The sequence below is a fragment of the Flammeovirga sp. EKP202 genome (assembly GCF_014534745.1).
Taxonomy (GTDB): Bacteria; Bacteroidota; Bacteroidia; order Cytophagales; family Flammeovirgaceae; genus Flammeovirga.
In genome coordinates this window covers 1-57,671 of sequence record NZ_JACVVP010000025.1, presented here as the reverse complement: position 1 = coordinate 57,671, position 57,671 = coordinate 1, and the positions used below count along the sequence as shown (strand labels likewise).

The 57,671-nt window shown below is 35.6% G+C and carries 37 protein-coding genes, 1 other RNA gene and 2 riboswitches (1 of these 40 running past the window's edge); of the genes, 25 read left to right on the top strand and 13 right to left on the bottom strand.

All coding sequences use genetic code 11. The features are described from left to right. The 9 genes from IC221_RS16045 to IC221_RS16005 form a co-directional block, all read left to right on the top strand. Positions 1 to 181, top strand: partial view of a hypothetical protein gene (locus tag IC221_RS16045; protein WP_188169941.1) — the 3' portion only. 137 nt of this gene lie to the left of the window's left edge; 181 of the gene's 318 nt are visible here — the last part of the coding sequence; its start codon lies beyond the left edge, outside the window; the stop codon is at positions 179 to 181. Between the two features lie 126 nt (positions 182 to 307). Beyond that, entirely contained in the window at positions 308 to 1,795 is a 1,488-nt protein-coding gene (locus IC221_RS16040) for a hypothetical protein (protein ID WP_188169940.1), read from the top strand. Further along, a complete protein-coding gene (locus IC221_RS16035; protein ID WP_188169939.1) occupies positions 1,792 to 2,256 on the top strand; it encodes a hypothetical protein in 465 nt (154 codons plus the stop codon). Before IC221_RS16040 ends, IC221_RS16035 begins: the two co-directional genes overlap by 4 nt. A 77-nt stretch (positions 2,257 to 2,333) precedes the next feature. Beyond that, positions 2,334 to 2,612 (top strand): hypothetical protein, encoded by a 279-nt coding sequence (locus IC221_RS16030; protein WP_188169938.1) that lies wholly within the window; start codon positions 2,334 to 2,336, stop codon positions 2,610 to 2,612. 2 nt (positions 2,613 to 2,614) lie between these two features. Then, positions 2,615 to 2,932, top strand: coding sequence for a hypothetical protein (locus tag IC221_RS16025; RefSeq protein ID WP_188169937.1), 318 nt, complete (start codon positions 2,615 to 2,617; stop codon positions 2,930 to 2,932). 73 nt (positions 2,933 to 3,005) lie between these two features. Next, a complete protein-coding gene (locus tag IC221_RS16020) occupies positions 3,006 to 3,848 on the top strand; it encodes a hypothetical protein (RefSeq protein ID WP_188169936.1) in 843 nt (280 codons plus the stop codon). Between the two features lie 49 nt (positions 3,849 to 3,897). Next, positions 3,898 to 4,167 (top strand): hypothetical protein, encoded by a 270-nt coding sequence (locus IC221_RS16015; RefSeq protein WP_188169935.1) that lies wholly within the window; start codon positions 3,898 to 3,900, stop codon positions 4,165 to 4,167. A 99-nt stretch (positions 4,168 to 4,266) separates the two neighbouring features. Next, a complete protein-coding gene (locus IC221_RS16010; protein ID WP_188169934.1) occupies positions 4,267 to 4,902 on the top strand; it encodes a hypothetical protein in 636 nt (211 codons plus the stop codon). A gap of 109 nt (positions 4,903 to 5,011) precedes the next feature. After that, positions 5,012 to 5,812: a hypothetical protein gene (locus tag IC221_RS16005; protein ID WP_188169933.1), complete on the top strand. Its 801-nt coding sequence runs from the start codon at positions 5,012 to 5,014 to the stop codon at positions 5,810 to 5,812. A gap of 399 nt (positions 5,813 to 6,211) precedes the next feature. On the opposite strand, the gene ssrA is transcribed toward IC221_RS16005, so the two are convergent. Further along, positions 6,212 to 6,621: a transfer-messenger RNA gene (gene ssrA / locus IC221_RS16000) on the bottom strand. A gap of 365 nt (positions 6,622 to 6,986) precedes the next feature. Here ssrA and IC221_RS15995 point away from each other — a divergent pair. Further along, positions 6,987 to 8,609 (top strand): hypothetical protein, encoded by a 1,623-nt coding sequence (locus tag IC221_RS15995; protein WP_188169932.1) that lies wholly within the window; start codon positions 6,987 to 6,989, stop codon positions 8,607 to 8,609. Positions 8,610 to 9,042: 433 nt separating this feature from the next. On the opposite strand, the gene IC221_RS15990 is transcribed toward IC221_RS15995, so the two are convergent. Both IC221_RS15990 and IC221_RS15985 read right to left on the bottom strand, forming a co-directional pair. Next, positions 9,043 to 10,956 carry a SusD/RagB family nutrient-binding outer membrane lipoprotein gene (locus IC221_RS15990; protein WP_188169931.1) on the bottom strand — a complete coding sequence of 638 codons (1,914 nt, stop codon included), beginning with the start codon at positions 10,954 to 10,956 and terminating at the stop codon, positions 9,043 to 9,045. A gap of 66 nt (positions 10,957 to 11,022) precedes the next feature. Beyond that, entirely contained in the window at positions 11,023 to 14,112 is a 3,090-nt protein-coding gene (locus IC221_RS15985; RefSeq protein WP_188169930.1) for a SusC/RagA family TonB-linked outer membrane protein, read from the bottom strand. Between the two features lie 1,307 nt (positions 14,113 to 15,419). Here IC221_RS15985 and IC221_RS15980 point away from each other — a divergent pair. The 3 genes from IC221_RS15980 (at position 15,420) to IC221_RS15970 (ending at position 21,740) form a co-directional block, all read left to right on the top strand. Next, entirely contained in the window at positions 15,420 to 18,515 is a 3,096-nt protein-coding gene (locus IC221_RS15980) for a SusC/RagA family TonB-linked outer membrane protein (RefSeq protein ID WP_188169929.1), read from the top strand. 12 nt (positions 18,516 to 18,527) lie between these two features. Next, the gene (locus IC221_RS15975; RefSeq protein ID WP_188169928.1) at positions 18,528 to 20,420 is read left to right on the top strand and encodes a SusD/RagB family nutrient-binding outer membrane lipoprotein; all 1,893 of its coding nucleotides are present in this window, start codon (positions 18,528 to 18,530) and stop codon (positions 20,418 to 20,420) included. A gap of 1,083 nt (positions 20,421 to 21,503) precedes the next feature. Continuing rightward, positions 21,504 to 21,740, top strand: a complete 237-nt coding sequence (locus IC221_RS15970) for a hypothetical protein (protein ID WP_044211577.1) — start codon at positions 21,504 to 21,506, stop codon at positions 21,738 to 21,740. A gap of 99 nt (positions 21,741 to 21,839) precedes the next feature. Here IC221_RS15970 and IC221_RS29930 read toward each other — a convergent pair whose 3' ends face one another. Continuing rightward, complete coding sequence (locus IC221_RS29930; protein ID WP_367397776.1) at positions 21,840 to 22,478, bottom strand: trimeric intracellular cation channel family protein; 639 nt, start codon at positions 22,476 to 22,478, stop codon at positions 21,840 to 21,842. 182 nt (positions 22,479 to 22,660) lie between these two features. Between IC221_RS29930 and dnaE the strand changes: the two genes are divergently transcribed. The 5 genes from dnaE to IC221_RS15940 all read left to right on the top strand — a co-directional run bounded on the left by dnaE (position 22,661) and on the right by IC221_RS15940 (position 33,221). Beyond that, on the top strand, positions 22,661 to 26,929 hold the full coding sequence (gene dnaE, locus IC221_RS15960; protein ID WP_188169927.1) for a DNA polymerase III subunit alpha: 4,269 nt from the start codon (positions 22,661 to 22,663) through the stop codon (positions 26,927 to 26,929). Between the two features lie 566 nt (positions 26,930 to 27,495). Continuing rightward, positions 27,496 to 27,750: a hypothetical protein gene (locus tag IC221_RS15955; RefSeq protein WP_188169926.1), complete on the top strand. Its 255-nt coding sequence runs from the start codon at positions 27,496 to 27,498 to the stop codon at positions 27,748 to 27,750. 338 nt (positions 27,751 to 28,088) lie between these two features. Then, positions 28,089 to 29,627, top strand: a complete 1,539-nt coding sequence (locus tag IC221_RS15950; RefSeq protein WP_188169925.1) for an ammonium transporter — start codon at positions 28,089 to 28,091, stop codon at positions 29,625 to 29,627. Positions 29,628 to 30,074: 447 nt separating this feature from the next. Next, positions 30,075 to 31,637: an ammonium transporter gene (locus IC221_RS15945; RefSeq protein ID WP_188169924.1), complete on the top strand. Its 1,563-nt coding sequence runs from the start codon at positions 30,075 to 30,077 to the stop codon at positions 31,635 to 31,637. Between the two features lie 231 nt (positions 31,638 to 31,868). Continuing rightward, the gene (locus IC221_RS15940; RefSeq protein WP_188169923.1) at positions 31,869 to 33,221 is read left to right on the top strand and encodes a carbohydrate porin; all 1,353 of its coding nucleotides are present in this window, start codon (positions 31,869 to 31,871) and stop codon (positions 33,219 to 33,221) included. A 54-nt stretch (positions 33,222 to 33,275) separates the two neighbouring features. Here the strand turns inward: IC221_RS15940 and IC221_RS15935 are convergent, their stop codons facing one another. Then, complete coding sequence (locus IC221_RS15935; RefSeq protein ID WP_188169922.1) at positions 33,276 to 33,965, bottom strand: metal-dependent hydrolase; 690 nt, start codon at positions 33,963 to 33,965, stop codon at positions 33,276 to 33,278. Between the two features lie 212 nt (positions 33,966 to 34,177). Between IC221_RS15935 and IC221_RS15930 the strand changes: the two genes are divergently transcribed. Next, on the top strand, positions 34,178 to 34,459 hold the full coding sequence (locus IC221_RS15930) for a hypothetical protein (RefSeq protein WP_156152536.1): 282 nt from the start codon (positions 34,178 to 34,180) through the stop codon (positions 34,457 to 34,459). Positions 34,460 to 34,689: 230 nt separating this feature from the next. On the opposite strand, the gene IC221_RS15925 is transcribed toward IC221_RS15930, so the two are convergent. The 3 genes from IC221_RS15925 to modA are packed head-to-tail and all read right to left on the bottom strand — an operon-like array spanning position 34,690 to position 36,932. After that, complete coding sequence (locus IC221_RS15925; protein ID WP_188169921.1) at positions 34,690 to 35,481, bottom strand: ATP-binding cassette domain-containing protein; 792 nt, start codon at positions 35,479 to 35,481, stop codon at positions 34,690 to 34,692. After that, positions 35,478 to 36,149, bottom strand: a complete 672-nt coding sequence (gene modB, locus IC221_RS15920; protein WP_188169920.1) for a molybdate ABC transporter permease subunit — start codon at positions 36,147 to 36,149, stop codon at positions 35,478 to 35,480. Before modB ends, IC221_RS15925 begins: the two co-directional genes overlap by 4 nt. A gap of 39 nt (positions 36,150 to 36,188) precedes the next feature. Continuing rightward, positions 36,189 to 36,932: a molybdate ABC transporter substrate-binding protein gene (gene modA / locus IC221_RS15915; RefSeq protein ID WP_188169919.1), complete on the bottom strand. Its 744-nt coding sequence runs from the start codon at positions 36,930 to 36,932 to the stop codon at positions 36,189 to 36,191. Between the two features lie 153 nt (positions 36,933 to 37,085). On the opposite strand from modA, the gene IC221_RS15910 reads away from it, so the two are divergent. Then, positions 37,086 to 37,322, top strand: coding sequence for a hypothetical protein (locus IC221_RS15910; RefSeq protein ID WP_188169918.1), 237 nt, complete (start codon positions 37,086 to 37,088; stop codon positions 37,320 to 37,322). Positions 37,323 to 37,380: 58 nt separating this feature from the next. Here IC221_RS15910 and IC221_RS15905 read toward each other — a convergent pair whose 3' ends face one another. Both IC221_RS15905 and IC221_RS15900 read right to left on the bottom strand, forming a co-directional pair. Further along, on the bottom strand, positions 37,381 to 38,298 hold the full coding sequence (locus IC221_RS15905) for an exonuclease domain-containing protein (protein WP_188169917.1): 918 nt from the start codon (positions 38,296 to 38,298) through the stop codon (positions 37,381 to 37,383). A 6-nt stretch (positions 38,299 to 38,304) separates the two neighbouring features. After that, complete coding sequence (locus IC221_RS15900; protein ID WP_188169916.1) at positions 38,305 to 39,507, bottom strand: retropepsin-like aspartic protease; 1,203 nt, start codon at positions 39,505 to 39,507, stop codon at positions 38,305 to 38,307. Between the two features lie 604 nt (positions 39,508 to 40,111). Between IC221_RS15900 and IC221_RS15895 the strand changes: the two genes are divergently transcribed. The 4 genes from IC221_RS15895 (at position 40,112) to IC221_RS15880 (ending at position 47,303) form a co-directional block, all read left to right on the top strand. Further along, positions 40,112 to 41,218, top strand: a complete 1,107-nt coding sequence (locus tag IC221_RS15895) for a BamA/TamA family outer membrane protein (RefSeq protein WP_188169915.1) — start codon at positions 40,112 to 40,114, stop codon at positions 41,216 to 41,218. 429 nt (positions 41,219 to 41,647) lie between these two features. Further along, positions 41,648 to 41,849: riboswitch (cobalamin riboswitch) on the top strand. 155 nt (positions 41,850 to 42,004) lie between these two features. Then, positions 42,005 to 42,982 (top strand): ribonucleotide-diphosphate reductase subunit beta, encoded by a 978-nt coding sequence (locus tag IC221_RS15890; RefSeq protein ID WP_188169914.1) that lies wholly within the window; start codon positions 42,005 to 42,007, stop codon positions 42,980 to 42,982. Between the two features lie 96 nt (positions 42,983 to 43,078). Beyond that, a complete protein-coding gene (locus tag IC221_RS15885; protein WP_223241404.1) occupies positions 43,079 to 44,767 on the top strand; it encodes a ribonucleoside-diphosphate reductase subunit alpha in 1,689 nt (562 codons plus the stop codon). Positions 44,768 to 46,427: 1,660 nt separating this feature from the next. Further along, a complete protein-coding gene (locus tag IC221_RS15880) occupies positions 46,428 to 47,303 on the top strand; it encodes a haloalkane dehalogenase (protein WP_188169913.1) in 876 nt (291 codons plus the stop codon). Positions 47,304 to 47,336: 33 nt separating this feature from the next. Here the strand turns inward: IC221_RS15880 and IC221_RS15875 are convergent, their stop codons facing one another. The 3 genes from IC221_RS15875 to IC221_RS15865 form a co-directional block, all read right to left on the bottom strand. Next, on the bottom strand, positions 47,337 to 47,855 hold the full coding sequence (locus tag IC221_RS15875; protein WP_188169912.1) for a hypothetical protein: 519 nt from the start codon (positions 47,853 to 47,855) through the stop codon (positions 47,337 to 47,339). A 465-nt stretch (positions 47,856 to 48,320) separates the two neighbouring features. Then, positions 48,321 to 49,961: a RagB/SusD family nutrient uptake outer membrane protein gene (locus IC221_RS15870; protein ID WP_188169911.1), complete on the bottom strand. Its 1,641-nt coding sequence runs from the start codon at positions 49,959 to 49,961 to the stop codon at positions 48,321 to 48,323. Positions 49,962 to 49,996: 35 nt separating this feature from the next. Continuing rightward, positions 49,997 to 52,924: a TonB-dependent receptor gene (locus IC221_RS15865; protein WP_188169910.1), complete on the bottom strand. Its 2,928-nt coding sequence runs from the start codon at positions 52,922 to 52,924 to the stop codon at positions 49,997 to 49,999. 540 nt (positions 52,925 to 53,464) lie between these two features. Beyond that, positions 53,465 to 53,572: riboswitch (SAM riboswitch) on the top strand. 126 nt (positions 53,573 to 53,698) lie between these two features. Between IC221_RS15865 and metH the strand changes: the two genes are divergently transcribed. Beyond that, positions 53,699 to 57,505 (top strand): methionine synthase, encoded by a 3,807-nt coding sequence (gene metH / locus IC221_RS15860; RefSeq protein ID WP_188169909.1) that lies wholly within the window; start codon positions 53,699 to 53,701, stop codon positions 57,503 to 57,505. Positions 57,506 to 57,671: the final 166 nt, after the last annotated feature.

Here is a 57,671-nt window from a genome sequence, read left to right as displayed (position 1 = left end):
TGAACAAATGACAAATAGTGTCCTCTCTTCTATCCAAAGTCAAGCCTTTATAAGAAATATTAAAGACCTTTTGACTCTGACAACTATTGAAAAAAGCCATTCAAGTTTAGTGATTAATAACGTTAGGCAATATCTAGAAAGTTCATTAAGTAGCCTTGTAGACGGGAAAAAGACCTTTTAAATCCTAATCTTTAATACATCTCGGAGAACAGAAAAGCGAAAATTAATTTTTATCGCCCTCCTTTTTACACCCAAAATTTAAGGGCGTAAAAGGGCGAAGAGTCTAAATAACAAGCAGTATTCAAGTTTGATCGATGGCGTTTTTATATCATGTGGTGATCTTTCTAAGCGATGGCGAGAAAGAAAGATAGGGTTTTCATTTGTAGGAAATGAAGAAACGGGGGAATTATACCCCGTCCGATCTGCATGGTATAAGGGTTTGAAGCTGATTATTAGAGAAACCAAAGGACAAACGAAGTGTGAGATAAAAGGAAGTTTACACAAATTTTGGAACGATGGCGAACACAATGCAGATACTTACACCTATCAAAACTATTTAGATACGTTGGTCAAACTGCAAAATGAATTAGGCGTAAATCCCACTTTTGCCCGTCTACATAACTTAGAATTTGGCGTGAATGTTAGTACACCCATTTCAGCCGAAAAGGTTTTAAAGGGGCTGATAGCCTATAAAAACAAAGGCTTTGAAGGTGTGACCATTGATAATAAGTTTTATCACGCTTCAATCTCCAATGTACAGTACAAAATAAAGGCTTATGACAAAGGAAAACAGAAACATAAGAAGGAAGACGGGAAAACCCTAAACCGTAAATTATTGCGGTTGGAATATCATTATAACAAAATGGAGCAAATCAACAAAATGGGTATTTACACTCTCCAAGACTTAGCCGACAAAGAGGTTTTTAAATCCTTTGGCGGTCGTTTGCTGTCCGTTTGGGGCGATGCAATATTTATAGATAGGTCTAACAATTCTATGCGGTTAAAAGAGATGACAGAAGCCAAAAGAACACGCTTTTACAGTCTCCTAGATGTTGGCAAATGGGATAATAGTACAACCAAAAGGCAAAGAACAAGACATTTGAAACTATGGCGTGAATTGATGGTGAATTACTGTAACTCCAAAGTACAAAAGTCAATCTATGAAAATATTGAATCCCAATTAAATGAAATTGTAGGTGAAAACTGTCCACCAAATGACCACTTTTTGAAGCTGATTAAAGTTCAAAAAATGAAATCCGAAAAAACGCAAAAGTGTCCACCAAATGACACATTATGTAAGGGGTCATTTTCTGACATTCCGCCCACCTCCAAAACCGCAAATATTACCCCAAAATCAAAGGAAAATCCGAAAGGAAAAAACTGTCCACCAAATGACCGCAATTCAGATTCAAAAAAATGTCTTTGTTGTGGTGCTGACATTTCCCACAAATCCAAAAACGCCAAATATTGTTCAAGGGCTTGCAATAACAAGTACAACCGAAACAAGCGAAAAAAGATGAATGAAGCATTGAAACAAAAGGAAAACCCCGTATTAGTCCGATTGATGGAAGAAATACACAAAAACAGTTTTAACCTCTCCATTACCTACACACAAGACCGAAAACGATACACTGACCAGTTACACCAAAAAGAAGTGTTTGCCCCTGCTGAATGGATAAGAAAAATAAAAGAGGTCAAGGTATGGACGGACAGAAAGAACGCTAAAAAAATAGTGCTAACAGGTACAAGGGCAATGAGATTTATTCGTGAAGTATCAAAAAGGAATCAAGCATGAAACACGAAGAAAATAATTTATACAAGGAGTGTTTAAAAGACTTAGGGAATGAATGTATTGAGGGTTCCAAACTAGAATACTACTTGGAGAAAATCAAAAACAATGAGGGATTAGACTTCCAAGGCAATCAATACATGTGTAATACCCTTATCGCAACATGTTTAAGGCAACACTTTTATGATGAAGCTGTAAAACAAAAACACCTTGAAATATGGGTGATTGAAACAGGAACCGAGTTAAACGAAACTGAAAGTAAAGCCAAGGTTGAAGCCCTTGAACAATGGATAAAAAAATACCAATGGATAGGTGAATATGATTATTCAGAACCAAAACAAAAGAACGATGAAGAAAAGAAAGTATACCCACATCAAACACATGGGGCATTATGTTTCACTAAGGTTTACGGAAACCATCCCTGGAGCAACCGCAAAGACGGGTACACAAGAAAGGAAAGGCATTGAAGACCATTTTTATAAATCGGTGAGTGAAGCCTATCAACAATTTAAGGTAATGAAAGCAAAGTATAATTTATAAGATCATGAGATTAACCAAAGAAGAAAAAACAGCCTTAGAAGATCTAAAGAGGGTAATTGATAGCTGTATCAATGGCAATGACATTAGAATACTAACCTCTCAAAACAACAGGATTAAAAGAGTTTTAGGAGTTGATTTGAAAGGGGCAACTCTTAGAAAGAAAGAGGTCAAAGAATTAAAAAGAGGTAAGGATAACTTTAAGATTATCATTCAAAATACTATGGGTATTACTTACCCTGATACTTACGGTTATTTCCCATTTCAAGTTAAAAAAAGAAAGTAGTCATGAAGTACAAAAACAGATTTGAACAGGAAGCCAAACCAATAATTGACAAAGTAGAGTTTTACGCTTTGATGTGTAAATCTTCCTTTGGTCAAAGGCTTTTAGAAATCACTAAAAATTGGAGTAATGAAAAGGAATTTTTGAATACAATTTACGTCCACTCTATGAAAACATGTAGTATCAAAAAGAACATTTATTACAGGGTGAATAGCATTTGCAGAGAATTGTATTGTAAAGTAAAAGGTGTTGAAAACCTAAAAGGGCAAAGGCAAAAATTATATGAAACCTTCTATAAGATAAAATTAAAGGAAGGACATTAAAAAGGCTTGCACCCCACAAAATAAGGTGCAAGCCCAAGGAATCATTTACTACATAAATAGTAAACATAAAATCATGAGCAATTTACGAAACATACCACATATTACAATCATTTTAATATCATTCACATACTCGGTGTTTGTGGTCGCCAATTACCTAGAAATACACTTTTCTATGGTGGTAAGTATAGTAGCAAGTGTAGTACTTGCCTTACTAAGTCATTACTATTTGATCTACTCCATTCGTGAGATTATCAAAACCAAGAATGTACACCAATCCATAATTATAGCCGTGGTGCTTCTCGGAGTAGTGGTATTTATGGAATTTGAAGGGGTGGAGAAAGTAACCTATCAAAATACAGTTGACCGCACCCAATTAGACCAAGACAAAGCATTACAAAAAGACCTCCTTCATCAATTAGCCAAAATTGGCACCTCTAGGCGTTGGCAAGACGTTGAAAGTAAACGTTTGATAGCGGAACAGCTTGAAGAGGTGAAAACCCGAATACAGTACGGTTTAAAACGTTTTGAAGAAATGGAAGAAAAAGCGGAAATGAAGGCACAACAATTCAGACTATTCAGTTTAATATTTATTGGGTTGTCCTTACTCGCTTCTAGCTGTATTCAATCAGAAGAACAGGAAAGTATTAAACCTGTTTTAAAACCTGTTTCAAAGGCTTTTAAAAACGAAAATGAAGAGGAAGAAAACCCAAAACCAAAACAGGTTTATAAGTCGGTTGATGAATTAGGTACCAAACAAAGAATAGCCTTAGCGGTGGAACATATCAACCAATCCAAACAATGTAAATTCTCCTTTTTAATGAAAGAGTTTCGTTTATCTCCCAAACAGGTAAAAGAAGCGAAACAGCTATCTAATTATGAAGGAAAAGAGGGAGAAAGAAAAGTGATAGGATTTTAAAACAGGTCTGTTTAAAAATAAAATTTCATAACCAATAAAGGAAAAGACAATGATTAGTTTAGGAAAAGAAAAAAGACAAGGTGAAGATTTTGAGCGTAATATTATCAATATAAAAATAGTTGGTGAAGCTTACGAACTTGTAAAAATGCAAGAATCATTAATAAAACTCATGCAAGGTTACAACCCCGATGTTATGGGCGATAATGAAAAAGATGTTTTCTACTATGCAGGTGAAATCTTAATAGGGTTACTATCAACAGGAAGCCAATTAGAGAACGGTCTTAAAAATGAGGGAGGTAATAATGAATTTTTAAGTTAAAAGTGAATTGAGGAAATGAAGGAAATAAGACCACCACCAAATAAAATGGGTAAATCATTGCGTCATTAAATCAATTTTAAACAAAATAATTTTTATAAAATGGGAAAGTTAAGAAAACCGTATTTCATTGATAGATACAACGCACAACATGAAATAAATAAAGCGGAAAGCCAATTGCAGTTTTATAGACATGCTGAAAGCGTATTAAATAAACTGTTTGATGGATTTAAGTTTGATTGGTCTTGGATTTTCTCAATTCCAAACAGTAACAAACTAGCTAGCGAATTAATAAAAATTGGATGTGCTGAAATAATTGAAAGCTCAAAGTTGATGCCCGATGCTTATGTTCAGATGTGTGATATTAAAGAAGAGGTTTTTAATCTCGCAAAAGATATTGTTGCAAATAAAAACAGTCGTAGTTTTTCGGAGTTGACTTTAAAAGAAGGTGTATTTACAAGGCTTTCAGATGCTGAAATATTGGAGAAATACACCTATAGACCCCAATCAGATAGTGAGGAGGAATTTATAAAAGACTTACATACTATAAGAGATATTTACGTGAAATATGGTATGGAAAAATTTATAGGAAATAGTGGAAGGGAGTTTTTAGAAAACTTTACAATAAATAGCCCTACTAATATTGAAGATCATCCAGACTTATTTATTCCAAACCCTGCAACAATAAAGGATGGAGTTAGAGAAGGTAGATTGCATCTTATTTTTAGCACTTACTAAGAACGAAAAAATAAAACCACTAAAGTAAAAAGGTTGCTCCCCTGACGAGTGTGAGTCGCCTAGCCGTACTGCTCTTTTTACTTAGTGGTTTGTTCTATCAAATATAACCATGAATGCACAAGAATTAAAAAAATTAGGATTTAAAACACATAAAGATTTTAGAGAAATTTATGTAAATGAAAGCGGAAAGGTGTATCATTTGAAGAAACAAAAATTCATTATTCCATTAATTAAAGATAAACCTTATATACTCCATAAAGGAAAATATATAAATGTTCCAAAGTTGGTTTTATTGGTGTTCAAAAAACAAAGAATAAGGAAAGGGCAAATATTATTTATTGATAGAGATTTAAACAACTTTCATAAGGATAATGTAAAGTATGTTCGATTGTTTCCCAATGGCTATAAAGTAAATTTAAAAAAAGAAGATTTATATAAGGCTATTCGATGTTACATACCAATTAGTGAAAGTTTTGTTTTAGAAAACCTAACATTAAAAACACTTTACATAAGGCGAATTTTAAAAGAGAGGTTATTTTATTCACATCATCAGAATAAAGAACATATTGAAGTTTTTAGAACTTATGTTGAACATGATATTTGTAAGTTGTCAAACTTAAACGAAACAGCAGAAATACATGGGATTACTGCAAGAGATGTGAATGTGATAATTAATACATTCTTCAATTTGCTTTCATCTGAAATATTAGATGATTTAAGCAAAGGAAAATTAAATGTACTTCCTTTTACTCCAAAGCCATTAACGGAAACTCAGAAAGCAAAAGAGTTAAATAAAGATTTGATTGCAAGAGGTTTGAAACCAATAAGATTAAGGAAAAAAAGTGATAAGGAGTTATTCAAGGATTTTAAAAGGCATTGTGAAGAAGTGAAAAGCACAAAAAGGGTTTAAACGTTTCGTTTAGCCCTTATTTTTTGGATAGGGGGGTATACATTTGAAAAGTATGTAATAAATTGATATTCAGATTGATAGTAAAAATGAAAATTTCCAAACCTTTCCATTTATGTCCGTTTTTTAATCATTTTGAGTACGAAAACTTCCATTTATGTCCATTTGACTGTATAAATCAAGGTAAAACAGGGTGATTTTAGGGTGAAAACTTCCAAAAGTGACGTTGAAAAATAGAATATGAGAAAAACCAATTATTTGGAAGGTCAATTGATTGACTTTCTGATTCAAGAACTTTTACCAAGAAATAGCCCCTAAAACATACCCCAAAAGATAAATAGCCCCTCATATAGCCCCTATTTAATGCAAAAACCCACTTTATGTGCTAATAAAGTGGGTTTCTAGTGGAGTCGGAGGGAGTCGAACCCTCGTCCAGAGAAGGACACTGTCAAGCCTTCTACATGCTTAGTTTCACTTAAATTTTCGTGATATATCCCGCCGGAAACAACCAAAATATATCCTTATCTGCTTAAAGCTTCATCTTCAACCCACAGCAGGTATCCGACTAGATCAATGATTACGGCACCGCCGATTCTTCGCCCAAAGATCAAGGCAAAGGACGATGTAGCTCGGGAACGCGATACGCGTTCAACCATTTAAGCCCAGATGTCTACAACCCTAAGGGAGACTAGGCAGCCATAGCAAACGAATTGTTGCCAACTAGATTTTGGAATTATCTTTCAAGGCTCTCATCCCATGAGCCTGCATGCTTATACTTGCAAAATCTCAGCCTGTCAAAACCAGTCGACCCCAAGTGAACTGGCCACTCTCTTTTAAGTGGACTACAAAATTAGCTATTTCAATGGATTTTGGAAACTATTTTTATTAAAAAATAGATAAAAAGTGCTATTGGTTTGAGGATTAGGAAGTTGTGTTGGGGGAGTGATTTCGCTTATTGGTAAATTGAATATTTAGCTTTAGAATTGCATTATGATTGTCTTATATAAGAACTAGAACAAAAGAAATGTTTTTAGGGAAGAGTTAAGAGGGAAGAATGAAGAATTATGGTTCGTAAAATGGTTTTTATTGTGCTTCAAAATACCCATAATTTCAATTATGGTACACGGTATTTTAACCTATTTCTACTGTCCTAGTATTTACCAATTTTTAAACTGATATGAACAAGCAAACTTTTTTATTATTAGCCTCTTTGATGATGTTAGTAATGCTCTCTTTCAAAACTCAGGCACAACAAAAAGTAGGGTTGCTTTTTGATGCTGGAGGCCAGCCTATACATGGTTACATCGATCCTATCTCTTATTCCCCGACGGTAAGTATTTCAAAGGATCTTGGTAATTATATGCCTTCTATCTTTTACTATAAGGATGGTGCAAGTAAAAAACGATTAATGAAGTTTGAAGATGCTAAACTTGTTATGAAAAATGAAACAGGTTCAGAAGTAGTATTGTCTGAAGATACCTTTTCAGGGGCGAAAGTAGGATTGGATTCCTTTTTTGTCGCTCAAAATATTCACTTTAGAGGTAGAACAAGGGAAAGACCAACTTTTGTGCAATTTATCGCCAAGCTTGATAGTACGACATTTGCAAAAATCTATAATAATAATTACGATAAATCTATTCTTCACCAAACATATATCGCAAAAAAAAGCGGGGAGGAGCGATGGGAGGAAATTAACCCTCAAAAAGAATCAATCGATGCCATGATTAAAAAGTGTTTCGTGGATTATGATAATGTCATTGCTGCTAGCGAAAGCATCGAACACAAAAAGGTGAATTTTTACACTAATATGATAGGGCGATATGAAATTAACTATAAGGAGAATGAAGGGAATATTGGAGCTTTAATCAATCTGGCTTTGGTTACAAATAGACATTTCTATAAGAAAAAAGAGTATTATGACCAATATTTCAGAAAGACAAAAACAGCTGAGTCTTTTAAATATTATTCATTAATCACGGCATTGAATGACAGAAGCTATACAGAAGAATATTATTCATTGGATGATCAAAAGGTTTATAGCATAGAGTGGAGCACCAAAAAAAATGGAGAAAAACAAGGCCCGTCTTCTTTCTTTATTGATGGTGAATTGGTCATGAAAATGCTATATGATAGAGACAAAATGAAAAGTGGGAAAGTTTATCATGAAGGTCAATTGCTTTATAAATATGATTTACGAGAGGATAGGATGAATAATACAACAGAATGCTATTTTAATTTTATGGATGATGACCGTCTTGCAGAATGGAAAGATTATATGGATGTATTAGATAACACTAAAAAGAGGATAAGAAATGAAAATCTTTTGGTGAAAGAGGTATATACCAAACATAAAGGTAAAGAATATAGCAATATTACTGATCCTAAAAATCCTTTAAAGGTAGCAAAGCTAAATAAGCTTTTTGATAAGTATATAGATGATTCTTTCCTTAGTGATAAACCTATTTTAAGGCCAATTTTGGTGCAAGTGTGGACAGATAAAATGGGTATTATCAGAGAATATAAAATCCTGAACAAGACGAATACTGATTTTGATAAAAAGGTGAATAGTTTTGTAAAAGAGCAATTATTGAATGGAGGAAAGAAAGGTAAACTGAAAATGTCATATGCTGATTCAAAACCGATGAAGAAGCCAACCACTTTTGTATTGCCATTTAAATTAAATATTAATGGTCAATATTGGTTCTTCTCCAATCAAAATGATCTAATGCGTCATCAAATGTGGATGCATCAGCATAATATGCAAATGATGCATTTAAATTCAATACACCCTCCACGTTAATTTAAGCAATTCCTTTTATGGAGGATAAAGGGTGGTGTATTGTGGTTCGCGAGGACGTTGCAATGCAACGACCCTACAGCACTACATTTTAAAAGATTATTGTAAAACCTTTGTTTTTTGACATGTAATCAGAGAATCATTTAGTAGTATATCCCCCGGCATTGAAGGGAAAAGCGTTAAGAATTTCATGGAATGAGCCGTTAAAAATGATTTTCTTGTTTGAGCAAAGCGAGTTTAAAATCATTTAGGCGAGAGGAATGGAATTTAGCTTTTGACTTCTAAGCCTAGATTTTTTGCTTCGTTTTTCATCAATGGAAAAATGAAGAAGAAGGAAGCTTGAAAGTAGGTCATAAAAAGCTTGCAGAAATAAAAAAAAGGGTGCCGTCTGATCCCGGCACCCCTCTGTCTAATCTATCTGAAAATATGAAAAGTACTATTCTTTGATAAGTTCTACCCCCTTACTGTTAGAGAATGTTCCTTTATAAGATAGGAATTGGTCCACTGTATTGAACATTCCAGTATTTCCATTGGCTTCTGCTCTTTGTCTTTCAACCGCTTCGTTGTAGTTGGTGGTGTTACTTGACATTTCATTGTTAGGGTAGTCAAATCTTCTAGATCTAACATAAGATGTGGTACCCGGAGAATGGAATGGAATGGTTTTGTAACCTACTACTTCAGGCATTGGACGGCCAGCAGTAATTTCATCTCTTGGATCAACAGTATAAACAGGGATGTCTATGGTTTCGTACATATTTCTGTCTAATTCTGGTGTCACAAAAGAAGGTAGATGCGTTCTGTTCCAAAGCGTAAACGTATTGATACCATTTCCAATTTGAGAAATCCATGCTTGGTAGATAATATTGTCTAGTTTGTTGGCTGAAGAAGCAAAGGCCATTACCTCAGCTGCAATATAATCTTCTTTGGCTGCATTGTAATCAAATCCTTGACCCGCATCCGTTGTTTCATACGCATCAATGGCACCTTCTACATATTCAATTCCAGGGTAGAAACGATTGTATTTGTCAAAAGCATCTCGGATACCTGATTCAAAGAATTGTTGAGCATTTCCTCCAATTAAGTTTTTCTGAATTGCTTCTGCAATCATAAAATTCACCTCGTCAGAACCCATGATGATGGTTGGTGAAAGTGGGTTGAAAACCGTCATATTGTTCAAAGAAGCAAAGATAAATTTGTTACCACCGTCTTCAATGGCATACTTATCATTGATTTTCAATGTTCCATCATTCATTCTAGCAAAATAAGCTGCATTAACAGGAGCTGCATTATTAACATCACCGTTAGGTTCTACAGCAAATACTGCTGTCTGACCGTCTTGATCTCCCATTCTTGTACCTCTCAAAGAGACAGGTTTATAAGGGTTGCCCCATTCTTCTGCTAATTCAAATGGATCGAAATCACTGCTCGGAATCACCATAGTGGAAGGAGAAGAACTATAATCATGCATACCTGTTAACCAAAAAACACGAGGGTCTTTTCTTGATTGCATTGACTTTAGAGAAGTCTCACTGATATAACCATAAGCAAAACCACCCACCTGAGAAGTCATTGAGGCACCGACACCGTTCATGTGTTGTCCCCAAGGACCACCATTTAAAGAGTGTTCTAATTTTGCAGATTCATCTAATGTTGAAATATATCCTGCAGAGTGGTTAAATGCTTCCGTAAAGATTTCTTTTGCTCTGCCGGCATCACCCTCTGACATATAGAGGGCCACTTTCATTAATACAGAGTTAGCTAGTTTTTGCCATTTTAAAGCATCCCCTCTGTAATAAAAATCATCTGTAAATGTTTCACCGTTGGCTACCCATTCTCTACCATTTTTCAGGTCGATGACCATGGCTTCCAATGCTTCTTTTTGCGTATCATATTTAGGATATAAAATATGCTCCACATAGCCTTTTCCTGCTTCAGTGTAAGGGATATCACCGTAAAGCGATAAAACTTTAAGCATGTCAATTACTTTGGTGATTTTCACTTGGCCCAATTGTGCAGAAGCGGCTGGAAGGTTGGTCTCAAGGTCGGCTACGTTTTTCATTACATCTTTATAGATGTTGTTCCAAGCCCATTCTTTATAAGACGTACTGAAAGCTTCACCAGCAGCATACAAGTTACCAGTGGCTTGAGACATTGGCCCTGCCATGATAATTTGCGTTCTCCATGACTCGCCACCGTCAGTATAAGGTTTGTTTTGAATGTGCGTGAACTGATACTTAGGGTTCATTTCATCTGAAGCCCAAGGATCGGAATTCATTTCTTCAAATTTATTTGTACAAGAAAACATACTAGCTGCTAAGGCAGCACCTAAAAATAGTTGGTTTGCTTTCATCGTTTTGCAATTTATAGGTAATTCCACCACCTGCCTTTTAGACAAGTGGCAGCATTGATTGATTAATTAAAATTTAGCATTAAGCTTTAGACCAAATGTTCTTGGCAACGGGTAAGATCCCACTTCCATCCCTTGAGCATTTCCATAAGAGAAACTTGCGGCAGGGTCAATGTTGTCAGTGTTCTTCCATAAGTAACCTAAGTTAGAAGCTACGAATGATAATTGAAGGTTTTGCATTTTTGCACTTGAAACCATTGTTTTAGGGAAAGTATAGCCTACTGAAATCTCTGCCACTCTGATGTAAGAAGCGTCATAAACGTGGGCCTCATCAATACCTGCCGTAGTTTGGTAGTAGTTTTGAAGATCTTGGTCTGTTGTAAAACCTTCAAATGGCTCTCCGTTTTCATATACCATTCCACCAGGATTGTAAACACCTGTTTCATGCATTGTATTTCTGCCATCTGCTGTGTCTTGATGCTTACCATTAGAGTACATATTGGCATTGGTAGAAGAGTAAATGTCCCCGCCAAATTTCGCATCGATGACCATCCCAAATGAGATGTTTTTGTATTGGAAACGGTTGACCCAACCTACCATAAACGGTTGTACACCATTACCAATTTGTTGGTAACCATCTTCTACCATTGGCATACCATCTTCGTTCACAATGATGTTACCATTGTCATCTCTTTTGTAGGCTGTACCCATGATTGTACCGTACGCTTGCCCCGGAGCAGCAACGATGTTGACAGGACCTTCACCTACTAAATATTGATCTACACCTTCCGATAATGAAACCACTTCATTGTAGTTATAAGCGAAGTTGACTTGTGTGTGCCAATTCATGTCTTTCTTTCTGATCACATTGTACCCTAAAGCGACTTCCACACCTTTGTTGATGATCTCACCGGCATTGATAATGGCATCTTCATAACCTGATGATTCAGGAATACGAACCTTCATGATTTGATCCACTGAGCTTGAATTATAATAGGTCATATCTAAATTCACACGGTCGTCAAACATTCTTAGGTTCATACCTAATTCATAAGAAGTTTGCATAGAAGGTTTTAAATTGCTGTTGTTGATGGTGTTGCCGTAGATCGCTCCTGTTTGAAGGTCATCCTGTTTCTGACCGTCAATCTGATAGTATTGTTGCAACATATAAGGGTCGGTATCCGAACCCACCTTTGCCCAAGAAGCTCTTACTTTACCAAAAGTCAACCAATCGGGCGTGTCCCAATCCATATCCGAAAATACCCATGAACCACTAATCGAAGGGTAGAAGTAAGAATTGTTGTCTAATGGTAATGTAGAAGACCAGTCATTACGCCCTGAGACATCTAAGAATAAGTAGCCATCATAACCAATAGAGGCTGTTGCATATACAGAACTGATTGCTTTTTCGTAGGTATCATAAGAAGCAAAGCGGTCTGAACCTGATTGTGGGTTTTGTTGCAAAGGATCCGAGAAGTTAGAAGAACCTGTATCAGAATATCTTCTGTAAATGTGCATATACGATGTTCCCACATTGGCCACCACATCAAACTTTCCAAATTTGTTATCATAAGTCATCATGGCATCAAAGTTATCTTCTCTGTCGAGTTGTGTTCTTTCGTAAGCTCTTCCCGACTCATACCATGGAGTATACAAAGGTTGTAAAACATCAGCTCTCCATGCGGTGTAGTCTGTACCTGCTCTACCTTGTACTTTTAAATGATCCGTGATTTCATAGGTAGCCGTTGCCATACCCAAAAATCGATCTTTTGTATCATGGAACTTCGTTTCATGCATTGTCCAATAAGGGTTCTCATTATTTTCATTATAACCAATAGGGCGGCCGTCCTCATCTTTGTAATCCTTCATCCAATTTATATCATAGGTATTTGGAATGGCGTTGATATTACTCATATAGTTGTTGACGTTGTTACCCATGTACGGTCTGTTATAAGCTTCCTCTTTGATGTAGTTCATACGGGCATCAATGTGGAATTTTTCAGAAACTTCACTGGTTCCTCTTAAAGAGAAAGTGTTTCTCTCATAACTTTGATTGTCTGTGTTACCGTTGTTGGTCATGTTGGAGTAGGAGAATCGAAGTGTTCCTGCATCCGATACTTTGGTTAAAGCAACGTTGGTATTTGCAGTATATGAAGGTTTGAAAAATGCTTCATAGTTGTCATAAAACTGTACATTTCTTTCCTCTCCATCATAATACTTGTCAGTGGTCATCCCTGGAGTCACTTTAGGTCCCCACATGCCATAATCACGTCTTGGATCAGTCGGGAACATACCGTTTGTACCATGAGCATATTGCTCTTGATTGTCGGGGGTGATGCCCAATGTGCTGACCGTAGAAGAGTGTGAGACATCTACGCCCAAACCTTTCTGACCACCTTTGCCCGATTTAGTAGTGATCATGATTACACCATTAATACCTCTTGAACCGTAAATTGCAGTAGCAGCAGGCCCTTTTAAGACGTTGATGGATTCAATATCTTCCGCATTAATGCCAGACATACCATCGCCTGTATCAATACCACCACTGTTACTGTCGTTGGCATTGGCTACATTGGAGTTGTTCATCGGGATTCCGTCTATTACGTATAACGGCTGATTAGAACCGTCCAAAATAGCATTACCACGAATCACAACATTGGATGAGGAACCCGGAGAACCACCTACTTGGTTAATCTGAACACCGGCCACTTTACCTGCAAGGTTGTTCATGGCATTGGAAGAGGAGGTTACAGCCCCGAGGTCATCGCCAGAAACTTCTTGAACGGCATAGCCTAAAGACCTTTCTTCTCTTTCAACTCCAAGGCCTACGACCACTAATTCCTCCATTTCAGTAGCATCAGGCTCCAATTTGATGGAAATGAAAGATTGATTGTTTACCCCGATCTCAGTGGTTTTGTAACCAATATAAGAGATTTGTAATGCACTTTCTGGACTTGCTTGAAGTTCAAAATTACCATCCATATCGGTGATAGAACCGCTGGAAGTACCTTTAATCTTGATCGAAGCACCAATTAATGGTTCTCCAGTCATCGCATCTTTAATGGTACCTTTGATGAGTTGTTCTTGTGCATGAAGTGTAAGCGTACACATCATGAACAATACAACCATCGTGCTGATGGAATGTAAAATTCTTTTCATTTTAGGATAAGTGAGTTAATAAAATAGTTTACAATAAGAGTTGTATACCGTGCATTTATTAGGTTTAACAGTAAAAAAAATGCAGTAAAAATTCATTCAACGTAACTTAAGTTATTTTCCGAAAATTTTTGGTTGTATATAAACTCTGTATGTTTTGACTTTGTTTGTATATAAACACCTTGTAAGTGTACTATGAACACAAATGTATGAGATTGTTTTGTAAAATCAATAACATGATGCACAATGATGCATGTTTTTGCTTTTGTTTTGCATGTTTAGTGTGTGCTATTGAAGCTGTAACTAATAAAAAACACTGTTTTTATAGTGTTTTTCTATGGTTTGATAAAAAACATTAATTTTCTTTTAAAGATGTTATTCCATTCTATAATGTTCTTTTTTGATGTAAACATACAATGTTATACTAGTATTGAGTGCCATTTTTTACCAATTCTTATTGAGGAGCTTTAAAACATAAATAGTGTGCGTATTTGTGCGTGAATCGGTTTGTGAGTTGTTATAGTTGAAGGTAAAGTAAATTCTCTTTCAAAATTTCAAATTTTAGAGGTGTAAATAATATTTACTAAAGGCGATTGTTTGTAAATAGTTAGAGGTTTATCATTAATGAATTCTTTTCTATGTGCTTTGTTTTCAGCTTAAAAAGCATATTATAATATTAGTAAATAGGTGTTTGCATAAGTTTACATTCAAACTCTTTTTGTGGAATGGCTAAATTCTCAAAATCAATTTTCTTCTTTTTATAATGTATAAATGACGCCGGTAAGTGTTTTTTATGACAGCTATTTTCTCAACTAAATAAGACTTTTGGTACCTGTTTGTGCTTGTTTGTTAAAATAAAATTGAAAATTTGACTATTTTAACCTTAAAAACGTCAATTACTATTAAAAAAACCTTTTACGTTGTGCATGTTCGTGCATGATGCTACATTTGTAATGTAAACAAGACACTTTTAAAGCTGTCTGACTTAATCTCGATGTTATACACATTATAAACTAAAATCTCAATTATACGAAATGAAGAATTTTTACAAGATAAACAAGAGCAGTTTTTATACTTAGTTGAAACATCAATTAATAAACAAATAGACATTACTATTTCATAGCTATAAAAAGTAATTCTATTTTAAGTTATGCTATAAAAACTAGACCATTTGCTAAAACCGATGAAATTCTAAAACCAATCATATTATAATTTCAGAAACGTCAATATCCTTTGACGAGATAGCATGGTTCAAAAAATTATTTTTGGCTAAGGCCAATTTTAACTACTACACTAATCTAATACTGAAAATGAGTAAATTTTACTTAATGCTGTTAAGCATGTTTATGCTTACAACAGGTGCATTGTATGCCCAAGAACGTACAGTTACGGGTACAGTTACAGATGCATCAGATAACTCCCCACTACCAGGTGTGAATGTTTTGATTAAAGGAACAAGCCTTGGGGCGGTAACAGATTTTGATGGAAACTTCTCTGTTGCCATTCCATCTCCAGAAAATAATACACTGACATTCTCATTTATTGGTTATAAAACCACTGATTTTAATGTTTCAAATACAGATAACCTTCAAATTGCATTAGAAGCAGACGCTGAAGAGTTAGAAGAAGTGGTTGTGACAGCTCTTGGTATCAAGCGTGAAGAAAGATCGCTTGGTTATGCAGTTTCTGAGGTGAAAGCAGAAGATATTGGTGATAACTCATCAGCGAACATTATGAACTCGTTGAACGGTAAAGTAGCAGGTGTACAGATTACTCCCGTTGCAGGTCCTAACTCATCTTCTAATGTAGTAATCCGTGGTAATGCTGTATTGAATGGTTCAAACCAACCCTTATATGTAATTGATGGTGTGCCAATGACCAACTCAAACTATGATAATGCTTCTGACAGTGACAGTGGTGGATTAGATACAGGTGATGGTATGTCTGCAGTGAACCCAGATGACATTGAATCAATGTCAGTATTAAAAGGTCCAGCAGCCACTGCACTTTATGGTACAAGAGCCATCAATGGTGTAATCTTAATTACAACAAAACAAGGTGATAAAAGAAAAGGTATTGGTATAGACTTCTCTACAGGTGTAAACTTTGATATGATGGGTATTACTCCTGATTACCAAAGAGATTATGCTCACGGTACTCAAGGTAATTTCCCTACTGACCCTACCTCTACAGATGGTACAAGAATGTACGGTCCGAAAATTACTCCAGGTATGAGATCAGATAGCTACTATGATGGTGTGATGAGAGATGTACAACACTACAACATTTATGACCAATTATTCCAAACAGGTGTAACGTTTAATAACTCGATTGCATTGACGGGTGGAAATGAGAAGTCAAGTGTTCGTTTCTCTTACTCAAATATGTCAAATGACGGTATGGTTGATAATTCAACTTTCAACAGAAATACTTTCAACTTGAGAGGAACAACAAAAATGGCCAACGATAAATTGACTATTGACTCAAGAGTAACTTATACGCATCAGAAGTCAACGAACAGAATGGCATTAGGTAATAGTGTTTACAACTATAACAGAGCAATGATGCAAGTGCCTACTACCGTGTCAATGGACTTCTTGAGAAACTATAAAACGCCTGACGGAAGACCTTTCGGTTATAACGATAAAAACGAAAACCCTTACTGGACGATGTATGAAGTGAATAACGAAGATCAATCGGACAGAATGATGGGTATGTTGAGTTTGAATTATGAAATCAACGAAAACTTATCAGTTGTAGCAAGAGGTGGTACAGACGTAACAAGCTGGAGACAAAATGTACTAGATCCTATGTATACTCCATTCTTTGAGGATGGTAGAGCATTTGAAAGAACAAACTTGCAAACAGAAAACAACATGGACTTCTTATTAATGTATAATAAGAAATTCGGAAACTTTGATATTAGTGCAACTGCAGGTGGTTCATACATGTATCAAATCCACGATAGAACAGATATTGGTTCTGTGAAGTTTATCTCTGATGATTTACAACACCCTGGTGCTGGTCAAGATCGTTTTATTGATTTATCAAGATACGAAAGAGCAATTTCATCAGTATATGCAACAGCTTCAATTGGTTATAAAGGATTTTTATTCTTAGATGTTTCAGGACGTAATGACTGGTCTTCAACACTTCCTATGAATAACAACTCTTATTTCTATCCTTCAGTATCGGGTTCATGGGTATTCTCGGATATGGATTGGAACACTCCTGAATGGTTATCATTTGGTAAGTTGAGAGCATCATGGGCACAAGTAGGTTCAGATACTGATCCTTATAGCTTAGCAGTACAATATAGAGTACTTGGTAACCCAGTTGGTAACCCAAATTGGGGATTCAACCCAGGTCAAATTGAAGGAGAAATTATTCCTAATGCGAACTTAAGACCATCAATGTCGTCTTCGTATGAGTTTGGTTTAGACTTACGTTTATTCAACAACAAAGTAAGCTTAGACTTAGCATATTATAACCAAAGAGCAACGGATCAGATCATGCCAATTGACATTTCTGATGCATCAGGTTTCACACAAGCACTTATTAATGCTGGTGAGATCCAAAACAAAGGTTTTGAATGGTTAGTGAATGTAAGAACGGTTGAAACGGATAACTTCTCATGGGATATGACATTTACAGGTTCATATAACCAAAACGAAGTAGTTTCATTGACAGAAGGAGTTGAGTCATACATGATCCAGCGTTCAAACGGTACAGTATCGGTACAAGCAATTCCTGGTCAAGCATATGGTACAATCATGGGTACTACTTATGTAAGAGATGATAACAACAACATTGTTGTAGATGAGGGTGGTCTTCCAATTGTAAATCAAGATGCTTCAGAAATCGGAAATGGTATTCAGCCATGGATGGCAGGATGGAGAAACACATTCAACTATAAAAACTTCAGTTTCTCAGTATTGATTGATGGTAAATTTGGAGGTCAACTTTACTCAGAGACCAACTCTCAAATGTACTCTAATGGTAAACACCACGACACTCTTATTGGTAGAGATGAATACTACAGCACTGGACACTGGAATCCAGGTAACTTAGTGACATCAGATGGTCAACCATACACAGGATCTGTAGATCCAGAATTATACTACAGAAGAGTAGCTTCAGTTGATGAGCAGTTTATTTATAATTCATCGTTCATCAAATTAAGAGACGTTTCAATCTCTTACCGCTTACCAAACAAGGCGTTAGAAAAAACACCTTTCAGAAACTTATCATTTACTGCATACGGTAACAACTTGTTGTACTTATGGACTTCAGTGCCAAACATTGATCCTGAGTCATCATTCCACGCAGGAAACGGTCAAGGTATTGAGTTCTTAAACATGCCTTTACCAAGAACAGTAGGTTTCAGATTAAATGCTAACTTCTAATCCAATACGAAAATGAAATTAAGAAACTTAAATATACTTATTGCTGCCGCTTCAGTGATGCTTGCTACTTCATGTACAAACAGATTTGAAGAGATGAACGACAACGATTATACATCAGGAGACATGGATCCTAAGTATCAATTCGTAAAGGCACAAACAAAAATTTACTCATCAGGTCACGAAGGATACAGAGGTAACTTGATCATGACAGGTCCAATGTCAATGACTACAATGAACCCTCAGTATACACAAGGTGCAGGTTTTGGTAGAGCAGATTCTTACACAAACGCCACTTGGGAGACACTTTACAAGGACCTTGCAAAGGACATCGAAGATGCTAGAGTTCGTCTTGAAAAGCAGATGGATGCAGATACTGAGCTTGAAAACCAAGCAAAGTTAGCACAATTGGCAATTACAAGAGTGATTTGTTATTACAGAACTACATCATTGTATGGTGATATCCCTTATTCAGAAGCTGGTAAAGGTTTGTCTGAAGGTATTTTCTATCCTAAATATGATGACCAAGAGTTTGTTTTCGAACAAATGGTAGAAGAGTTAAAAACTGCAAGAGAAGATTTAAATACAGGAGCTACGTTCACGGACGATGTATACTATAACGGTGATGCATCTAAATGGGGTAAATTGGCCAACTCTATGCTGATTAAGATCGGTATGGCAATGTCAGAAGCAAATCCTGCTTTAGGTGAAGAAATCGTAAGAGATGCAGCGACGCATTCTGCTGGTTATATCAGCGATTTGTCAGACAGTGCTTTATTTGAGCATAATGAAACAGGCGGTGCTTGGGGTGAAACAGTAAACGGATCAGGTGTTGCAAATGAAGGTAGAGTTGGTGGACAATCTTACCAATTCTTTTCAGATGCGATGCTAGTATCATTACAAGAAAGAAAAGACCCTAGAATTTTCTGGGTAGCTTCACATATTGATAATACAGGTCCTGAAACTAAAGCATTTTTAGATACAGCAGCTTATACAAACTTTGATCCTTTCAAATATGATACTTCAGATGGAACTGAGTTCCAACAAGTACATTACAGAGGTGCAAAATCAGGTGATAGACCTGATGGTAACAGAGGTATCTATGAGTTGAATGGACAAGTGAAACACATGTCATTCACTATTGCCAATGAAGACAAAGGTGAATACTACAGTAACCTTGGTTATAAATTCAAAGATCAAGGGCAGTATGCTCAACTAGTGGCAGTGAACCCTGCAACAATCTTGAATGCGGGATCAACAACAATTGTAGTAGGTGCAGATGAAATCAACTTCTTATTAGCAGAAGCAGCGCAAAGAGGTTGGGCGGTTCCTGGTAGTGCAGCAGAGTACTACAGAAAAGGTGTAGAAGCAGCGGTTAGAAAGTATCCAAGTTTCTACGCATCAGGTCAAGATTACGTAAACAACTTTGTAGATCTTTACAAAAGACAACAAAACGTAGAGTATATCTGGGAAGTGGAAGCATCAAACTATGTTGATAGAGCAGTAGCAGAGTTTAATAACTCAGGTGATAAGATGAATACAATCATTTATCAACACTGGGTGTCACAAATCGGAAACGGTTACAACGCCTTCGCATTATGGAATAGAACGCATTTACCTGATCTAGTGCCAACATCTCTTGGAGCTGCGGATAGAGATATCCAAGTGCCAGTATACGGTGAAGATCCATTATTAAATGTTGATGCGAAGCCAACAGGTACTTCAATGGTAGAATTGCATACAGGTGGGTATACTAATGGTTACAGACCTGCACGTTTACCTTACCCAGCAAGAGAGTTTACAGTAAACCCTACACACGTTGCAAATGCAATTTCTAATCAAGAAGAGTATGGTAATCCATCGTCAGATTTCCTTACTGCACCTCAATGGATGAGTAAGAAAAATTAAAAACGACTGAATTATATATCGCCAATGAATAAAATATTATGTGAGTGACGAGTTCTTTTTGAGAACAGAGGGTGCAAATTGTATACATCAAACGTTACCAAAAAAACAAATCAAAACATAATCCTTGTTCATGATCGAATGTGAGTAGTATAAGGTGGTGCCTTTCTAAGGTGCCACCTTTTTCTTTTAATCCATAATTTCTACTAGATTTTATAGGGTCTACTTTCAAGCTTCCTACTTCTTCATTTTAAAACTGTCTAAAACTCAAACAAGAAAATCATTTTTAATGGCTCAATCCATGAAATTCTTAATGCTTTTCCCTTCAAGGCCAATTCAGATATTACTAAATGATTGTCTGATTAACAGAGCAAAAGAAAAGTGCTTTAAAATTATCTTCTAAAATCTAGTTTACATCTTAAAAAATAAGAAATCTTTTGTTGGACTACATTATCCGGGAACTTTTATAAACCTTTCATTGGTTCTCCCTTTTGTAATCATAATCACATATCGACTCAAATGAAGTTAGATTCAACACAAAACCGAAAGATTCTCTTCCTCATATCAGAACACTTTTGAGAGTGGGAGAGTTGAGGATCAAAGCCAAGGTATATAGTTATCGACCTAATGAAGTCTGTTTTATTACGAAGAGCCAAAGGAATGAACGGTTTTACATATAGGTATCACGTCAGTTTTTGGATGCAGAGTAATGAAAATTGAAAGATTTCCAATGAACTAATCAGAATGTGAAATAGTTGTAATATTTGTCATTGATTTAACAAAAAAAAGCATATGATCATGAAACAATTTTTTCAGTCAAGAAGTGAAAGTGACTGATATTGAAACATTTAGACTAATTAACAAAACGGAAAAGGTGAGTTTGTTTATAGAAATTGTCTTTTTAGAAGTTGAAAATTTAATTATCTCCTTTTTTGTATTGTTAAGGGCTGTTTTTGCATTTTATTAATTGAAATTTTATAAGAATATTAATAAATGTATATTTAACACAAATAATCCAACAAAGTGAACTATATTACGTATAAAATTAGTATATTAAAAAAAAGAAAATTTAAACCTCGTTACTATATGAAACCTATTAAATTTGGATCTATACAGTTAATGCCAATAGCGCAGCTTGGAATCGTTTTGACGATCGTTTTATTATTTGCTTTTGCATATGTTAAGTCATTATTGCTATCCCAGGGAATTGACGTTCCCCAGCGTTATTATGTATATGTTCCAATTTTAATATTTAGTGGTGTTTGGCCTTTCATGATAAGTAGAGGTATAGAGCAAAACCCTGAATTTGAACCTGAGAAATAGAACACATTATTAATCAATCATACAAAGTGCTTCATCCTGAATTGGAAGAAGCACTTTTTATTTTTACAGACAAACTTAATTTAGCTTTTGCTTTATCCATTACCAATCCTCTTCGTCAACCGTTTCTTCATTTTTATAAATCGAAGGTAAGGTGATTTCTTTGTAAACAACCCAAGTTCTTACAACTAGTATTGTAAAAACAGGCACAAGTTCTGTTACAAATCGATTGCATTCAAAATGATAAAGAAGGATGTAGATAATTCCACCGAAAATACTTACTGTCGCATAAATTTCTTTTTGGAAAACTACAGGAATTTCATTGACAAGGATATCCCTAGAAACCCCACCAAAAGCACCTGTAATCACACCTAAAATAATACATATAATATACGGGAGATTATAAGTTAAACCGATTTGAACTCCTGCAACAGAAAAAAGAGCCAAACCTATTGTGTCAAAAAGCAATAAAGAGGTTCTGAAACGATCCAATTTGTCTTGAAAAACCATAGCACAAATGGCTCCGGCCAATATGAAATAGATATAACTTGGATCTGCAATCCAAAATACGTCCCTTTCTTCAATCAGGGTATCTCTGAGTGTACCACCGCCAACCGCAGTAACGAAGGCTACAATGATAACACCAAACGGGTCCAACTTTTTCTGCATGCCAACTAACGCACCAGAAATAGCAAATGCAAAAGATCCTACAACGCCAATGTAATAGATAATTTCTTTCACGATAACAAGTTTACAAAATGAACAATAACTTCAAACAAACGCTCATTCAAAAAAGGAGGTTTAAAATCTGGAATCAAAGGAACGCAATTCTATAGTAGGAGTTACATATTAATTAGATTTATTTAATGAAAACTTTTTAGAACTTTGCTATTTTTGTAAACTGAATTAGACAAAACTCCGCAATGGCATATATCATATACGATACGGAAACCACAGGTTTACCGAAAAATTTTAATGCACCCTTATCTGATCTTGACAACTGGCCAAGAGTAGTTCAATTAGCATGGCAATTACACGATGATCATGGTAAATTGATTAAAGCTCAAAACCTTATCGTTAGACCAGATGGTTACACGATCCCCTTTAATGCTACAAAAGTTCACGGTATTACCACTGAACATGCATTAGAACACGGTCATGACCTGAAGGATGTATTAGAGGAGTTTCGTATTGACTTGGCAAAAGCAGACCGTCAAGTAGGCCATAACCTTCAGTTTGATATTAATGTAACAGGGGCGGAACTTCTAAGAGTTGATCTCGAAAGTAAAATTCTAGAGGTAGAAGTAATCGATACGATGATTACTTCCACTGATTTTTGTGCATTGCCTGGAGGTAGAGGGGGTAAATTTAAATCGCCTTCACTTACAGAACTTCACAATAAACTTTTCGGAGTACCTTTCGCTGACGCCCATGATGCCGCATATGATGTTGACGCTACAGCACGCTGTTTCTTTGGTTTAATTGAACACGGTGTTGTAACGCCTATTAATGACGTTGCAGTTGAAGCGGTAATCTATGAAGCTCCTGAGCTGGATGAGGCAAATTTTGCTTTCAAGAATAAATCCAAGGTTTTAGGTAGAGGTAATGTAAGTAAAGAAGAAGGTTTAGCAAGGCTGAAAGATGTTAAGTTTACGCACCTTCATACGCACACTCAATTCTCTATCTTAAGAGCAACTTGTACGATTGGAGACTTGGTGGCGAAATCACAAGAAGACGGTTGTGATGCAGTTTGCCTTACTGATCATGGTAATATGTATACTGCTTACCATTTCGTGAGAGATGTACTGAAAGCAGAGTTAAAACCTATTGTTGGGTGTGAAGTTTATCTCGTAAAAGATCACAAAAAGAGAAAGTTTACAAGAGATGATCCAGATAGAAGGTCTTCTCAAGTATTGATTGCTAAAAATAAAGACGGGTATCATAACCTTGCTAAGTTATCTTCTCAAGGCTTTATTGATGGAGCCTATACAGATCGAGATGGTACTTATGCCCGTATTGATAAAGAACTTTTACTGCAATATAAAGGTGATCTAATCGCTACTACTGGTGGTTTGCAATCACCAGTAAATAATCTTATTCTGAATGTTGGTGAAGAACAGGCAGAACAAGAATTTGTGTGGTGGTTAGAAAATTTCCAAGACGATTTTTATATCGAATTATGCCGTCATGGATTGGAAGAAGAAGATCACGTAAACGAGGTATTACTTCGTTTTGCTGAGAAATATGATGTGAAATATTTTGCTGCCAACAATGTTTATTACATGGATGAGGCAGGGGCTGATGCACATGATATCTTATTGTGTGTAAAAGACGGTGAAAAGAAATCGACACCAATTGGTAGAGGTAGAGGGTATCGTTTTGGTTTCCCAAATAATCAATTCTATTTCAAATCTGCAGAAGAAATGAAAGAATTGTTCTACGATTTACCAGAAGCGATTGAATGTACGCAGGAAATTGTAGATAAGATCGAATCTTATAAACTGGCTCGTGATGTCCTCTTGCCTGCCTTCGATATCCCACAAGAATTTGTGGATCCAGAAGATGAAAAAGACGGAGGGAAACGTGGTGAAAACGCTTTTTTAAGACACCTTACTTATGTAGGTGCAGAGAAAAGGTATGGAGTGATTACAGACGACATTCGTGAGCGTTTGGATTTCGAATTAAAAACGATTGAGAACACGGGTTATCCTGGTTATTTCTTGATTGTACAGGATTTTACAACGGAAGCCCGAAATATGGGAGTATCCGTAGGCCCTGGTCGTGGTTCAGCAGCCGGATCAGCCGTAGCCTATGCGATTGGTATTACCAATGTGGACCCCATCAAATACGACTTGCTATTTGAGAGATTTTTGAATCCAGACCGTGTATCCTTACCCGATATTGATATTGACTTTGATGATGAAGGTAGACAGAAAATCATCAACTGGGTAGTCGATAAATATGGCTTCAATCAGGTATCCCATATTATTACTTACGGTACAATGGCGGCAAAATCTTCCATCAAAGATACCGCTCGTGTAATGGATTTACCGCTTTCTGATTCAGATCGATTGGCGAAGTTAGTGCCTGATATGAAGCTGAAGAAGCTATTTGGAATGTCTGAACAGCAATTGGAAGACAAACTGAACAGTGAGCAGATGGAAATGGCTAACCAATTGAAGGCTATTTCTGAAGAGCACGGTACTTTAGAAGGAGAGGTGATCAACACCGCAAGGGTATTAGAAGGTTCTGTAAGAAATACCGGTATTCACGCTTGTGGTATTATCATTACGCCTGATGATATTACGAAGTTTATTCCTGTAACAACGGCCAAAGATGCAGACTTATTAGTAACGCAATTTGATAACTCCGTAGTAGAAAATGCAGGGATGTTGAAGATGGACTTCTTAGGTTTGAGAACCTTGTCCATCATCAAAGATGCAATAAAACTGATTAAACAACGTCATGGAATTGAAATCGATCCTGATGATATTCCGTTGGATGATCGTAAAACATATGAATTATACCAGAGAGGTGAGACAAACGGTACATTCCAGTTTGAATCCGCTGGTATGCAGAAGCACTTAAGATCACTAAAACCCGATGTTTTTGGAGACTTAATTGCCATGAACGCCTTGTATCGTCCAGGTCCACTAGAATACATTCCAAACTTTATTGCCCGTAAGCACGGTGATGAAGAGATTGTGTATGACATTGATAAAATGGACGAATACCTTGCCGAGACTTACGGAATTACGGTCTACCAAGAGCAAGTAATGTTGTTGTCCCAATCATTGGCAGGGTTTACAAAGGGTGAAGCCGATATGCTTCGTAAAGCGATGGGTAAAAAGATCTTCGCCTTGCTGGAGCAATTGAAGCCTAAGTTTATTGAAGGAGGTACAGGAAACGGTCACGATCAGAAAGCACTCGAAAAAGTGTGGACGGACTGGGAAGCATTCGCCGCATACGCCTTCAACAAATCCCACTCTACATGTTATTCGGTGGTAGCCTTTCATACAGGATATCTAAAAGCGAATTACCCTGCGGAATATATGGCCTCCGTGTTGACGCACAACATGAATGACATCAAGAAGGTGACCTTCTTTATGGAAGAGTGTAGCCACATGGGAATTCCGGTACTGGGTCCAGATATCAACGAATCAGAATACAAATTCTCCGTTAACGCAGACGGTGCGATTCGTTTTGGATTAGGTGCTGTAAAAGGTATTGGTACAGGTCCGATTAATGCAATTATTGAAGGAAGAGAAGAGAAGCCTTACGAATCTATTTTCGATTTTGTTGAAAGAGTTAACCTTAAGGCTGTTAATAGAAAAGTGATGGAGAGTTTGGCCTATGCAGGTTCATTTGATGAATATGAATTCCATAGAGCACAATATTTCCATATTCCAGAAGGAGAAAAATTCTCTGGAATCGATTTATTACTTAGATATGGTAACCGAGTGCAAGCGGATAAAATGTCTGCTCAAGCTTCACTGTTTGGAGCAAGTACAGGCGGGTCTGTTCCTCCGCCTAAATTACCTCAATTAGAGCCTTGGTCAAAATTGGTAGAGTTGCGTTTTGAGAAGGAAGTAGTAGGTTTCTTTATTTCAGGACATCCATTGGATATGTACCGAATGGAATTGGAGAACTTCTGTATTCCTATCAAGCACGTGGATTTACACAAACAACAAGAAATCAAAATCGGTGGTATGATCACTGAGGCTAAAATTCTTGAAAGTAAAAACGGTAATAAGTTTGGTATTCTGACAGTGGAAGATTACGAACAAACCCATCAGATGGCTATGTTTGGTGAGAACTTCAATAAAAACCGACACTTCTTTAATGAAGGGGATTTTGTTTGTGTAATTGGTCAAGTGAAAGAAAATTATAGAACACCTGGGCAGTGGGAGGTCAACCCTAAAAAGATCATGGCGTTATCTTCTGTCAAAGATCATTTCTGTAAGGGTATCGATTTGTCAGTAGATGTTGCAATGCTTAGTGATGACACGATTATGGATTTGGTAAATATTGTAGAGGAACACAAAGGGACAAGAGAAATGTCACTAGAGGTAATCTCAAGAGAAGACAATATGGTGGTGAACTTATTTTCTAAGAGTTATAAAGTAGACCCTTCCACTGAATTATTGAATGATTTGGATCGTTTGGAAGGAATAGAATATAGGGTTTATTAAAGAACCAAATACGCTTTTGATCCCCGTATGCACTAGAATTTTAGTGGGTGCGGGGATTTTTTTATTTAAATTTATAAAGATCACGTTCAAAATGTTTATTCCCGCACTTAGATCAAAAACTAATAGTCAATAGCTTTTTCAGAAGTAGCCTAGATCCGGATTAAAGCTTGAAAATATGAAGGTGATGAATGTTATTATAAAATATAACTTCCATCACTTTTTTTATTCTATTGACTATTAGAGGCTTAATAGAGAGAAATTATTTATGTTGATTTAATGTATTAAATAATTTTTTTTCATAAATATTTCATGAAATACGAAATTCTAAAAATGTAAATTTTTTTATATAAAAGTGTATTTACTAAACAAATAAAATGTAATTAAAAGTCGATTATTGTTGTTTAATATTTCGAATTATCAATTAAATTGTTCTATATACATTTAACGAAATTGAGGAATACCTATAATTTATTATGTCCTAATATTTGCAAAGTGATCGAATAACATCTATTTTTGTTATGTTAATGATACAAAAAATTATATCTATTGCATTTAAAACAATTATCATGAGCCAAAGTAAAATAGTTGCTGCTGCAGAAGCTGCACTTGACAAATTATCGAAGTTAAACAAGAAAGGAGAGTACGATCAACAAGTAAACGACTTAACTTGGGTGTTAGGAAGTTTCAAGAATGACGGAAACCCTGATGGTGTTTACCAGAAAGTTGCAGAGGCTAAAGACGTTCTGGCAGATTTAAAATCCAAAAAACCTAGAAGCGTAGCAAAAGCTTTAATGGATTCTTTAGAAGAAGCATTAGCTTAATGCTAATTGACATTGAAAAAAACTATTTTTTGCCATCAGTTTTGATGGCTTTTTTTGTGCCTAATTTTTTGTGTTTTAGCTTGAAAAGAGGGAAAGGAGCGTTTAGTTTTTTGAATTGAAATCCTTTTTTGTTTATGATATTTATATTTTTAAAGGGTGTTTGATGGTAATAATTAATTAAAATGAGGGTGGTTTTGTATAATTATTAAAACAAATAGGTGGATTTTCTTGATATTATAGATTTATTTACCTTTTATTGTAGTCATCAATTAAGTGCGACGTTTTATTGAAACGCATCTTGATTTACTAACAACAAACAGACAACAAATTTTACTTCAATGTTATATTTCATCTTAACATTTGCAATATTGTTTTCACCTACATTATTATTAGCAAATGAAACTTCTCCTCTAGCTTCCTTCAACGTGACGGATACACTATGGGTTTTATTTTCAGCAGTCCTTGTATTATTGATGCAGGCCGGCTTTAAAACATTAGAAACAGGTCTAGTAAAAAAAGAGCACCGTTCTAGTGTAGGAAGTAAAAACCTATTGGACTTGGTAGCAGGTGTGTTAGGCTTCTTTCTTATCGGATTTAGTTTAATGTTCGGTAAATCGTATTTTGGTATCATTGGTTTTGATCTTGATTTATTTTTAGGGCAAAACTTTAACAATGGCGACCAACAAATCCCTGGTGTAGTATTTTTCCTTTTCCAACTGGTATTTGCAGGTACTGCACTTACTATTGTTTCTGGAGCAATGTCTGGCAGAACAGGTGTTTTCCCTTATTTTATAGGTTCATTAATTACAGCAGTTGTGATTTATCCAATTTTTGGACACTGGGCTTGGGGTAATCTGTTTTATGAAGATAATTATGCTTGGTTAGCTGAAATGGGCTTTATGGACTTTGCGGGTTCAACAGTAGTACATACAGTAGGAGCATGTGTTGGTTTAGTAGGTATGATCATGGTAGGGCCAAGAATTGGTCGTTTTGATAAAAATGGAAAACCAAAAAACATCAAAGCTTCAGACTACTCTTATAGTATTTTGGGTGTAATGCTGCTTTGGATTGGATGGTGGGGTTTCAATGGAGGTAGTACGTTACAATTCAATTATAATGTTTTTGAAATTATCCTCAATACAAACTTAGCAGGTGCTGCTGCATGTTTCTCCGCTTTCTTCTTCTGTTATTTCTTTCAAGATAGAAGTGAGTTAATCGAGAAAATGATTGGTGGTGCTTTGACAGGTTTAGTGGCAATTACTGCATGTTGTAATGTAGTTTCTCCATTAAGTGCTTTGATCATCGGTTTGTTGTCAGGTATTGTTCATAATTTAGCTTTTGATTTAATCTTAAGAGTATTCAAATTGGACGATCCTGTAGGAGCCATTCCGGTTCATGGTTTTGGGGGTATATTTGGTACGTTGTGTGTGGCTCTTTTCGGAAAGGAGGAGTTACTTAATTTACCAAGATGGGAGCAACTTTTAATTCAAACGATTGGTATTGAGGTATGCTTGACATTTACTGTAGTGATTTCAATACTTATGTTTAGAATAATAAAAGTATCTTATGGCTTAAGAGTTTCACCTGAGCAAGAATTAAAAGGAATGCTGATGGGTAGACAAATGCCAGAAGAATTCTATCAAGATGATTCAAAACAAAAAGTAAGATATGTATCGATGCAAGTTTCTGAGAAAGGTTATAATCTTTTGAATATGAGTGATTTTGCTGGTTTGGATCCAATGTATAGAACCGAACTGATTGATGCTAAAAAAGTATCTTTTATTGATGAACACGGTGAGCCAGTGCCATTGATTGATGCGATGAAACAGTTGAAAAATTATTTAAAAGGAAAGCAAGGACAAGAAACAGCAGCTTAGTTCTGTAAGTTTTTTTCTTAATATAAAATACATTTGTAAGCAACCATAATTCGTTTTGTGGTTGCTTTTTTTATTTCATTTTTTGGATATGATTAAGACATGAATTTAAGGATATTACTATGTTTTAATACTTACTTAAAATGATTTTTTAGGGCGCTATTTTTTCAATCAATCAACAGCTGAAATGTGGTATTTGTGAGGTGATTGTAATGAGTTTTTATATGGTGTTATTTTTTATTTTTAATGGTTCAATAAATATCAATTTAATACTTTATATTATCTGCTATTTATAGTGTTAACTTCCTGTTTTTTAGCAGTTTTGATTATATTTTCACCTTATAATTTACAATTGCGATTCTAATCCCCTAATTTTGAAGTACATAAAAATGTGCGATGTTTTTATAGAGCTCTTATTAACTAGCAGACTGACAACCAAAATTTACTCTTATGTTATATTTCACCGTAACTACAATTAGCATTTTCTTATTATTACCTACAACACTATTGGCTACAGAAACTGTCAATACAGAATCTTTCAATATTCCAGATACACTATGGGTTTTATTGTCGGCATTTCTAGTTTTTCTAATGCAGGCAGGGTTCAAAACCTTAGAGACAGGTCTAGTACAAAAAGAACATCGATCAAGTGTCGGAAGTAAAAACTTGATGGATTTAGTGGCAGGAGTTTTAGGCTTCTTTTTGGTAGGTTTTGGGTTCATGTTTGGGAAATCTTATCTTGGAATTATTGGCTTTGAGCCAGATCTCTTTGTGGGGCAAAATCTACACAATGGCGATTTAACGATCCCTGGTATTGTGTTTTTTCTATTTCAACTTGTTTTCGCAGGGACTGCACTCACTATTGTTTCGGGAGCTATGTCAGGTAGAACGGGAGTTGTACCTTATTTCATTGGTTCTTTGGTAACGGCAATTGTGATCTATCCTGTTTTTGGACACTGGGCTTGGGGAAATCTCTTCTATAATAACAATATGGCTTGGTTGGCTAATATGGGTTTTATGGATTTTGCAGGCTCAACCGTAGTGCATACTTTAGGTGCATGTGTTGGTTTGGTAGGTATGATCATGGTGGGACCACGTATTGGTCGTTTTGATCACGAAGGTAAACCCAAGAGCATTAAAGCCTCGGATTACTCTTATAGTATTTTAGGGGTGATGCTTCTTTGGATTGGCTGGTGGGGTTTTAATGGTGGTAGTACACTTACCTTTACATCAGATGTTTTCGAGATTATTCTTAATACCAATGTAGCAGGTGCCTCAGCTTGTTTTTCAGCCTTCTTTTACTGCTATTTCTTTCAAGATAGAGGTGATCTTATCGAGAAAATGATGGGAGGAGCCTTGACGGGTCTAGTAGCAATTACAGCATGTTGTAATGTCGTTTCTCCAATGTCTTCATTAATCATTGGTTTAATATCAGGTGTCATTCATAATGTTGGTTATGATTTAATGCTTAAGGTATTCAAAGTGGATGACCCAGTGGGAGCAATTCCTGTACATGGATTTGGAGGCATTTTCGGTACATTGTGTGTAGCCCTTTTCGGAAAACAAGAATTATTGATTCTTCCTCGATGGGAGCAGTTGTTAATACAAATGATCGGTATAGAAGTATGTATTACTTTCACTGTGATTGTATCCATCGCAATGTTTAAATTGATTAAAATGTTCTATGGCTTGAGAGTAAGTCCAGAGCAAGAGATCAAAGGTATGTTGATGGGAAGGTCCATGCCTGTTGAATTCTATGACGTGGAAGAGGAACAGAAAGTAAGATATGTTTCCGTTAAAATTTCTGAGAAAGGTTATAACCTGATGGACGTGAAAGATTTTATAGCTCTCGATCCTGTTTATCGTTTAGATTTATTGGAGACAAAGAAAGTATCTTTTATTAATGATCAAGGAGAAGGAATTGAATTTGTTGATGCTATGAAGCAATTACACTCCGTTTTCGAAAGCTTAAATAGTAGAACAACTGATCCAGATTCTCAGTCTATCGCCTAAATGGTATTTTATCGGATGTCTAAAATCAACATTTACACCTCTAATTTTTAAAACAAAAAATAAATACAAAATATCTGAACAACGTAATCACCCAACTAAAAATATTAATTAGTCTTTCAGATTAAATGAAAGCATTGCTACTTTTTGATTTTTAAAACATATATTTATAAGAGAAGCTTTATTGTAAGGCTTCTCTTGTTTTTGTTTAGACTAATTTCTCTCATCGCACCTATGTATAAAAACGTACTACTACTTTTTACCATCTTTTCAATTTTCAGTACTCAGCTTTCTGCACAGAAAACATTTGAATTTCATACTTATGGCAGGGTAGGTATATCCTCTTCACTAGATGGAGATAAAGTAGGAGCGCGGTTGAACCTCTCTAATCAAGGTGCTTTAGGGGGGAGATTAGAAGAGAATGACTACATTGAATTAACGGGTGTGACCAATATTCATCGGTTATTAGATATGAAGGAAGATGGTCCTAAAATACAATTTCAATTGACCACACAGTCTTTTTCCGGTGATAATACTTTTATTGCCAATGATACAAAAACCAATTTTGTAGAAGTTTTTCTAGACATCACCGATACATTGTATAATATACCCATTCATTTATGGGTAGGAAGCAAGTATTTTAGAGATAAAAACATTGATATGGCCGATTATTGGCAATTCAATAACCTGACTGGTCAAGGTTTTGGTTTGACGATTGGTACTACCACAATTTCATTGATTAAAGCTTTAGTTGTTCAAGATCAGCCAGGCAACCCTTATGGCGATTCCAATTATGATGATGGTAGGCAAAAGCATGTTATTTCATTACAACACCGTTGGCATTTGAACCCAAATCACACTTTTAACTTTATGGGTGAATACCATTTCACCGGCAAAGATTCACTTACTGAACCGCAGTTTATTGTAAAGGAAATAAGTGATTATGGATGGTTGTTGGGGGTGATGCATATGTATCAGAAAGATAATTTCTTAAATCATTCGTCTATACGATTTGGAGCAAGAATAGCCAATGGTCCAGGAGATGATGGATGGTCTTCTCGTTCCTTTATCAATTTCGGTAACCCAAATATAAAAGGACGTTATGATGGTGCATATGGGATTAATATTACTGAAAATTTTGTGTACGATATCAATAAGTATTGGGGTTTAATGGGATATGGTGTTTTTCGATACGCTATGGGTGCGACTACACCGGTGTTTGTAGCAGACAATAGGCCTAATGAAAAATGGGATTTATCCATTGGTTTTCGGCCTATGATTTATTTATCTGATAAACTACAACTCATGTTAGAATATAATTTTCAGATGCGTGATTTTCAGGAGTATTCTCAGGGCTTAACAGGTTTTACTCCAGGTTTAGGACAGATGAATAAATTTACAATTGCTCCAGTGTATGTTCCTTCGGGTGAGAGAAGTTTAATGGCTAGGCCACATATCCGTTTGGTGTATTCTATTGCAGTATACAATGATGTGGTTAAAAAGTATGGGCTTTCTCAGTATTATGAAGCAGAAAATTCAGGAAATGTGGGGAATTACCTTGGGCTTAAGTCGGAATGGTGGTTTTAAAACCTTTACCTCATCATGAACACCAATGAAGCAAAGGTTTTAAATGATATTTAGCTAGACCGTATCTATGTCAATTGTTTCTCCTATGTTAGGTAATAGGAGTGATTTTTCAGATTGTTTAAAATAACGAGTAGCTGCTGCTTTATCGATTTTTATAGGAGGGAAGGTGTCATAATGATAACCCATAATTGTATTGCACTCTAGGTATTGAGCTGCAATTTTAGCGTCTTCATAACCCATTGTAAAGTTATCTCCAATTGGTAAAATTGCAAGATCAAGATCACCACATGTTGCAGGAATCAATTTCATATCCATTGTTAAGGCAGTATCACCTGCAATGTAAATTTTCCCTTCCTTATTCCAAAGCACAAAACCACCTGGATTACCCGCGTAAGTACCATCAGGTAATACACTTGAATGAATGGCGTTGACGTATTTTAATGTGCCAAAATCGAAAGTAAATTTACCTCCATGGTTCATTGGGTGTCCGTTAAGCCCCTTCTCGCCGTAGTAAGACACTATTTCAAAGTTTGAGATGATTGTAGCTCCTGTTCTTTGTGCAATTGCTTCTACATCTACCACGTGGTCTTGATGTCCGTGTGTAATCAAGATATAATCAGCTTCTAGTTCATCAATATTGATATCTTTAGCCAGCTCATTTGGTGAAATAAATGGGTCAACGATTAGCTTTTTGCCTGCTGTTTCAATCAGAAGAGAAGCGTGGCCTAAGTAGGTTACTTTCATGAAGTTTCTAGATTAATGTTTTTATAATTATCGACTCAATTTAATGTTAAATCAATGAATTAAAAACCAATTGGTTAAAAATGAATGATAAATTTTCATAAAGAAAAACGATGTAACTCTTGCATAAGTCAATATATTTGGTTTTGACTTTAATAAATATTACATTTAGCTAGACTATAAAATGCAGCACTCTTTATTCAAACTATAATGTTATGACCACAATGTATGTGTATGATGCCCTAAATTACTCTTTAATAGCTCAGCTTTCTAAGCGCTCTATCCTCAAAAGAGATTTGGGTATCACATTAAATTCAAACAAGGTGAAATTATTAAAAGCAGGACATCCTGTAATGATTTTATCTGGCTCAAATCTAACTAAACGTCCCTTATTTATGTCTTTTGACCCAATTCAGGAAGAAGATATTGAAGCTCTTTTTGTGAAATACCAATTAGATCGCTTCCATGAAGAAGAAGAAATAAACATAGCAGTTTAGTTTAATTTGTAGTTCAAAAAACAATAAATCATCAGTTCTTGTGTATTATTAAATGAATTAGCTTGCTTATTAACCAATTAAGAAAACAAAGCAAAAATAAGATTTTACCAGCATTAATTAGATGACCTGATCAATGCAAATACTCAATTTAGTATGGTTTATTAAAGCATGTTTAGAGCTTATTTTCAATAATGAAAAAGTTTTGAACATGCTTTTCCTTTTAAAGAGTTTTACTCAATAGAGATATGAATTTGCTCTCCTAACACTACTCCTTTTTTGAGAGGTAAAACGTAGTTTCTACGATCAAGCTCAACTTCCATAGTTCGCTCTTCAATATTGATTTGGGTAACAATTGCTTTTTCTTGAATTCTAGCATCCATGTCAAGAAGTTGTAATTGGAAGTCATTCAACTCATAAATATGTTGGGTTAATGCTTCTAATTCATGGATTTGATGCGTATTGATAAGTAGGGGTGTATGGTGTTTACTTTGAAAATGCATGATGTAGTCAATCACTCTTTGTTTTACTCTGAAATCTAAAGCAGAAAAAGGTTCGTCCATCAATAAAAGGTGAGGAAGTTGTACCAAAGCTCTTGCAATAGCTACTCTTTGTTTCTGACCGCCTGATAGTGTATTGACTTTTTGTTTTAGTAAGCTTCTGATCTCAAATGCATCAATTAATCGTTCCAATTCCTCTTTTTCAAACTTCTCATTTTGAGCAAATGAAATATTTTGAATGACATTCATATTAGGGAAAAGTGCATAATCCTGAAATACAAAACCAATATTTCTTTTTTGTGGTGACAATTGGACTTTTGAAGTGGTGTCTAACCAAACTGTATCATTGAAAATAATTCTTCCTTTTTCGCAATCCATAAGCCCTGCTATAACCTTGAGAAAAGTAGTTTTCCCCTTACCGGAAGGTCCTGTAATACCAATAATATCACCTAAGTCAAACTCTAATTGAAATTGACTTTGAACTTTACTCTTATTGATTTTTTTATATAGGCTAATGTGGATCACTTGAGGTTGAAATTATTCTTACGGTTAAAATAATAAAGTAGGAAAAGTATTGTAAATGAGAAGCAAAGTAATATAAACGCATATTCGTGAGCATTGTCGTACTGCATACTTTCTACATAATCATATATAGCAATTGAGGCTACTTTTGTTTTATCAGGGATGTTACCACCTATCATTAATACCACACCAAACTCACCAATTGTATGTGCAAATGTAAGGACTAACCCACTTAATATTGCACTTTTCATATTGGGTAAAACAACTTTTAGAAGTATTGTAATCTCTTTTTTACCCATAAGCATTGCAGCATGAATCAAGTCTTCGGGGATGGTGGAGAAACCTGCTTGAAGAGGTTGGATCATAAAAGGAAAGCTATATATAATAGATCCGATCAATAAACCACTGAATGAAAACACTAATTGAATATCGAAATGCTCCGATAAAAAGTCTCCTATTAGGCTATTTTTACCTAGTGTGATAAGGATATAAAAACCTAATACAGTAGGGGGTAACACTAGAGGAAGGCCAAATAATGTTTCTAAGAAGATGGTAAATATGTTTTTTCTTTTTGACAGAAAATACCCTAGAGGTATAGCAATGCAAAACAATATTATTGTGGTGAGCAATGCCAATTTTAATGTCAATATAAATGGAGTCCAGTCTATCATAAATGCTAAAAATTACTCAAAGATAAAGAAGTAATTATATCAATGGTAACTTTTAAGGATCGCTTGACCTTTATTGCTCATAATAAAATCAAGAAGTTGTTGGGCTTCTTTCTCATGCTTACCTTTAATACTGATCATCCCTTGTGCAATGGGTTCATATAGATGTTCCGGTACTTCTGACCAATACCCAAGGTTTTTGTTTGAGGGAGCATTGACAATAAAAATAGAGCTGAAACCTAAGTCTACTTGGTCTGCTAAAATAAACTGATTGACTTGTGATATACTTTCACCAAAAACCAATTTATTTTGAAGGCTATCATTAAATGAATGTTGGATGGCTTCTAGTGCAGCTTTACCATACGGGGCAGTTTTGGGATTGGCAATTGCGATTTTGGTAATCAATTTATCATCAATCTCCTCAAATTGAAAACGTCTTTCTTTGCTCCAAACTACCAATTTTCCTACCGAATACAGAATGACATCAGAGGCATTCATGTTCTCTTTTTTTAATGCTTGAGGGTAAATCATATCTGCAGAAACAAATACATCATAAGGAGCACCATTGATAATTTGAGCAGAAAGCTTTCCTGATGAGCCTACAATAATTTCACTGGCAATACCACTCTCTTGTTCAAAAGAGTGTATTAAGTCTCGCATTACAAACTGCATGTTAGCAGAAGTAGCAATCTTTAGCGTTTCAACTTGTTGGTTTGGCGTATTGCAATAAGTGAAGAGAACTAGGCCGGCAAGGAACATAAAAGACTGTTGAACTTTTGATAACATCGTATATAGAACGTTTATTTATTAGATAGAAAAGTAAATTTATATAAAAAATTAAACTAAATTGAAGCACCACTAAGAATGACCAAGGAATTGTCCTTCTTTAACAAGTTTTTTTGTGTATCATAAACTACAAACTCAAACCAACCCAATTCGATGTATTACAGATGTATCTTCAAAAATGAAGGAAGTGGACTACTTCAAAACTTCTTTTTTGACCTTAATGAAGCTCCTATCCAATTTTCATTATTCAATAAGAATTATGTATTGAAAAGTATAGAGGAGACCCATGATGAATTGCCAGAAACTGCGATTTATTATCGTAATAGAAAAATCTTTGTGATTCAAGATAATGAAATGGTCCCACTGACAACAGGTAGGTTGTTGGTCTAATGAAAATAGGAGGTAGAACTACAATCTTTACGAGGTTTGAAAAACTGTAGTTCTCTTCTTATTCAACGGATAATAAAAATTCATTTTCACCCATAATAAACAATGGGTAGCCTTGTTCTTTATATTTTTCAGCCGTTTTTAATTTGGAAGACTTGAAACCTTCACCATATTTCTTGAAGTCCTGTTGTCCAACTACTAAAAAATCAGTTTGAGGGGTCAACATATCAGGGAATACTTTTCCCCCTACAGAGACCACTTTTTGCATTGCTTCTTTTCGATTGATCTCGTTTAATTTTCCAGTAAATACAACATGTTTATTGTAAAAGCGGTGATTAGGGTTGGGGTTATTTGCAGGTTGGAATTGATACGTTTTCCTTTTCTTTACAGGTCTACCATTGCCAAAGTTTTGAAATGAGCCATTACTTTTCATGAATCCTTGCTTACTTCCCATTTTTTCAGTGAGCGTTTCTAAAGATTCACTGCCATGAATTTCTAGCATTTTCAAAGCAATAATGGCTGCTGCTTTTGCATCGCTCTCTGCATTGTGATGATCAAGTTTGATATTAAAATGATCAGAGAGAGCACTTAACCCATACCCACCAAGGTTGGGCAATGCTTTTCTGGAAAGTATAAGAGAACAATAAAATTCTATATCAGGCAAAGGTTGATGATAGGCTGTAAGTGTATCTCTAAGTACGGTGAAGTCAAATGCAGCATTATGGGCCAAAAGAGGATATTTGGTAAGTAACTGATGCAGTTCACTCCATCTTAGATCAAAAGTAGGTGCACTTTCAGTCATTTCTGGTGTAATGCCATGAATATCAATATTCATAGCATTATAGTAGTTCGGTAAGGGTTTAATCAGATGATGTTGAGAATCTACAATCTCGTAGTTTTCGACTACTACAATCCCAATCGAACACGCACTCGTACGTTTGGCATTCGCAGTTTCAAAATCAATGGCAATAAAATTCATGACTAATTACTGGTATTGTTCTTCACTAAAAATAGTGTGGCTTAAAGTATCGTTATTATGAATAAATTCAAAATCTAAACGATTACTGTTCTCTTGTATTTGTAAGAATTCACAATAACTATCAGAGGTGAAATTAGTTGTAGGAATTTGATTAATACTAATCACAGTATCACCAACAGTAATGTTACCGTGTTGATCTTGATAATTATTAAAAATACTTCTAATGTAATATGTTTTAAGATCCTCTTTTCGATCAATAGAAAGTGGGAAACGTTTATCTGAATGAAGGATTATCTCATCAACAGGTTTAATGTAAAGCATCTTTTTTTGCCAATTGATAACGAGATTATAGTTCGCAAAGAATCTATTCCCTAATAAATGAGAGCCTTTTTCTTGAAAACCGATAATAAAATCTTGACACAAATAATCACCTAGTAATAGAGAGTCTGCCTTATAAAATTTCTTGGTTTGGTTTTTACCCTTACCGAAAATACCAGAAGTAATACTTCCGTATTGTGATGTGATGAATTCAAGACTGTCTTTTTTAAGGACAGATTCCATGTATTTACCATTTAACCTGAGGTATCCATTACTTCCTGTGTCAACTTTGAGTGTAGAAGTAGCCCCATGGATATTAATTGGTACAATAGGGTTGAATTGATCATCGCTTGAAAAACGAATAGAATCGTATGCTGAGAGGTCTAAAGGTGTGTTGTTTTTGTAGATTGTAATCTCTTCTTTTTGATAATCTATTTGCCAGATTCCTTCTTTCATTAAGTTAGAACCAATAATGCCATCAACTCCTAAACAGCTGAAGTTTAATTTTTCATCATAAATGTCTAAAGCGATACAGTTGGTGTTTTTGAAAGAGAAGTTTTCAATGAAAAGTTCAGGGATTTCATAGAAGAAAGCATTTTGTTTGTTGTTTTGAGAGTCGGAAGCGGATATTTTGTGTTTTTTCTTGAATTGGTATTCTTCAGCCATTTCAATACTAATGACATTCATTGCTCCAGTATCAACGAGGAAATCATATTTTTTGCCATTAATCATGACTTTTATAATGATAAGCCCCATCCGAGTCTCAAAAGGGATAGTGATTTGATTGTCTTCCGAAATCAATTCACCTTTTTTCATTAAATGATACAGTTTATTGAAATGACAACTTGATAATGAGAGAAGAATGAAAAGAAGAGAAATATACTTTTTCATTTTTAATGGAGATTGAGTTTATAATAATGAATAGATTAGTTATTTATAGTAAATACACTGTAAACTAAATCAACTTTAACTACTAATTGATCTTTTGCCGACTTTTATTGGGTCCACTTTCAAGTTTCCTTCTTCTTCATTTTTGTCTTAACACAAAAACGAAGCAAAAAAGTCAAGGCTTTGAACGCAAAAGCTAAATTCCATTCCTTTCACCTAAATGCTTTTAAACTCGCTTGGCTCAAACAGCAAAATCATTTTTAACGGCTCTATACATAAAATTCTTAACGCTTTTCCATTCAAGGCCAATAAAGCACTACTAAAGTAAAAGAGTAGTAATACTACTGGCTAGAATGTTAAGCGATAGTGTCATTCGTGTCCTACAGATCAGTATTATTAATATTCGAAAACTTAGTTCATAGTAAGTGCTGAGCTGAAAAATACTTGTGATCAATTTTCGGCTTGGTACTTAATGAAGGTACAAGTATAAATTACTTTCAGTTAAAAAATAGTATTTTTGGCGATCTATCATTTGACTGTTGAGTAAAATCACTTTCGCGAAAAGTCCATTCATTGACCACAGTTGATCTGTAATATTGATATAAAAATGAACTTCAAACCACTTTATATACTGCTTTTACTTCTTGTTGTCGTTGTAAAAGGTCATGCACAATCTAAACTTGATACCCTATACAGACCACAATTTACCGCTTTTCCGTATCCTGCCTATGCACAAGAAACGAGTTGGGAGTTCGGCGCGGTAGGTATCTATCAATTCAAAACAGCAAACGCAACTTTTGATACAAGACCTTCCAATATTTACTTTATTGGTTTTTATACCTTAGAAAATCAAATGCGCTTTAAACTAGAGCATACTTTATTTACGAATCATGAAGATTGGGTTTTTGAAGGATCTTTGGAGTATTCTAAATACCCCGAAAAGTATTACGGTATTGGAAATAACACACCTATGGAAAATGAGCAGCTGATGGATTGGTCAAAGGTGGAGTGGAGACAACAATTCTTGAAAAAGTTATCTGATAAAATGTTTATCGGATTGCAATATAGGTATGTGAACTTTTGGGATATCAGTGTTGAGAAGAGAGCAGATGGGACAGGGAGTTTAGAAGAGATCCCAGGTTATAAAGGTGGGATAAACTCCGGATTGGGTTTAGTATACAAATGGGATAAAAGAGATTTTGTACTTGCTCCAACAAAAGGGCATTTTATTGAATTTAGAGCGGAAAGCTATGGTAGCTGGTTGGGAAGTGATTATAGCTTTAGTGCTTTCAAATTGGATATGAGAAAGTATTTCTCACTAAATAAGAGAAAACCATATAATACGGTGGTCGCTTTTCAAGGTCTGCTCAATCAGACGTATGGTGATGTTCCTTTTAGAGAATTATCACTGATGGGTGGCTTAGTGATGATGAGAGGAGTTTATGAAGGTCGGTTTAGGGATAATCATATGATGGCTTTTCAAGGTGAAGTAAGACAACATCTATTTTGGCGAATTGGAGCGACAGCATTTTTTTCAGCGGCACAAGTAGCTCCAAATTGGAATGCCTTCCTTTTTGATCAGTTTAAATTTGCAGGTGGGGCAGGGCTTCGTCTTTTAATTAATAAAGATGACCGAGCAACATTAAGGGCAGATTATGGTATGGGCCCAGATGGAAGTTCGGGATTGTATCTCACTTTTGGAGAAGCCTTTTAGAGGTGAAAAATATTTTTTGCAGATTCTTCCTCACAGGAATATTTTTTGAAAAAATCAACACCTTAATAGTGATTGTAAAAAAGATACAATAGTGTACTAAATACGCTTAGAGTTTTTTAATATGTAATTCTAATTACAATATTTTTGTTCAAACAACAAAACAATTCGTATTTAACTATAGTTTATTATTTTGTTCCCATTTTGGAAAATTTGCCTTTGTAAAAATTGATGTTTTTCTATGAATAAGCGCTAGTGTTACAAAGTTGTATTCAGAATTATTTCTTTTTGTATTCTTTGAAAAGTACAATAATATTTATCTCTCGTTGTAATTTTATATAGCGCTTTATATTGAAGATTTCAAGAAAAAAATGTGTAAATTTTTTAAAAAAAAGAACCTCTTAAAAGTTTGCATTACTCCGCAAAACACCATTAATTTGCTAGAATAAAGGTGCTCAAAGTTGTGTTAAAATACTTTGAGTGAAAAGGGAAATAGGTGTGAATCCTATACTGTACCCGCAGCTGTAAGTAGAGAGAAGTGCTTTATTTTTAACCACTTTGAAAGATGATCAAGGGAAGGTTGAAGCACCAAATTATACAAGTCAGAAGACCTGCCTTTATAAGCTCAGAAATCTTTTTCGGGTTTAAAAAAGGAGCTGTATCCTATCATCTAAAAAATGAAATGCTTGTTTTTTTGTGTAGGAAATCACTTACTCTAGTTTTTTGGAGTGCCTTTAAATTTAAGTGTTTTTTCACTTTGTGTGTTGTACTAAGAAAAATAAATGAAAAATGAGCTTACTTGATAAACGTGTAGCTTACAAACCCTTTGAATATCCTCAGGCTCAGGATTTTATAGATGCTATTCATCAAACTTTCTGGATTCATTCAGAAGTGAATTTTGATGCTGATATTCAACAATTTAAAACAAACCTTACGGATAATGAACGTGAGGTTATTGGAAATATCCTTAAGACTTTTGCTCAAACAGAAACAAATGTGCAGGATGATTTTTGGGGTGTAGTTGGACAGTTTATCCCAAAACCAGAAATTGCTGCAATGGCAATTACATTTGCTGAAAATGAAGCAAGACACGCCTCAGCTTACGCTCGTTTGAATGAGTTACTAGACTTAGATAACTTTGAAGAGTTTTTGGAAGATGAGACGGCTATGGAAAGATTAGAAATGCTTTCAAAAGTAGCTGTAGATGAGAATGGAAAGCCTTCTCCTTCAGACTTATTACAAAGTATTGCCATTTTCTCTTGCTTTACTGAAAATGTAAACCTATTCTCTCAATTTGCGATTTTACTATCCTTCAAAAAGTTCAAAAACCAACTAAAAGGGATTGGAAACATCATCAAATGGAGTGCGAAAGATGAAAACTCTCATGCTCGTGCAGGAATGTGGTTATACAATACTTTAATTTCTGAATACCCAGAGTTGAACACTCCTGAGTTACAAGAACGTATCTACGAAGCTGCTAAAATTTCTCATGATGTTGAAGTTCGATTATTGAACGGCATTTTTGAAAAAGAAGAAATGTCTTTCCTTCCTCTTGAGAACTTGATTCACTTTATGAGAGACCGTTTGAATAGAAGCTTAAACGAGATTGGTTTAAAACCTATTTTCGAAGTAAACCAAGATGCATTGAAGGAAATGCAGTGGTTTGACGAAGAAGTATTTGGTCACGCTCATGACGACTTCTTTGCGGTAAGACCAACGGAATATACTAAAAAATCACAATCTGTAACTGCAGACGATTTATTCTAATCTTACAGAAGAAATATCAAAGTGCAGAAGGATTTTTACCGTCCTTTTGCACCTTCAATACTATAACATATTACCACCCTCAGTTCTAAATATTTTATGTCTGATATTAACATGACTATCGAGACTTCTCAGTTGGATTCACACCCAAAATGGATGACTGATGAAGGGCTCCAAACCTTAAAAAGCGGTTATCTTCTAGAAGGAGAAAATGTACGTGATGCTGTAACAAGAATTGCAAAAGCTGCAGCAGCTCGTTTGAAAAGACCAGACTTTGAGAAAAGATTTTTTGATGCGATATGGAATAACTATTTATGCCCAGCATCACCTGTATGGTCAAATATGGGTACTGAAAGAGGATTGCCTATTAGTTGCTTTGGTAGTTATGTGCCAGATAGCATTGCGGGTATAGGTAGTACTTTGGGTGAGGTAATGATGATGTCCAAAATCGGAGGTGGTACATCAATCAACGTTTCAGATGTACGTCCAAGAGGATCTGAAATTACTAATAACGGTACAAGTAATGGTGTTTATCCATTCTTGGAAATGTTTGATTCGGTAATCAATGGTACGAATCAAGGAAATACAAGAAGAGGGATGTTAGCCGCTTACCTTGACGTTGAGCATGGTGATATTGATGAGTTCTTGACGATTAAAGATGTAGGAAAGTCCATCCAAAATATCTTTATGGGTGTTTCAGTTTCTGATAGCTTTATCCAAAAGGTAAGAGAAGGAGATCAACGCAGTAGAGAGGTTTGGGCGAAAGTCATCAAATCAAGAATTGAAAAAGGAATTCCTTACATTTTATACAAAGACAACGCTAACAATCAGCGTCCAAGATGGTACAAGGATCAAGGTATGGAAATCAAAGCTTCTAACCTTTGTTCTGAAATTATGTTACCATCCAACGAGGACGAATCATTTGTATGTTGTTTATCATCATTGAACTTAGTAAGATATGATGAGTGGAAAGATACTGACCTTGTAGAAACAGCTATCTTCTTCTTAGATGCTGTAATGGAAGAATTTATTGCGAAAGCAAAAGGCATCCCTCACATGGAAAGAGCCGTGAACTTTGCTAAAAACCATAGAGCACTAGGTTTAGGGGTTTTAGGTTGGCATAGTTTCTTGCAGAAGAAGAAAATTCCTTTTGCAGGTATTGCTGCAGATTCTTGGACAAGAATCATCTTCAAACAAATCAAAGAACAAGCGGTTAGAGCGTCAGAAAAGTTAGCTTCTGCATATGGTGAGCCAAAAGTAATGATGGATACTGGCAGAAGAAATACTACTTTATTGACAGTAGCTCCAACAACTTCTAATGCATTGATTGCAGGTGGTTACAGTACAGGTATTGAGCCAATTGCAAGTAACTACTACGTAATGGACTCAGCAAAAGGTACTTTCTCTCGTAAGAACAAAAACCTTGAGGCATTATTGGATGAAAAAGGTTTGAATACGCCAGACGTTTGGAAACAGATCTTAGCAGATGGTGGTTCTGTTCAAAATATTGGAGGTTTAACAGCCGAAGAGAAGGAATTATTCTTGACATTCAAAGAAATCAATCAATTGCAGATTGTAAAGCAAGCGGCATTGCGTCAGACTTACTTAGATCAATCTCAAAGTTTGAACTTGAATTTCCCTCCAACAACACCTGTAAAAGACATCAACAAAGTAATGTTGGAAGCTCATGCTTTAGGTGTGAAAACGCTTTATTACCAAAGAAGTGAGAGTATTTTAAGAACGCAAATGAATGTAACAGGAGACGAATGTATCTCTTGTGAAGGCTAAAATGAGAGTATTGTAGTCAGTTACAATATTTAAATTTTGGAACATAAAAAATCAGGCTATTCTAAATATTAGAATAGCCTTTTTTGATTGAATCAGTAGTTATTATTCTATACTATCGCAAACTAAAAATTTCTTAACAAGACCCCCCATGTACGATGAATACTTGGGAGGCTTGTCTATAAGTATGGCGGGAGAGTGTCCCGCGCTCATAAAATGAGCCAAATTAATTAGTGACTTTGACCTACAAAGCTTAAGACCTACAAGAGGTATGGATAATTAACAGCAAACTGTAATTATACTTTTGAATTTCTTAAGTACTAAGACAAAATTATATACCACTAATTCTGTTTATTATTTTGCGATTACTTCCTTCAAAAAACGCTAAATAGAACCACTATTCATACGTTTTTTAGCGTTGTACTCCCAAAAAATAAATAAGAATTAGTTATTATTTATTTTTGACTTAGTACTTATTCTAATTAATGTGTACTTATTTAAAGTTCTTTTTTTATAAAATTTTCTATAGAGAAAGTATCTGAGTTTATACTCTGATAATGACTTGGGGAACCTCAGAGGAGAGAAGCACTCCTCTGAAGCAGAATAGAACTATAGACAAATTTTCTATTCAAGGGACCCGCCATATTATCTTATACACTTAATCGTATTAAACTAAGAGTTATTTACGGATACTTCTATTCATTTTGACGTAATTATATGTTCTAATTTTATGAATTGTTAAAAAACAATAATCGATAAAATTAGTTTCTAATAGACTGTATTTTGAGGGGTTAAATCGAATTTATTTCATTTTCACTTATGCAATTTTACAATAGTTTTTCCATTTTCACAAATTTCAAGTAATGTAAAGTAAACAGTGTTATGAGGTTGTGTTTGTATGTTTATATAACTCAATAATGTTGATCGCTACATACTCAAAATTAATTGTATTAGTGCTATTGTCTATTTTTCGATTGATAAGGTGTGTTTAAATCGGTTGCATAAATTTTGATTCCCTTTTAATTAAAAAATTCTGTATTTGTACAATTTTTATGAATTGAATGTGTCCTTGAGAGGGTGAATATTCTATTATTTCATTGTGATTATCTTTTTAATATGTCTATTTTACACTAATTAAGCTCAATTTAGGAATTGGTCTTTTAATACATTGTAAACTAAATTTTCGTTAATTAAAATAACTCCTTTTATGAAGGATTAATGGTAGTGTGTTGTGGTTCGCGAGGACGTTGCAATGCAACGTCTCTACAGAACTGCATTTTAGAAAATTATTATAAAACCTTTGTCTTTTAACATGTAATCAGATCATCATTTAGTAGTATCTCCCTCGGCCTTGAAGGGAAAAGCGTGAAGAATTTCATGAAGTGAGCCGTTAAAAATGATTTTGCTGTTTGAGCTTTAGCGAGTTTAAAATCATTTAGGCGAGTGAAATGGAATTTAGCTTTTGACTTCTAAGCCTAGATTTTTTGCTTCGTTTTTCATCAATGGAAAAATGAAGAAGAAGGAAGCTTGAAAGTTGATCCTATAAATGCTGGCAGAAAGGCTGATTGAAAGTTGACGAACATTTAGTTTACAATGTATTTAGAGCATTAGCTACCAATTTTTAGTTTGCTATGCATTCGGTTACTCTTTAATATCTTAAACTATGGAAATTTTATCTGCAGACCTCAGCTCTTTCGATAAACTGACGGAATACCCTTTTACACCTCACTTTATTGATAACAACGGTATTAAGATGCATTATATTGATGAAGGTGAAGGGGAAACTATCTTGGCACTTCATGGTGAACCCTCATGGAGTTACCTCTATCGAAACTTTATTCCTGTATTATCTGATTACCGATTTATCGCTCCAGATTTAATTGGTTTTGGTAAATCTGATAAATTGTCCTCCAAAAAAGATTACAGCTTTGAACTGCATTATGCGTCACTAAAAAATCTAATGAATACTCTGAAATTAGAAGAGGTGACCTTGGTGGTACAGGATTGGGGAGGGCTGTTGGGTTTGAGTTTACTCGGAGAATTTCCTGAGCGTTTCAAAAGGGTAGTAATCATGAATACTTTTCTTCCCAAAGGAAAAAAGCTTTCTCTATTTTTTAGATTATGGCAATTGTATGCAAAGTATCATCCTTGGTTACCTATTGATCAGATTATTCAGAAAGGAACATACACCAAGTTAGATGAATCTACGTTGGAAGCTTATCGTTTGCCTTTTCCTAATAAAGCATCAAAAGCAGGAGCAAGTATTTTTCCATCTTTAGTGCCATCAAACCCTTCAGATAAAGGAGTATTTGAAATGAATAGAGCTAGAGATGTACTTTCGAAATGGGATAAACCTGCCTTAGTCATGTTTTCTGATAAGGATCAGGTTTTGGGAGGAATGGAAAAGTTCTTCTACAAACTGATTCCCGATGAAGTTCAAACAAGAATCATAATCCCCAATGCAGGTCACTTCTTACAAGAAGAGAAAGGAGAAGAAATTGCCAACCATATTAAATCCTTTATAGAAGGAAATCGTTAAGAGCATGTTTGAAACATTTTTAATAGAAAACGACTAACGATGTAAATAAAAATCACTCATATTACTAATACAAAAAGGACCATAATTGATCTCTGTAAATGCACTTTTTTCCGTGTAGTTGTTGACGTAAAAACTATCTTTCGTATTTCCATGCTTCAAATTTCTACGATAATTGTAACAATCGTTTTGATTGTGAGTATTTGTTGATAAGCTGAATTGATCCGAAGAATTAATGACAAAATCAATATGGCCATTAGCACCGTTAGCCCAACTGCCTTCAAAAGAAGAGGCAGAAAAGAAAAAGAGATTGTCTTCGGAATTATTGGTCCAAGTGTACCCATAGATTTCACCGTTATGTTTAACAATGAATTGTTCTATGATTATTTTATTTCCTTTAGAGGTTTTAAAAATATAGTATTTGGTGCTTCCATTCGATGTTCCATCACCTTCAATGGTGGTGTATTGACGTTTAGGTTCAATATCGGTGGAACCACAAGATGCAAAAAGAGACAATAGTATTGAAAGAAGAAGAATATTTAAGAGCATTCTCATAATTTAATATTTAAAGCTAAGCAAGTACAATAGTACATCATTTAAGTTTTGAGTAAGTAGTTATTACCTAATTACCAGCGTTTAAAGTTATCATTTTTTGAATACACTGAAAATAAAATACTTCTCTTATTACATTGAAATCTAAGTTTTAGGTGTTTGAGGTTTAAAAAATCAAGAAATTTCTGATGATCCAAAGGACAAAAATATTGCTATTCAACCTCTAATGTTCAAATAAAATAAAAGAGACCACCCTGAAATGTCCAAAGTGGTCTGAAACTGTTTTCGATATGACAATGGGCCTTTTTGTATGAATTACGTTCAATTCGTTTTTGTTGAAAATGCAGTAGACATAAACAAAAAATGCTTATGCCTACTTACTTAAACTACACTATTTAATTAAATTTATCTGAAAGGGAGTGATGTGCAAGAGTATTCGTTATTTGATTTATATAGATATACCGAATTCTAGTAACCATCATTTTGATTTAAGTTTGGATTAGCATCCACTTGTGCAGGAGGAATAGGATACAAGTAGCGGTGCGTTCCATCACTTGTTTTTCCTTGACTTGGTAACCAAAATTTATAAGTATTACCATTATCATCTACTTTTTCCTCAAACGCGTCTGGATCATTTTCCATTTGTTTGTTTTGCCATGCATCCAAATACTTACCATGACGGATGAGGTCTTGACGCCTTACGCCTTCCCAACATAATTCCCAACCTCTTTCCATTAGAATAAAGTCAAGAAGCGAATTTACTTTTCCATCATTTTGTAATTGAGTGAAGTGAGCACTAGCGTCTGCTATTGGTGAATCGGATTCGAAACGATTTCCTTGTGTTCTTAATTTATTGACCATAGCCAATGCTTCGCCATTCATACCTTTTCGTGCTAAAGCTTCTGCATGCATTAATAATACATCAGCATAACGAATTAATGGGAAGTCATTTCCTGACCAACCGCCCCAAGTTACACCGTCTGCACCTGGATCCGGCTCCCATTTCATCAGACGAACTCCTTGTGTTTTGTTGGCATCAAATAATGGAAGTTCTTGCTCGTGTTGAACAATGGAACCATCCTCTTTTTCAAATTCTGTATAGAATTGATTAATACGAGTATCGGTAGCATCAAAAGTTTGATAGCGGTCTGTCATGATTGAAAAACCGTTCCATTTTGATGGAACTTTCCACTCTATACCTTTGACCTTATGGGTGTCATAATGCACACCCCAGCTGTTGCCGTGATTTCCTAAAGGGTCATCTGCCGCATAAGTAATCGTGAAGATATAATCTGTATTATTTTCTTCATTGGCCAACTTAAACGTTTCTAGATAATCAGGGTAAACTGCATAACCTAAACCATCAATCACTTTACTGTAGCTAATTGCTTTATCCAAATGTTCTGAAGACGGATCAACCACTTTTGAACCATCTTGAAAATACACACCACCATTTAAGTAGATTTTTACCAAAAGAGCATAAGCAGCACCTTTTCCAATTCTACCGTAGGCAGGTTGGTCGGGTAGGGCATCTTTAATAGTTTCTAATTCATCTACAACAAATTGAGTCAATTCAGGACGAGTACTTGCAGGAGTGTCACCATTGTGTTGTGAAACTAAAACAAGTGGCACGTTGCCAAACATATCCATTAAGTTGAAGTAATAAAAAGCACGAAGGAACCGAACTTCATTGGCTGTATTGACTACTTCTTCTGTTTGCTCAAAGCCTTCTAACGTCTCCAATAATACATTTGCTCTAGCGATACCTTGATAGGGGGCTTCCCAAAGACCTTTTAAATGTGGGTGGTTTTCATTCCAAGTATGGGCATTCAGTTGCAGCCACTTTCCTCCATCATACCAGTCACCACCTCTCGTTGGAACTAACGTTTCATCTGAAGATACTTGAGAGAAACCCCAAGCATTTTCGTGGTGATAATACGATCGTAATGAAGCATATACTGGTGCAACAGCAGAAACTAAGTTTTCTGGGTCTTGGAAATACTCATCGGTTACAGAACTATAGAGTTCTTCGTTTAGATTAGTACATGAAGTGGAAGAGAATAAAGCACCTGCAGCAAGTGCGATCATCAATTTATTTCTTAAAATCATTATTTCTTAATTCTTTAAATTTGACAGAAGGGAGATTAAAATCCTACAGATATACCACCAATATATGTTCTAGCGGCAGGGTAGTTGTTGTAGTCGATACCTACAGGAGGTACTTGACCACCACCTGATGGAGCATTGACTTCTGGATCATAACCGGAGTAATTAGTAATCACGAATAGGTTTTGACCTGAAGCATATACCCTTAGACTGCGGATGAATTTTACGTTTTCCATTTTAAACGTATAGCCTAAAGTCATATTTGAAAGACGAATAAATGAGGCGTCTTCTATAAATCTAGAATTGTATTCTGTAGAACGAACACCGTCTTCTACCGCTACTTTCATAACATTATAAGTACTGTTTTCAGCATATAAATCATTTGCGTTAGAAAATTCTTGAGCAGTGTTGTTAAATACTTGGTGTCCAGTAGCAGCATTAAGGAAAAAGTTGAAATCCCATTGCTTAAATCTGAAAGTATTATTGATACCGAAGGTCCATTTTGGAATAGCCTGACCTAATACTTCTCTTTCATCGGATTGAATTGCTTTACCATTTTCATCTAAACCTAGGTAGCGAGGACCATAAAAAGTACCATAAGGCAAGCCTGGCTTAATGACTTGTGAGAATTGTCCTGTTTGTCCACGACCACCTACTGAACCCGTAAGAATTTGTTGGTAATCACCGATGTTTTTGACTTCATTTTCATTGTAAGCCGCAACGATTCCTGTTTCCCATGTAAAATCATTTTTGCTCATGTTTAGTGTATTTAATGAAATTTCAACACCTTGGTTAGTCACTTCACCAACATTTTGAAGGTATAAATCTACTGGAGCAGGTTGAGCTGCTTCTAATTCAAGAAGTAGGTCAGTAGTATTTTTTTGATAGAAATCTAACGTACCGTAAACAATGCCTCTGAAGAATTCAAAATCAATACCGAAGTTAAGTTGAGTTGTTTCCTCCCATCTCAGGTCAGGATTTGCATAGTTATTATACGCCACACCAGAACCGATGCCGATAGCACTAAACTCTTTATCACCAGATAAAGTTGGTAATGAACGGTAGTTGCCAATTTCTTGAGAACCTGTAACACCCCAACCTGCTCTTACTTTTAAGTTAGTGATGATATCATTTGAACTTAAGAAATCTTCTTGAGACACTCTCCATGCTGCCGAGAATGAAGGGAATACACCCCACTTATTATTAGCACCAAAGCGAGAAGAACCGTCTGCACGAACAGTAGCCGTCATTACATACTTGTCTTTATAGCTGACATTGGCTCTACCAATCCATGAAATTAATTTGCTCGATTCCTTGTTGGAATTAAGGATAACCTCACCACTTGTCGCATTTAAATTGTGCTCAGCTGTTTCATCTACATCAAAACCTGTAGCATTGGTGTAGTTGTATTCTTGTCCAAATTCTTGGTAAGTATAGCCAGCTAATGCATTAAGTTTTAGGTCTCCGAATGTTTTAGTATAGTTGATTGTACCTTCTAGTAGAATATTATGTAAATAGTTATTTCTAACATCAGCAGAACCATTACCTTTAGAAACCCACTCAATACTACTTGGAAGGTAAGCATCTCTTTTAGCAGAAGTAATATCACCTCCTAGGTTTAATCGACCTGTAAGGCCTTCTATAAATTCAGCTTCGACAAATACGTTACCTAAAACTCTTTGTGTTTTAGTGAAATCACGAACTGAGTTGGCCATGATATAAGGGTTTTTCTCTAGCTGATTTGCAGAAGAATAATCTGAAGGTAATAGCGGAGACATACGCAACATATTATTGATGACACCACCATCCAATGCTCCTCCAACACCATAGGGGAGGTTGTTGTTGTAGGTAAATGAACCCATCATATTGGCTCCAAGCTTCACTTTATTGCTAAGCTTTTGTGTAATGTTCATTCGACCGCCTATTCTTTCCATTCCCGAATTGACCATAATACCTTCTTGGTTAAGGTAGTTAATGGAAACACGGTATTGCGTTTCAGCTGTACCTCCTGAAATACCAATGTTGTGATTTTGAGTAATAGCATTTCTCGTCATTACTTCTTGCCAATCGGTATTCGCACCAAGGTCTAGAGGAGAAGTACCTTCAGCAGCGGTAGCCGCTCTATATTCATCAGCAGACAATACTTCTACTTTTTTAGCCAGTTGAGAAACACCAAAGTAGGCGTCATAATCTACTTTTGCCTTACCTTCTCTTCCCTTTTTTGTAGTGATGATGATGACACCATTGGCACCTCTAGCACCATAAATTGCAGTGGCGGAGGCATCTTTTAATACATCAAAAGAGGCAATATCACTTGGGTTGATTGAAGCTAACGGGTTCTTAGCTGCAGATTCGGAATACACTCCACCTGTACCTGGATCTGAAGCTGTATTATCAATAGGGAATCCATCAATCACATAAAGTGGCTCATTAGAAGCCGTAAGAGATGTACCACCTCTCACTCTGATGTTTACCCCAGCACCGGGTTCTCCTGATGAAGGAGTCATTTGTACACCGGCAATCTTTCCTTGAATCAATTGGTCAGGAGAGGCCATCACACCTTGGTTGAAGTCTTCCGATTTAATGGAAGCCATGGCTCCTGTAACATCTTTTTTCTCCATTTGTCCATAGCCTACAACGACTACTTCCTCCAATTGTTCGGCGTCTACTTTTAGTTGGATGGTGAATTTTGTTTTGTTTCCAATCGTTACCTCTTGATCAAAATAACCAATATAGGTGACTAATAGTGTTTCATTTCCTTCAGGGACATTAAGTGAGAATTTTCCTTCAAAATCTGTAGTTGTTCCAAGTGTAGTTCCTTTAATAATTACATTTACACCTGGTAGTGGACTTTTCATTTCATCGTTTACAATACCTGATATCATTCTATCCTGAGCATAAGCTCCAAAAGTAGTAAGTAATAGAAATACAGATACAATACTGAACAGTAGTATTCTTTTTTTCATTTGTTAAAGTGGTTTTAATAAGCAATGAATAGTTGGCACACATGTACGGACGTCATGTGCCTTTGGTCATTTCATTTCATTGTCTTCATTTCATTTTCATTTCAAAGTAATAGACTAGTTGAGCTGCTTTAAATTTAAATTTAGTTTGATCTCGAGATAGGAGCTTTAGCTTGTCTGTTTACAATTCTAGGAGTAATTGCCTGATTTTGCAAATTTTAATATTGGCTAAAATTGTATGATTTTGATCTAAAAATTGAATAATTCAAAGTGTGATACCATCGAGATGAGATAAGGGTTGTGATCTAACTTTTCAACCGGTTGTGTTATTTGTGTAACGAATTTTAATATACGATAGAAACCTGTTGCGCAATCTGTTTCGGTAGGCTGTAAAAATGTATTAATTACGTTTAAAATTTTGTACAATTCCTTTTTATTCAAAATTTAAAAAAAGATAAAAAAAGTCATATTTTTTTATTGATAAGCCTTATTTTCTTCCTTATTTCTGTTCAAATTTCTAAAAATGTGTCTATCTTTGCCGAGTGCTTATCAAGAATGGCAGAGAGAACGGGCTCGTAGATGCCATGGCAACCGTTGTTCCCAACGAAAGGTGCCAAGTCCCGCTTCGGAAGTGTCCGAGAAAGATGAGCTAAATGCATTCGTTCATGAATGATTATCTCGAAAATTTATTAAGCACGTTTTTGTCCTCTTAAGGGATATGATATTACTGTATCCACTTAACAGAGGTAAGTGAAACGTAACTTTTAGAAAATACTTATGTCAAAAAAGCTCAGAGAGTTAGCAAAAGAGCGTGTGCTGATTTTGGATGGTGCAATGGGTACTATGATCCAAAGACACAAACTTGGAGAAGAAGATTACAGAGGAGAAAGATATAAAGATCACCCTTGCGATGTAAAAGGTAATAATGATATGTTGTCAATCACACAACCGAATATCATTAGAGATATACATAAGCAGTATTTTGAGGCAGGGGCTGATATCGTAGAGACCAATACATTTAGTGGTACTGTCATTGCGATGGCGGACTACGAAATGGAAAGTGAAGTATATGAGCTAAACTATGCCTCTGCAAAGTTAGCAAAGGAAGCTGCAATAGAATTTACGGAAAAAGAACCACATAAACCTCGTTTTGTAGCGGGGGCTATTGGACCTACCAACAGAACAGCTTCTATTTCTCCAGATGTTAACGATCCTGGCTATAGAGCGGTTACTTTTGATGATCTAGTAGAAGCTTATTATTTACAAGTGCAAGGTTTGGCAGAAGGTGGGGCAGATACAATTTTGATTGAAACTGTATTTGATACCTTAAACTGTAAAGCAGCACTTTTCGCAGCAGAAAAGTATTTTACTGACGTAGAAGAAGGAAAAGTAGTCTCAGCAGTTCCAGCCGGAAGAGAAGATGAATTCCCGAACTATTATAAAGGAGAGCGTTTACCATTGATGGTATCAGGTACGATTACCGATGCATCAGGTAGAACACTTTCAGGACAGGTCGTTGAAGCATTCTGGAACTCTATCAGACATGCCGACTTATTTAGTGTTGGTTTGAACTGTGCATTGGGTGCTGATTTACTTCGTCCTTATATCCAAGAATTATCACGTGTAGCAGATATCAATATTTCTGCTTATCCAAACGCAGGCCTTCCAAACGAATTTGGTGAATATGACCAGACTTCAGAAGAGATGAGCTCAATTTTGAGTTCTTTTGATGGTTTAGTCAATATCGTTGGTGGATGTTGTGGTACTACTCCAGAACATATTGGAGGAATTGCTGATACATTTAGTAATGCGAAAGTTAGAGAAACGCCAATTCAGGAGCCATTTCAACGTTTGAGTGGTTTAGAACCGGTAACGATCAAGCCTGATAGTATTTTTGTGAACGTTGGGGAAAGAGCCAACGTAACAGGTTCGGCAAAATTCCGTCGTTTAATTGAAAACGGTGAGTTTGAAGAAGCGATTGAAGTGGTAAGACATCAGGTAGAAGGCGGTGCTCAAGTGATTGACGTAAACATGGACGAAGGCATGTTGGATTCTAAGGAATGTATGACACGTTTCTTGAATTTGATCGCTTCTGAGCCAGATATTGCCAAACTTCCAATCATGGTCGATTCTTCAAAATGGGAAGTAATCGAAGCAGGTTTGAAGACTTTACAAGGTAAGGGTATTGTAAACTCTATTTCTTTAAAAGAAGGAGAAGAGGATTTTATCCATAAGGCGACTATTATTAAAAACTATGGTGCAGCAGCCGTAGTAATGGCATTTGATGAAAACGGTCAAGCGGATAACTTCGAAAGAAGAAAAGAGATCTGTGGTCGTTCATACGATATCCTTGTCAATAAAGTAGGTTTCCCTCCACAAGACATCATTTTTGATCCGAATATTTTAGCTGTAGCCACGGGTATTGAAGAGCATAACAACTATGCAGTTGATTTCTTCAAGGGTACAAAATGGATCAAAGAAAACTTACCACACGCTTTAGTAAGTGGTGGTGTTTCTAATATCTCATTCTCATTTAGAGGTAACAATGCGGTAAGAGAAGCAATGCACTCTGTATTCTTATATCATGCTGGTAAAGCAGGGATGGACATGGGTATTGTAAACCCTGGTATGCTTGAAGTGTATGAGGAGATTCCAAAAGATTTATTGGAGCACGTTGAAGATGTTATCTTAAATAGAAGAGAGGATGCTACAGAGCGTTTGGTTGATTTTGCTGAAACGGTAAAATCGAAAGGGAAGAAGAAAGAAGTAGACCTTTCTTGGAGAGAGAATTCTGTAGAAGAAAGACTTTCACATGCCTTGGTGAAAGGTTTAGTGGAATTTGTTGACGTAGATGTAGAAGAAGCTCGCCAGAAATTTGATCGTCCAATTGAAGTGATTGAAGGTCCTTTGATGGATGGTATGAACGTGGTAGGTGATTTATTTGGTGAAGGTAAAATGTTCCTTCCTCAAGTAGTGAAATCTGCTCGTGTAATGAAAAAGGCAGTAGCGATTCTTATTCCATATATTGAAGAAGAAAAAGCCAAGAATCCTGATTTGGAAGCTTCATCTTCAGCCGGTAAAATCTTAATGGCCACTGTAAAAGGGGACGTGCATGATATCGGTAAAAACATTGTAAGTGTAGTACTCGCATGTAACAACTTTGAGATCATTGACCTTGGTGTAATGGTGCCATTGGACAAGATCATCAGAACTGCTGTGGAAGAGAAAGTTGATGTAATCGGTCTTTCGGGATTAATTACACCTTCATTGGACGAGATGGTTTATGTAGCTGATGAGTTAGAACGTCAAGGATTAGACATTCCAGTATTGATTGGTGGTGCAACGACTTCAAGAATCCATACAGCCGTGAAAATTGACCCGAAATATTCAGGTTCAGTAGTGCACGTATTGGATGCTTCTAAGTCAGTGCCAATTGCATCAGCTTATACTTCAGATAATAAAGAGTACCGTCAAGAGGTGATTCAAGAGTTCAAGGACGAATATGCAGCATTGAGAGTTTCTCACGCGAAACGTCAAGGAGCGAAGAAGTTATTACCAATCGAAGAAGCGCGTAAGAATAAGGTTGAGATTGATTGGGAAACAACACCAATCACTAAGCCATCATTCTTAGGTGTAAAAACATTTGAGGACTACAGCTTAGAGGAAATCTCACACTACATCGATTGGACACCATTCTTCCAAACTTGGGAACTTGCAGGTAGATTCCCTGCAATCCTAAAAGACGAGGTAGTAGGTAAACAAGCAACAGACCTTTTCAATGATGCAAAAGCGTTATTAAAAGAGATCGTTGACAATAAATTACTTCAAGCGAATGCAGTAGTTGGTTTCTTCCCAGCAAACAGCATTATCGATGACGATATTGCTTTATATGACTTCAAAGAAGAAGATGTAGAATTGCCAGATGCAGAGCATCATCATTCTACTTTCTATAGAGAAGATAGAGAAAAGCAAGTAGGAACACTTTGTCACTTAAGACAACAAAACAAGAAAGCAGCAGGGAAGCCAAACTTCTGTTTGAGTGATTTCGTTGCTCCTGTAGAATCGGGTAGAAGAGACTATGTTGGTGGTTTTGCTGTTACAGCTGGTATCGGAATCGATGCTTTAGTAGAGAAATACGAAGCGGATCATGATGATTACAACAGTATCATGGTAAAAGCTTTAGCCGATCGTTTAGCAGAAGCATTTACTGAATTGATGCACGAAAAGGTAAGAAAGGAAATCTGGGGTTATGCGAAAGATGAGATCCATAACAACGAGGAATTAATTGATGAAAAATATCAAGGTATTCGTCCAGCACCAGGTTACCCAGCATGTCCTGATCATACTGAAAAAGACAAGTTATTTGCGATGCTAGACGTAGAGAAAAACATTGGCGTTTCTCTAACATCAAGTTATGCAATGACACCTGCAGCATCCGTAAGTGGTTGGTATTTCGGTAACGAAAATTCTCGTTACTTCGGTTTAGGAAAAATCAATAAAGACCAATTGCAAGACTATGCGAAACGTGTAGAGAAAGAAGAGCATATCATGGAGCGTTGGTTAGGAAGTGTTTTGAGTTACTAATTCACCTCAACTGATTATATTCTAAACTCGTACTGTAAGTCCAAATCGAAAAGGCTTATGGTACGAGTTTTTTATATTTCATACTTTACTACACTGTAAACTAAATTTTAGTAAATTGAAGATCTTAAATTTAAAGAGATGAAAAGAGATCATATTCAATTAAGTG

What these genes read in the sequence shown, in the direction of transcription:
- IC221_RS16035 (WP_188169939.1), top strand. Translation starts at nt 1,792, where the DNA reads ATGAAACACGAAGAAAATAATTTATACAAGGAGTGTTTAAAAGACTTA.
- IC221_RS16030 (WP_188169938.1), top strand. Translation starts at nt 2,334, where the DNA reads ATGAGATTAACCAAAGAAGAAAAAACAGCCTTAGAAGATCTAAAGAGG.
- IC221_RS16025 (WP_188169937.1), top strand. Translation starts at nt 2,615, where the DNA reads ATGAAGTACAAAAACAGATTTGAACAGGAAGCCAAACCAATAATTGAC.
- IC221_RS16020 (WP_188169936.1), top strand. Translation starts at nt 3,006, where the DNA reads ATGAGCAATTTACGAAACATACCACATATTACAATCATTTTAATATCA.
- IC221_RS16015 (WP_188169935.1), top strand. Translation starts at nt 3,898, where the DNA reads ATGATTAGTTTAGGAAAAGAAAAAAGACAAGGTGAAGATTTTGAGCGT.
- IC221_RS16010 (WP_188169934.1), top strand. Translation starts at nt 4,267, where the DNA reads ATGGGAAAGTTAAGAAAACCGTATTTCATTGATAGATACAACGCACAA.
- IC221_RS16005 (WP_188169933.1), top strand. Translation starts at nt 5,012, where the DNA reads ATGAATGCACAAGAATTAAAAAAATTAGGATTTAAAACACATAAAGAT.
- IC221_RS15995 (WP_188169932.1), top strand. Translation starts at nt 6,987, where the DNA reads ATGAACAAGCAAACTTTTTTATTATTAGCCTCTTTGATGATGTTAGTA.
- IC221_RS15990 (WP_188169931.1), bottom strand. Translation starts at nt 10,956, where the DNA reads ATGAAAGCAAACCAACTATTTTTAGGTGCTGCCTTAGCAGCTAGTATG.
- IC221_RS15985 (WP_188169930.1), bottom strand. Translation starts at nt 14,112, where the DNA reads ATGAAAAGAATTTTACATTCCATCAGCACGATGGTTGTATTGTTCATG.
- IC221_RS15980 (WP_188169929.1), top strand. Translation starts at nt 15,420, where the DNA reads ATGAGTAAATTTTACTTAATGCTGTTAAGCATGTTTATGCTTACAACA.
- IC221_RS15975 (WP_188169928.1), top strand. Translation starts at nt 18,528, where the DNA reads ATGAAATTAAGAAACTTAAATATACTTATTGCTGCCGCTTCAGTGATG.
- IC221_RS15970 (WP_044211577.1), top strand. Translation starts at nt 21,504, where the DNA reads ATGAAACCTATTAAATTTGGATCTATACAGTTAATGCCAATAGCGCAG.
- dnaE (WP_188169927.1), top strand. Translation starts at nt 22,661, where the DNA reads ATGGCATATATCATATACGATACGGAAACCACAGGTTTACCGAAAAAT.
- IC221_RS15955 (WP_188169926.1), top strand. Translation starts at nt 27,496, where the DNA reads ATGAGCCAAAGTAAAATAGTTGCTGCTGCAGAAGCTGCACTTGACAAA.
- IC221_RS15950 (WP_188169925.1), top strand. Translation starts at nt 28,089, where the DNA reads ATGTTATATTTCATCTTAACATTTGCAATATTGTTTTCACCTACATTA.
- IC221_RS15945 (WP_188169924.1), top strand. Translation starts at nt 30,075, where the DNA reads ATGTTATATTTCACCGTAACTACAATTAGCATTTTCTTATTATTACCT.
- IC221_RS15940 (WP_188169923.1), top strand. Translation starts at nt 31,869, where the DNA reads ATGTATAAAAACGTACTACTACTTTTTACCATCTTTTCAATTTTCAGT.
- IC221_RS15935 (WP_188169922.1), bottom strand. Translation starts at nt 33,965, where the DNA reads ATGAAAGTAACCTACTTAGGCCACGCTTCTCTTCTGATTGAAACAGCA.
- IC221_RS15930 (WP_156152536.1), top strand. Translation starts at nt 34,178, where the DNA reads ATGACCACAATGTATGTGTATGATGCCCTAAATTACTCTTTAATAGCT.
- modB (WP_188169920.1), bottom strand. Translation starts at nt 36,149, where the DNA reads ATGATAGACTGGACTCCATTTATATTGACATTAAAATTGGCATTGCTC.
- modA (WP_188169919.1), bottom strand. Translation starts at nt 36,932, where the DNA reads ATGTTATCAAAAGTTCAACAGTCTTTTATGTTCCTTGCCGGCCTAGTT.
- IC221_RS15910 (WP_188169918.1), top strand. Translation starts at nt 37,086, where the DNA reads ATGTATTACAGATGTATCTTCAAAAATGAAGGAAGTGGACTACTTCAA.
- IC221_RS15905 (WP_188169917.1), bottom strand. Translation starts at nt 38,298, where the DNA reads ATGAATTTTATTGCCATTGATTTTGAAACTGCGAATGCCAAACGTACG.
- IC221_RS15900 (WP_188169916.1), bottom strand. Translation starts at nt 39,507, where the DNA reads ATGAAAAAGTATATTTCTCTTCTTTTCATTCTTCTCTCATTATCAAGT.
- IC221_RS15895 (WP_188169915.1), top strand. Translation starts at nt 40,112, where the DNA reads ATGAACTTCAAACCACTTTATATACTGCTTTTACTTCTTGTTGTCGTT.
- IC221_RS15890 (WP_188169914.1), top strand. Translation starts at nt 42,005, where the DNA reads ATGAGCTTACTTGATAAACGTGTAGCTTACAAACCCTTTGAATATCCT.
- IC221_RS15885 (WP_223241404.1), top strand. Translation starts at nt 43,079, where the DNA reads ATGTCTGATATTAACATGACTATCGAGACTTCTCAGTTGGATTCACAC.
- IC221_RS15880 (WP_188169913.1), top strand. Translation starts at nt 46,428, where the DNA reads ATGGAAATTTTATCTGCAGACCTCAGCTCTTTCGATAAACTGACGGAA.
- IC221_RS15875 (WP_188169912.1), bottom strand. Translation starts at nt 47,855, where the DNA reads ATGAGAATGCTCTTAAATATTCTTCTTCTTTCAATACTATTGTCTCTT.
- IC221_RS15870 (WP_188169911.1), bottom strand. Translation starts at nt 49,961, where the DNA reads ATGATTTTAAGAAATAAATTGATGATCGCACTTGCTGCAGGTGCTTTA.
- IC221_RS15865 (WP_188169910.1), bottom strand. Translation starts at nt 52,924, where the DNA reads ATGAAAAAAAGAATACTACTGTTCAGTATTGTATCTGTATTTCTATTA.
- metH (WP_188169909.1), top strand. Translation starts at nt 53,699, where the DNA reads ATGTCAAAAAAGCTCAGAGAGTTAGCAAAAGAGCGTGTGCTGATTTTG.